Below are 50,072 nucleotides of genomic sequence, written 5' to 3'. Positions count from 1 at the left end.
GCAGTTCCCGCTGTGGATGAACCAGCTGGCGCTTTCGCTGCCGCGCCTGGAGCTGCTGCAGGCACGCGCACAGGCGCTGGGCGAAGACACCTGGCGCGTGCGCCTGGCGGTGTGCAACAGCGGTTTCCTGCCCAGCCATGTCACCCAGCAGGCGCTGCAGCGCGAGGTGGTGCGTGGCGTGGTGTTCGAGATCCAGCTGCCGCAGGGCGACCCGCATATCGAGCTGATCAGCGGCAAGCCGCGCGTGGTGGGGCCGCAGCTCGAAGGCCATGCGCCCAAGAGCAGCCCGCACCATTTCGTGCCGAGCAAGGAAGTGACTGCCGACCGTGCGGTGACCGAATGGCTGGTGCGCGCCCCGCGCGGCACGCGCCTGCTGCTGACGGCCCGGCATGAGCGCGCCGGGGTGGTACGGACCGAGTTGGTGCTCGACTGATCAGGCCAGCAGCCGCCGCGCCATACGGCCCAGGGATTCGGCGATGCGGTCGGTGGTGCTGGCCAAGTCCGTCAGGCGGGCGCTGGGCTTGAGCAGGCCGTTGTCCTGCAGGCCGGCGCGGAACAGCAACCATTGGTGCTGGGCCTGTTCCAGCTCTTGGCGCGCCTTGTCCGGCAGCGCTGTCGGGTTCAGGGCCTGCAGGGCAGACTGGAACTCCAGCAGCGACTGCTGCGCCCCCACCGCCACCTCGGCCGGCGGCTGGCGCAGCCCGGTGGCGGCGTAGTTCAGCTTGCCCACGCGCAGGGCACTGGCGCTGGCACGGGCCAGCAGGTCCACCAGGGCGCCGCGCTCGGCGTCGGCCACGGCGGAGGACAGCGCGGTGGTTACGAAGCCCAGCCGCGCGGCCAGGGCCTCGCTTTCACGCAGCACCTGGGTGGGCGGGGCCTCGCGGCGGTCCACGAAGAGCTGGGCATCTTCGAGCGCGCGCTCCAGTTGTGCCAGGCGCCGCCCGGCCAGGGCTGTGGGGCGCTGACGCGGGTCGGCCAGCTGCGCCAGCGTGTCCTGCAGGCGCGGGCGTTCTTTGCTCAGTTCCGTCCCGGCGCGCTCGGGCAGCAGGGGGCGCTCCAGCTCCAGCTTGGCGAGCCGCTCCACACCGATGCGCAGCTGGGCGCCCAGCAGCAGGGCGGATTCGGCGCTGCGCCCCTGGGCGAACAGGGGCAAGGGCATGAGCAGGACAGGAAGCAGGGCGCGGCGCGTCAGCATGGGGGGCTTGGTGGAAACCAGAAGGGCAGCCCATCTTGGCCGCCGCCCGTGACGGTCTGGTGACAAGCGCGGGTCACGCACCGGCTTTCGATAATGCCGGGATGCTCTCCTTCTCGCGCTGGCGTCTCTACCTTGATCTGATCCGCTGGAACCGCCCGGCCGGCTGGCTGCTGTTGCTCTGGCCCACGCTCTCGGCCCTGTGGCTGGCTGCCGATGGCTTCCCTGGCTGGCACCTGCTGGCGGTCTTCGTGGGGGGCACGGTGCTCATGCGCTCGGCGGGCTGTTGCGTCAACGATGTGGCCGACCGCGAGTTCGACCGCCATGTCGCGCGCACCGCGCAGCGCCCGGTCACCACCGGCGCCCTGCCCGTGAAGGAGGCCCTGGCCCTGGGCGGGCTGCTGGCCTTCGGGGCCTTTCTGCTCGTGCTGACGACGAACCCGCCCACCATCTGGCTATCCGTGCCGGCGCTGGCCATCGCCATCGCCTACCCCTTTGCCAAGCGCGTGCTGGCGATGCCGCAGGCGGTGCTGGGCGTGGCCTTCAGCTTCGGCATCCCGATGGCCTTCAGTGCGGTGCTGGGTGCAAACGACTGGCGCCCCGCCGCGGTGGCGGACGCGGTGCCCTGGGCGGCCTGGGGCTTGCTGTTGGCCAATTTGTTCTGGGTGCTGGCCTATGACACCGAGTACGCCATGGTCGACCGCGAGGACGATTTGAAGATCGGCATCAAGACCAGCGCCATCACGCTCGGCCGCTTCGATGTCGCCGGCGTGATGGTGTTCTACGCGCTGTTCCTGCTGGGCTGGGGCGCGCTGGGGCTGGGCTTCTTCGGCCTGGGCCGGGGGTTCGGTGCGGCCCTGGCCGTGGCGGCAGGTCAGGTGCTGTGGCACGGCCGGCTGATTGCTGAGCGTTCGCGCGAGGGCTGCTTCCGCGCCTTCCGGCTCAACCACTGGGTGGGGGCTACGCTGTTTGCCGGCGTGCTGATCGACCTCTGGCGTTGATCAGGGGCCGCGGCTGCTGTGCTTGAACACGCGCAGCACCGCCTTGCGGGCCAGATGGCGCGCCAGCAGCACGGGTGGCATGCGCAGGGCGTGCGCACGCAGGTACAGGCCCGCCGCGGCGAGGTGCTCGGGCAGGCGCCAGGCGGAGGGCAGCGGCGCTTGCAGCAGGCCCAGGTACAGCCAGTCCATCCAGGCCAGGCGCGCATCGCTCCAGCCGCAGTGCGCCTGCAACGCTTCCTGCAGGCCTGAGGGCAGCTTCTGGCCGAGCAGGCGCTCGCTGTAGCGCAAGCCCAGCAGCAGCGGCCACTCCAGCCCGTGCAGGCGTGCGCGCGCTTCCAGCGCAGGCCAGAAATCAGGCTGCTCGCTGTGCTCCTGCAGCAAGGCCTGTAGGTCCAGGAGATCGCGCAGGCCATTGCGCAAATCGCCTTCGTGGAACAGGTGGCTGGCGCAATGCAGCACCTGGTCGCAGGGGCCCAGACGCCGGAACGGGGTGCCCGGGATGGGCAGGCTGTCGGCCAGCAGGCGCTCGGCATCGGGCACGCGGCGGGCGCTGAGCGGCAGCAGGTTGTGGTGCACGTCCACCACGGTGCCGCGACGATGGTTCACCATCGGCGGCAGCTCGTGCATCCACTGCCGGTAGTAGCGCTGGTCGTAGGCCTCGGTGCCGCCGCTGGTCCAGCCGCGCGCCATCAACGCGGCTTCCACCGGCCCCAGCATCGTGCGGGGCACGAGCAGGTCGATGTCGCCGAACAGGCGGCCGCGGGCCGCGGGTTGGTCGGCCAGGGCATAGGCGCCCCCTTTGAGCAGCACCACGGGCAGTTGCAAGCCGTCCAGAGCCTCCGCCAGATGGTTGCATTCCCAGCGGATGGCATGCCGTTGGTGCTCGACCAGCCGGCGCGCGGCCAGGAGATGCGGCTGCACCGGTGCCGGCGCGCTGGGCGGTGCGGCCAGGGCCAGGCGACCGATCAGGTTGCTGGCGCGCGCCTGGCGCAGCAGGCCGTCCCAGTGGGCCAAGGGCAAAGCGGCCAGACGAGCCGGATCGCGCAGCAGGGGCAGCAGCAGGGCCTCAGTCATCGCCCTCGGGCTGCGACAGCCAATTGAAGACTTCCAGTGCGTCGTCCAACCGGCTGTACTGGAAGTCGTAGCACTCGCACTGGTCCACCAGCCGGGCGACGGTATCGAAGCCCAACTCACCCAGGATGGAGTAGTTGAAGGCGTTTTCGGCAAAGTGGGTGAAAGTGGTGACCTTGCTGCGCGGCGTCAGCAGCGGTTCGGCACCCGCCTGGTAGCGCGGGAACACGATCCAGCGGGGCCGTCCGGGCTCGTGCATGCGCTCTACCGCCTGAGGCGGCGGGGCCAGATGGGTGACGCGGCCCTTCTGGGTGTCATAGGCCTCGGGGGCCCAGCGCGCGCTGGGCTCAAAGGCGCGGATCAGATCGATCGACGCGTTCTTCAGATTGACCGGCCGGGCCAGCGCCAGTGCATCCAGGTTCGTGGGCTCGATCAGCGTCAGCTCGTCCGACAGCAGGCGCCAGCCGCGCAGCGCCAGGGCGGCGCACAGGGTGCTTTTGCCGGACCCCGGCGGCGCCGGCAGGATGACCACCTGGCCCTCGCGCTCCAGTGAAGCGGCGTGCAAGGTCAGCCATTGGTGGGCCGAGGCGGCCAGCGACCAGTTCAGCCCCCACTCCAGCATGGCCGGCGCTTGGTCGCGCGGCAGAGGTTCGAAGGGTGCCTGGTCGTCAATCCAGAACTGCACTTGTGGGCGCAGCCAGCGGCGCAGGTTGCGCGGTGTGCGCAGGGCCACGTGGTAGTCGGAAAAGGCCGGATCCAGCTCGCAGGGGTGGGCCGCGTAGAGGCCGTGGAGCGCACTGGCCACATCCGGCAGTTCGCAATGCAGCTGCCAGCTGACCGGGCCGCTCTGAATGGCCAGGCGACCGGTGCGCAGATGGGTGCGGAATTCCGCCAGGGAGAAGACCCCGACTCTGCGGTGGCGCGTCACGATCAGGAGCCGGGAAACAGGCGCTGCAGTTCTTGCACGGCGGCCGTTCGAACGGCCTCGTCGGCCGGCAGGCCGGCGGCCAGTTGCTCAAGCTCGGTCTCAGGTTGCTCCAACCAGGCCTCGAACAGGCTGGCCGTGGGCTCGCCCATGGCATGGGTGTCGCCCAACTGGCGGTCAAACACCACCAGCCCGTCTGGCCAACGTCGGATCAGAAAACGCTGTGGGCCCGCCAGTTGCACGCTCCGTTAGCCGACGATGCCGTTGGCCTTGAGGTAACCCACGATGCCGCCTCCGTTCGCGACCCCGTTCACCGTGATTGCGCTGCCGACCATGGTGTAGTCGGCATACCACTTGACACCAGCAGCGGGTTCGTAATAGCCCTTGGTGTCCCATTCATTCCAAATCCGCTTGACGCCATCGACGTCAAGAATGTGGGGCGGAATGACCGCGCCATTTCCGCCCTTGATGTTGAGGTAGGCCCCGACCAAATGCTTGCCTACCATGCCGTTATCGTTCGACAGCCCGGCCGCCACCTCCCACAGTTTCTTGGTGCCAAAAGTCGCACCAGAGAACACAGCGTGGAACGGGGTGTCGGGAGACCAAAGAGTCAGCGGCGGCGTGATCGTGTTCTTGTCCGGCCAGTGGTAGGCCGCATCCGTCTTGGTGGTGTGGTGGTGCCCGTAGTTGCCGGGCGACTCCGCGTTCGTGCACTCACCGTTCTTGCCCTGCTGTGACACGCTGGTATTGCGCGACAACGAGCGCGACGGCGTGAAACAGGTCACGCCCAGTGCCGGCTGGCTGGCCAGGGTGAGCAGGGTCGGCGGCACGACCACGCCGGCACCCAGAAAGCGGCGACGCGAACGGATCGGTTGCGGTTCGACGGAAGGCTGCTCGGGGCGTTGGGATTCGTTCATAAAGGCACCCTGAAGAACTGGTGGTTGGCGCTGGCCCTGCGCCACCGCGAAACGTGCTCCCGCGCACTGGAACGCTGCGGGCTTGACGTACTCTTGCGCCGAGAGTGTTTCACACATTCACAGACGAGGCACCGACCGGCAGGCCCCCGAATGGGTGGTGCGGCGACAGCACAAAGTCGCGGAAACAGCGCTTGGCATTAGGTCGGCAGCGCGCGCCGGAACTGGATCGCTTCCGCCACATCCGACACCTGGAGCTCGGTCCTGCCTGCCAGGTCTGCCAGGGTCCGCGCGACCCGCTGGACCCGGTGCTGGGCGCGGGCGGACCAGGCCAGGCGCGTAGCGGCCTGTTGCAGCAGTGTGGCGGCGGCAGGCGCCAGCGGGGCGTGCTCGTGCAGGGCGCCGGGCGGCAGGTCCGCATTGCTGCTGCCCTGCCGGTGCAGCGCGCGGGCACGTGCATCCGCCACGCGGGCTGCCACGGCGGCGGTGCCTTCTCCGCTGGGGGCCGCGGCCAGTTCTGCCGGTGCCAGCAGTGGCACTTCCACGAGCAGGTCCAGCCGGTCCAGCAGTGGGCCGGACAGCCGGCCCTGGTAGCGGGCCACCTGATCGGGCGTGCAGCGGCAGGCCTTGAGCGGGTTGCCGAGCTGGCCGCAGGGGCAGGGGTTCATCGCCGCCACCAGCTGGAAGCGGGCGGGGAACTCGCTGCTGCGGGCGGCGCGGGCAATGTGGATGCGTCCGGTCTCCAGCGGTTCGCGCAGGGCTTCCAGGGCCTGGCGGTTGAACTCGGGCAGTTCGTCCAGGAACAGTACGCCCTGATGGGCCAGCGAGATCTCGCCCGGGCGCGGCGGCGAGCCGCCGCCCACCAGCGCCACCGCCGAGGCACTGTGATGCGGGCTGCGAAAGGGCCGCTGTGCAAAGGCCTCGGGGCGGAAGCTGCCCACCAGGGACTGCAGGGCCGCTGTTTCCAGCGCTGCCTCGAAGGGCAGCGGCGGCAGCAGGCCGGGCAGGCGTTGCGCCAACATGGACTTGCCGGTGCCGGGCGGGCCGACCAGCAGCAAATGGTGCCCCCCCGCCGCCGCCACTTCCAGCGCTCGCTTGGGTCCGGCCTGACCGCGCACGTCGCGCAGGTCCAAGGCGGGTGCCGGCGCTGCTTCGGGGGCCGGCGCACGCAGGCAGGGCAGCGGGCCTTCCTTGAGGGCGGCGACGAGATCTAGCAGGTGCCGAGCGCCATGCAACTGCACGCCTTCGACCCAGGCCGCCTCGCTCGCACTGGACTCGGGGAGGACCAGGGCACGCGGCGACCCTTCGCTGCGCAAGGCCAGGGCCTGGGCCAGCGCACCACGCACCGGGCGCAGTTCGCCGCTCAGAGACAGTTCGCCGGCCCATTCCAACTGGTCCAGTTGGACGCCCTCGAGCTGGCCGCTGGCGGCCAGCAGTCCGATGGCGATCGGCAGATCGAAGCGCGCGCCTTCCTTCGGCAGATCGGCGGGCGCCAGGTTGACGGTGATGCGCCGGTCGTGCGGAAAGCGCAGGCCGCAGCTCGTGAGGGCGGCGCGCACGCGTTCGCGTGCTTCCTTGACCTCGGTGTCGGCCAACCCCACCAGCGTGAAGCTGGGCAGCCCAGGGGCCAGATGCACCTCTACGGTGACTGCCGGAGCGCTCAGGCCCGCCAAGGCGCGACTGTGCAGCAAGGCCAAGCTCATCGATTCCTCCCCTTTTTGCTGCGCGGATTCTGGCTGCACCGCAGCGCAAGCCGCCCGCACCAAAACAGTGCCAGGCGACGGCCAAGGCCCGGATCGGTGCGGTGCGCGGTGCGTGGCCTGCACCGCTTTGGAGCATGCGCGGGTGCCCAGCGCTGGCACGGAAGCTGCGAAACCCAGGCATCCCCCTTGGAACCGGAGCTTCTGCATGACTCGCATCGCCAAACTCCCGCTTGCCCTGCTTTGCACCGCTCTGGCGCTGCCGGCTTGGGCCGACGGCCCGCTGAGCTTCAACGCCAGCCTGACCAGCGACTACCGCTACCGCGGCATTTCGCAAAGCCGGCTGAAGCCGGCCCTGCAAGGCGGCGCGGATTTCGCCCATGACAGCGGCTTCTACCTGGGCACCTGGGGCTCGACGATCAAGTGGATCAAGGACTCCGGGGGCGACGCCAGCACCGAGTTCGACTTCTATGGCGGCTACAAGAAGGAGATCGCCGCCGGGCTCACGCTCGATGTCGGTCTCCTGAAGTACGTGTACTTCAACCATGAGCTGGCCGTCAGCCCAGACACCCTGGAGCTCTACGGCGCGCTCACCGCGGGCCCGGCCACGCTGAAGGTGTCGCGCAGCACCAGCAATCTGTTCGGCTTTTCCGACAGCAAGGGCTCGATGTACTACGACCTCTCGGCCACCTTCGATGTGGGCAACGGCTTCAGCCTGACGCCGCATGTGGGCCGCCAGACCGTCAAGCGCAACGGCAGCTACTCCTACACCGACTACTCGCTCACGCTGAACAAGACCGTGGGCGCGGTGACCTGGGGCGTGGCTCTCGTGGACACGAACACCGATGCCTACGTTGGCGCCAAGGGCAAGGACCTTGGCAAGGCCGGCCTGGTGTTGAGCGCCAAGCTCGCTTTCTGAAACCCAAGGAGACCCCCATGAAACTGATCACGGCCGTCATCAAGCCGTTCAAGCTGGACGAGGTGCGTGAAGCACTCTCGGCTATCGGCATCCAGGGCCTCACGGTCACCGAAGTCAAGGGCTTCGGGCGCCAGAAGGGCCATACCGAGCTCTACCGCGGCGCCGAGTACGTCGTTGACTTCCTGCCCAAGGTCAAGATCGAAGCCGCCGTCTCCGAAGGCGTGGTCGACCAGGTGGTCGAGGCCATCGAGAAGGCCGCCCGCACCGGCAAGATCGGCGACGGCAAGGTGTTCGTGCAGTCGCTCGAACAGGTCATCCGCATCCGCACCGGCGAGACCGGCGACGCGGCACTTTGACCCGCCCTCGAAGCGCCTGCGGCGCCTCCCCCTCAAGGGGGCGCCACCAGCGGCCCGGCAAAGCCGGTTCCGCGGTGGCACTTGATCAGGTCTTTTTCCTGCCCTCTTGGTGTCGCGTGGTCGACATGGAGAACTGAGATGAAAAAACTTCTATTGATGCTGGCGCTGAGCCTGGGCCTGTGCGCCTCGGGCTGGGCCCAGGATGCGGCCGCTTCGGCCGCTGATGCGGCCAGCGCCGCCGTGACGGCGGTGGCCGATGCGGCGTCTGCCCCCACTGCTGCGGCATCTGAAGCCGCGCCGGCCGCCGCTGCCGCACCGGCCCCCAAGGTCGACAAGGGCGACACCGCCTGGATGATGGTCGCCACCCTGCTGGTGATCCTGATGACGGTGCCCGGCCTGGCGCTGTTCTACGGCGGCCTGGTGCGCGCCAAGAACATGCTCAGCGTGCTGATGCAGGTGATGGTGACCTTCTCGCTCATCGTCGTGCTGTGGGTGCTGTACGGCTACAGCCTGGCCTTCACCGAGGGCAATGCCTTCATCGGCGGTACCGACCGGCTGATGCTCAAGGGCATCTGGGACAACGTGGCGGGCAGCTTCGCCCCCGCGGCCACCTTCAGCAAGGGCATCTACATCCCCGAGATCGTGTTCGCGGCCTTCCAGGCCACCTTTGCCGGCATCACCGCCTGCCTGATCGTGGGCGCCTTCGCCGAGCGCATCAAGTTCAGCGCCGTGCTGGCCTTCAGCGCGATCTGGTTCACCTTCAGCTACCTGCCCATCGCGCACATGGTCTGGTACTGGATGGGTCCGGACGCCTACAGCGCGGCCGCCGTGGCCGATGAGATGACGAGCAAGGCCGGCCTGATCTGGCAATGGGGCGCGCTGGACTTCGCCGGTGGCACCGTGGTGCACATCAATGCTGCTGTGGCCGGCTTGGTTGGTGCCTACATGGTGGGCAAGCGCGTCGGCTACGGCAAGGACGCCATCACCCCGCACAGCCTGCCGCTGACGATGACCGGTGCCGCCCTGCTGTGGGTGGGCTGGTTCGGCTTCAATGCCGGCTCGGCCCTGGAAGCCAACGGCTTCGCCGCCCTGGCCTTCATCAACACCCTGGTGGCCACGGCCGCGGCGGTGCTGGCCTGGTGTGTCGGTGAGGCCCTGCATCGCGGCAAGGCCTCGATGCTGGGCGCGGCCTCGGGTGCGGTGGCCGGTCTGGTGGCCATCACCCCGGCCTGCGGCAACGTGGGTGTGGGCGGTGCGCTGGTGATCGGTCTGGTGGGTGGCTTTGCCGGCCTGTTCGGCGTCACCAAGCTGAAGAAGTGGCTGGGCGCGGACGATTCGCTCGACGTGTTCGGCGTGCACGGCGTCTGCGGCATCGTCGGCGCGCTGCTGACCGGCGTGTTCAACAGCCCGGCGCTGGGCGGCCCGGGCGCGATGGGTGACTGGGTCACGGCGACCATGATTGCGCCGGAGGCCTACTCGATCGGCACCCAGTTCATGGCCCAGGTCAAGGCCGTCGGCCTGACCGTGGTCTGGAGCGCGGTGGTCTCCGTCGTGGCCTTCAAGCTGGTGGACCTGACCATCGGCCTGCGCGTCAGCGAAGAAGAGGAGCGCGAGGGTTTGGACATCGCCAACCACGGCGAGACGGCCTACTCGAAGTAAGCCGCAGTTCCTGCAAGAAAAAAGGCCGCCCTCGGGCGGCCTTTTTGCATGGGCGGAGCCTTACTGCAATGCGGGCCGGGCCTTGAGCATCACGGTTACCAGGTCCACCAGCTTGGCGGGGGCGAATGGCTTGGTGAGGAAGTAGTTGGCGCCGGCGCTCAGCGCGGCCTGCTTGTCGCGGCCCTCGGCATTGGCGGTCAGCATCAGCACCAGCACATGGCTGAGCTCGGGTTCGCCCTTCAGGCTGGCCAGCAACTCCAGGCCGTCCATGCCCGGCATCATCTGGTCCAGCACCACCAGGTCGGGCTTGATGGCGCGGGCAATCTGCAGGGCCAGCGCGCCGTTGGCGGCTTCGAACAGCGCGTGGCCGCTGTCTTCCAGCGCGTACCGCACCAGACGACGGATCTCGGCCTGGTCGTCCACGATCAGGATCTTGGCTTTCATGGCGGTCAGCATATTGCGTTTGCGATTCCGGCCCCCATCTGAGGGTGCTTCCTAGAATGGCCGGCACCCTGGAGAACCCGATGGTCCCGCATCTCATCACCGCCCTGACGGGGCCGATCAACGAACTGGAACAGCGCGTCCTGGAGTCCATGCCGGCCATCGAGCGCTGGTTCCGGCTCGAATGGATGGAGCACACCCCGGCCTTTTATTCGGCCGTGAGTCTGCGCAATGCCGGCTTCAAGCTGGCGCCGGTCGACACCCAGTTGCATCCGGTCGGTTTTCACCATCTGAGCGAGGCCATGCTGCCGCTGGCCGTGCAGGCGGCCATGGCGGCGATCGAGAAGATCTGCCCTGAAGCCAAGAACCTGCTTCTGATCCCCGACCCGCGACGGCGCAGCGCCGGTGCGCTGGCCAGCCTGGCCACGCTGGTGCGCATCTTTCACCAGGCCGGTCTGAACGTGCGCCTGGGCGCCCTGGAAGAAGGGCTGGAGGCCCCTGTGGAGCTGCCACTGGCCGAAGGCGGCTCGCTGCGGCTGGAGCCCCTGCTGCGCAAGCGCGGCCGCCTGCTGCTGAAGGACTTCGACCCCTGCACCATCTTGCTCAACTGCGAGCTGGCCGACGGCGTGCCGCAGATCCTGAAAAACCTGGACGAGCAGTACCTGCTGCCGCCCCTGCACGCCAGCGCCGCGCTGCGCAGCCGCAGCACCTACCTGGCCACCTACGAAGAGGTGGCCAAGCGCTTCGCCAAGCTGCTGGGCATGGACCCCTGGCTCATCAACCCCGTGCACGCGCAATGCGAGGCGCCGGACTTCCGCAGCGGCGCCGGGCTGCAGGCGCTGCAGGAGCAGGTTGAGACCATCCTGGGCAAGGTGCGCAAGAAGTACAAGGATTACGGCATCAACGAGAAGCCCTTCGTGGTGCTGAAGGCCGATGCCGCGCGCGGTGGGCTGGGCACCTTGGCGGTGCGCGACGCCAAGGAGCTGGAAGGCGCCGCATGGCCCGCCCTGGCGGCGCCGGCGCGGCTGCTGATCCAGGAAGGGGTGGCGACGCACGAGCGTCTGGAGGACGTGCCGGTCGAGCCGACCGTCTACCTGCTGGATCGCTATGTGATTGGCGGTTACTACCGCGAACTGGCCGAGCCGGGGCAGGCCTCACGCCCGGTTCCGCTGGCTTTTGCCGATTCGGCGCAGCTGGTGCGGCCGGGCGAGCGGGCGGGCGCCAGCGCGCCCAACCGCTTCTACATGTACGGCGTGGTGGCCCGGCTGGCCATGCTGGCGGCCAGCTACGAGCTGGAGCAGAGCGACCCCGACCGCGAGGAGCTCGAGAGCGCCCTGCCGGCCTGATCGGTACAGGCGCTCAAGCGGCCTCGACCTCGCGCGCCGCGCTGGCGAGTTGGCGCTTGAACGCCTCGACCCATGGGGACTGCGGGTTGCGCAGGTGCCAGACGCTGAGCTCGGCCAGCCCCAGGTCGGCCTCGAGCGGCAGGATCTTGACCAGGCCCTGTTGGGCCGCGAAGCGCGCCAAGGGCCGCGACAGGATGGCCAGCAGCGGCATGCGACGCAGCAGGGCCAGGCTCAGCATGGCGTCACCGCAGACGATCTGGTTGGCCGGTGGCGCCAGCCCAAGCCTGGACCAAAGCTGGTCGTGCAGGGCGCGTGTGCGCGTACCGGGCAGATGACCGATCCAGGCCTCGCCCTGCAGCGCGTCCCAGCTCCAGTGGCGCAGCTGGGCCAGGGGGTGCTGGGTGCTGATCACCAGCACCTCGGGCTGGCGCATCAGCATCTGTCCTTCCAGGTCGGTGGGCATTTCATGAGGCGGCAGGCGCGCCAGCACCAGGTCCAGCCGGCCCTGGCGCAGCTCGCTGATGAGGTCGCTCAGCGCATGCGTGCGCACCGTCAGGGTGATCAGCGGGTGCGCCTTCTTCATGGCGGCCAGGGCATCGGGCAGCACCTGGGGCAGGGCGGCGTTGGTGGCGCCGATCTGCAGCTCGCCCAGGGCGCCGTTGAGGATGGTGCGCATCTCGTCGCTGCTGCGCTGCAGCTCGCCTTCCAGGCGCCGCCCCAGGGCGATCAGGCGCTCCCCGAGCACTGTGGCGTGCACGCCGCGTTTGCTGCGTGCGAATAGGGTTTGCCCTAGGCCCTTTTCCAGCTCGGACAGGGTCTTGCTGACGGCGGGTTGGGTCACGTTCAGCAAGTCCGCGGCAGCACTCAGCTTTCCGGTCGCGTGCATGGCTTCCAGCACCCGCAGGTGGCGCAGGGTCAGGCGCCGCTGGACGAAGTCCAGCATGGCTTCCTGCACGGGAGGGTGTGCTGCATTCATAACCATCGGCAAAGTTTTGCAAACCAAGACTCATGGGGCCGCTCGTCATGGATGCCTAAGGTGCCTCCCCTTGGGGCGCAGCTGCGCGCGCCCTTTTTCAAGAGGAGTACGCATGTCGTTCAAGAAGAGCCTGATTCCCTTGGCCGTGCTGGCCATGACCCAGCAGATGGTGCTGGCCCAGGACGCCGCCAAGCTGGAGCGCGTCGAGGTCACCGGTTCGCTGATCAAGCGCACCGACAAGGAAACCCCGGCCGTGGTGCAAACCATCACCGCCGAGCAGATCCGCAAGTCGGGCTTCGGCACCGTGGAAGAGCTGCTGCGCGCCAATTCGGCGATCGACTCGGCCGGCTCGATCCAGGACGGCGCCGCCACCGGTTTCGTCAATGGTCTGGCCACCGCCTCGCTGCGTGGCATGGGTGCCCAGGGCACCCTGGTGCTGGTGAACGGCCGCCGCATCGCGCCGGCCGCCAACGTGGACGTGAACTTCGGCCGCGGCACGCTGCTGAACATCAACACCATCCCGAAGAGCGCGATCGAACGCATCGAGGTGCTGAAGGACGGCGCCTCGGCCCTTTATGGTTCGGACGCCATCGCCGGCGTCATCAACTACATCCTGAAGAAGGAATTCAATGGCCTGGACGCCTCGGCGAGCTTCGGCTCAGCCGATGACGGCGTGGGCCAGACCGCCAATGCCTCGATCGCCTATGGCCTGGGCAGTCTGGAAGACAAGGGCTTCAGCCTTTACGGCGGCATTGATGTCTCGAAACGCGACCGCGTGATGCACTCGGAGCTGAAGGACAAGGGCCTCTACGACCACTACAACGCCTACCGCAACCTGAACGGCGAGACGACCCGCTTCACGCCGGACAGCATTGCCTCGCGCTGGGCCAACTACTACCGCGTGCCGCCCAGCCTGACGGGCTCGACGACCTTGGATGGCCGCAGCGTGGCCAACAACGATGTCAGTGGTGCCAACTACCTGGGCACCATGCCGGGCTGCCCGGCCGAACTCACCGTGGGGCAGGGCGTGGCCAATCGCCCGGCCGGCTTCACCAACGCCCAGGCCTCGCTGCGCACGGGCTCCTGCCGTTATGTGCTGGACGACAAGGCCGAAGCCGTCAGCGAGCAGGACCGCATCAGCGGCCAGCTGCGCGCCAACCTCAAGCTGGGCAGCAGCTGGACCGGCTACGCCGACCTGATGCTGGGCCGCACCCAATCGACCAGCCTGAACGCCGAACGCGCCATCACCACCACGCTGGCCAGCCAGCAGGTACCGCTGGTGATCATCACGCCCAAGCTGGACGGCTCGCTGGCCCAGCGCGGCGGCATCGTCCTGCCGGTCACGCACCCGGACAACCCGACCCGTGGCACGGCCAACCCGCAGCCGGTGCAGCTGATGTACCGCTTCCATGATCTGCCGGCGCTGGACATCAACGAACAGACCGCGCTGCGCTTCGCCCTGGGTGCCGAAGGCAGCCTGGGCGCGTGGGACATCGACACCGCGCTGCTCTACAGCCGCATGGACAACAAGCGCACGCAGAAGAACCGCGTGCGCTCCTCGCTGCTGGATGCCTCGATCGCGGCGGGCACCTACCGCTTCAATGGCGAGGTGAACACCGCGGCGGCGATCGCCAGCGTCGCCCAGGACGCCATCAATGACGGCGATTCGAGCATCCTGTCGGTGGACGTGCGCGCCGGACGCGAGCTGTTCGCGCTGGCCGGCGGCCAGGCCTCGCTGGCCGTGGGCGCCGAGGCCCGCCGCGAGGAATTCAATGCCAATGCCGATGCCAACTACCTGGCCGGCGACTACGTCGGCCTGGTGGCCAACCTGGCCAGCGGCAAACGCAATGCCTACGCCGCCTTCGGTGAACTGAGCCTGCCGGTCGTCAAGGCCCTGGAAGTGCAAGCGGCCCTGCGCTTTGAGAACTACAGCGACTTCGGCAGCTCCACCACCGGCAAGCTGGGCTTCAAGTGGAACCTGCTGCCGCAGTTCCTGATCATGCGCGGCACCGCCTCCACCGGCTTCCGCGCGCCGGCCATCTCGCAGATCGGCAACGCCTCGACGGTGTCCTTCAACAACTTCCAGGACAAGCGCTACTTCGACCCGATCCGCTGCAACACCAGCAACGCCGCCAACCCGGTCAGCCGTGCCGACCCGCCCGATCTGCGCGACTGCAACCTGCTGAACTTCACCCAGGGCGTGCCGCTGGCGCAGCGCCCCGGCAATCTGCCCACCATGATTGCCGCCAACCCCGATCTGAAGCCCGAGACCTCGAAGGCGGCCAGCGTGGGCTTCGTGTTCTCGCCCACGCGCAACTTCGATGCCGGCCTGAGCTACTGGTACATCGAGCGCAACAAGGAAATCCGTCTGCAGCGCAGCTCGGACATCCTGGACGCCTACCTGGCCAACCCGGCCAACAGCGCCCAGATCGTGCGCAACCCCAACCCGGGTACCTGGCTGCCGGGCCAGGCCAACAGCGGTCCGATCCTGGCGGTGATCCGCAAGTACGACAACTTCAACTTCACCAAGACCGCTGGCCTGGACTTCGACCTGAATGCGCGCTTCCCGACCCAGGAAATCGGCCGCTTCACCCTGGCGGTGAACGGCACGCTGACCAAGCGCTTCGACGAGCAGATCCTGGCCGGTACCGCCCCGCGTGATCTGCTCGGCAGCTCGACCTCGGAAGTGCCCAAGCTCAAGGGCAATCTCCGCCTCGGTTGGGACGTCGGCGACTGGAGCAGCTGGGTGCGCCACAACCACACCTCGCAGCTTGCCCGCATCGGCACCACCGAGCCCTGCCTGACCTCGACCTCGTTGGCCGGTGCCTACCGCCGCGAGAACGGCAGCTGCTACGTGGGCGCCGAGCGCAGCTGGGACATGGGCGTGAGCTACACCGGGTTCAAGAACTGGGTGCTGGCGGCCAATGTGCTGAACCTGACCGACGACTACGGACGCTCAATCGACATCCCCAGCAGCTTCAACTTCTGGGACAGCGGTACGGCCAGCCAGATCGGCCGGCGCTACAACGTGTCGGTCAGCTACAAGATGGATTGACGGGCTTCAGAGCCCCGGCGGTCTGACTGAAGAGAGGGGCTTAGGCCCCTCTCTGCTTTTGGGCCTGCGCCGCGCGCATTCCGGCGGCCGCGCCGCAAGCGGCGACCGTAGCCAGCGCCTTCGCTGGCCCGGCTTGTCGTGCGTGGACAACGCGAAGGGATAAACCCTGAGTGGCGTGAGGGGCATATGAAACAAGCACTTGCAGAAGTCATGGGGTGACTTCCGGGTCCCGCCCGCTGGGCAAGGAGGGGGCGCTTGCCTAGCCTGCCCAGCTTTTGGGATTGGCGCCCCTGGTGCCCATGTGGAGACATTCGATGAAGCTTTGCCCTACTCCTCGCCGACATGTACTGGCCGCCGCCGCGCTGGCGCTGAGCGCGCAATGCGCCATTGCGCAGAGCGAATCGGCTGACGCCAAATTGGAGCGGGTGGTTGTCACCGGTTCCAGCATCAAACGCCTGGCTGCCGAGACCGCCTCGCCGGTGCAGATCGTCAGCCGTCAGGAGATCAAGCAGACCGGCGCCAATACCGTGCGTCAGGTGCTGGACACCATCACGGCCACCACCACGGGTGAGTTGCGTGACGATGGCGCTGCCGCCAGCTTCGCTTCCGGCGCTTCCGGGGTCTCGATGCGCGGCCTGGGCAAGGGCGCGACCCTGGTGCTGGTCAATGGCCGGCGCGTCGCGAACTTCGGCCTGGCCGATGGCGCCAAGGAAACTTTCGTCAACATTGACGCCATTCCCGCCGATGCCATCGACCGGCTGGAAATTCTCAAGGACGGCGCCTCGGCCCTGTATGGTTCGGACGCCATGGCCGGCGTGATCAACATCATCACGCGCAGCGAGTTCCGCGGCATTGGTGGCCAGGCCTCGTACCAGAGCGGCATCGATCCCAACATCGGCAAGCAGACCACGGCCAGCATCGTGGCCGGCATTGGCGATCTGGCCAAGGACCGCTTCAATGTGTTCGCCAACGTTGAGTACTACAAGCGCGAGCGCTACTTCCTGACCGATGTGATGGGCTACTACCCCGAGTGGCACAAGCGCATCGTCAGCCCGGCGTTCGGCGACCCCAGCCTGGTCTCTTATCCCGGGAACTTCTTCAACGGTTCGACCCGAGTGGCGAATCCGGCCTGCCCGAGCACGCAGCGCAACAGCGCCGGCGCCTGCACCACCGACATCAACGGCATCAACCAGTTTTCCGATGGTGCCGAACGCCTGAACAGCTTCATGATGGCGCGCGTGATGCTCGGCGACAACCTGGAGTTCTTTGGCGACGCTTCCTACTCCAAGACCCGGGTGGACTATCTGGCGACGCCGTTCGGCATCAATGCCCCGGCCACGCCGTTCCGCTGGTTCGATGGCAATGCGAAGGTGGTGCGTCAGGTCAACAAGCCGATGCTGCCGGTGGGCCATCCGCTCAATACCTTCACGCGCCCCATCGGCCTGGAATACCGCTTCATGGACCCCGGCCTGAGCTGGGAAGCGCCGGCCGAGGCCACGCAGTACCGTGTGCTGGCGGGTCTGAAGGGCACTTTCGGTGAGTGGGACTGGGAAGTCTCGGCCGGCCGCGTGGGCTCGGACGCGGTCAAGGAATCGCTGGCCCCGCATGCTGAGACCTTTATCAAGGCGATCGAAACCAACGAGTACAAGATCGGTGGCCAGAACAGCCCCGAGTTGCTCCAGCGCATGTTCCATAGCGCCGCCATCAATGGCGACAACTATCAGAACCACATTGACGCCAAGATGACCGGCGAGCTGATGCGCTTGCCGGCCGGTCCCCTGCAGGCCGCCTTCGGCATTGAGCACCGCGCCGAGCATGTCTACATCAAGTCGGTGGACGAGGTGATGCGCGCAGAGCTGATCGGCCGCGGTGCCCTCTGGGTGGAAGGCAAACGCGATCTGGACGCCGCCTACGCCGAGTTCGAGGGCCCGCTGGTCAAGAACCTGACGGCCAACGCCGCGGTGCGTTTTGACAAGGCCACCGGTTTTGATGGTCGCTTCTCGCCCAAGGCTGGTCTGCGCTGGGTGGTGAGCCCGCAGCTGCTGGTGCGCGGTACGGCCTCCGGTGGTTTCCGTGCCCCGAACATCCCGGAAACCCTGGGCAAGATCGGCGTCACCGGCTTCTTCAACAGTACCTACGACCCGAGGCGCTGCGACACCGCCACGCAGATTCGCGACATCCTGCGCACCGGCGACGCCAACGACCGCGCTGAGGCCACGGCGGCCTACAACAGCGGCTGTCTGGCTTCGGTGCCGGCGATGATCTCGGCCAACAAGAACCTGGAGCCCGAGCTGTCGCGTAGCTACACCCTGGGCTTCGTGTTCGAGCCGACCTCCGACACCTCGCTGGCCTTCGACTACTTCAAGATCGAGCGCCGCAATGAGATCAGCTCGCGCGATCCTTCCTATGTGCTGGACCGCGAGGGCAAGCCGGGTTACGAGGACCTGATCGCCCGCGCGCCGATTTCGGCGCAGGACAAGATCTGGTCCGATCGGGCCAACGCACTCAAGCCGGGCTCCAACATCGCCTGGGGTGCGGGATCGCTGATCACCCTGCTGCTGCAGTACGAGAACTTCGGCAAGACCGAGACCTCGGGCATCGACTTCGACATTTCCACTCGCTTCACGGGCGACCTCGGTACCCTGCGCCTGGGTCTGTCGACCACCTATGCGCTCAGCTACCGTGCATGGGACATCGACGAAGGCAAGTACCGCCCGAACACGGTGGGCCTGCGCGGTGTGCCGCGCATCAAGTCGGTGGTGTCGGGCGCTTGGACCACAGGACCCTGGACCTACGGCGTGCGCTTCAACTACACCTCCAGCACGCAGCTGAACTTTGACGAGACCGATGTGGGTACCTGGGCGCCGAGCGCCTGCGAAACCCGCCTGAAGCCGGGCGATCTGCCTTGCTATCTGGGTTCGGACATCACGACCCAGCTCAGCGTGGCCTATACCGGTTTCAAGGGCCTGACCCTGCGCGCCAGCATGGGCAACGCCTTTGGCGAGGAGCGTCCGGTGGATCTGCGTGGCGGCTACGGCGTGCGTCCGCGCACGGTGAAGATCGGCTTCGAGTACAAGTACTGACGCCAGGCGGTTCCGAGGCGACGGGGCCCGCAAGGTCCCTTGCCTCGGGATTCCGCACAACGGCATGGTGCGCCGCACAAAAACTCAGCGCACAATGCCCACTCCCTTGTTTGCGCGGCCCTTGCGGGCCGCCTTTCATTTGTGAGCTCCCCTGCTGTGCCGCGCTCCGCGGCCGCCCAAGCCGGCCTGACGCTCGGCGCCCTGGGCGTCGTCTATGGCGACATTGGCACCAGCCCGCTGTATGCGTTGCGCGAGGTCTTTCACTCCGCGCACCTACCGGTCTCGGCGGACAACGTGCTGGGCGTGCTCTCGCTGCTGTTCTGGACGATGACCCTGGTGGTCTCGTTCAAATACGTGCTGCTGATCCTGCGCGCCGACAACCATGGCGAAGGCGGGCTGATCGCCATGCTGGCACTGGCCACCCATGCGGTGGCCGACAAGCCGCCGCTGCGGCGCAGCCTGTTCTTGCTCGGCCTCTTCGGCACGGCGGTGTTCTTTGGTGATGCCGTCATCACGCCGGCGATGACGGTGCTGGGTGCGGTGGAGGGCATCGACGTCTATGCCCCGGCCTACCACGGGCTGATCCTGCCCTGCACCTTGCTGGTGCTGACCGGGCTCTTTGCCATGCAGCGCTTCGGCACCGGCGCGGTGGGCAAGGCCTTCGGGCCCATCATGATGGTGTGGTTCCTCAGCCTCGCCCTGTTGGGCCTGCCCTGGATCCTCAAGAACCCGGCGGTGTTGGCGGCGTTGAACCCGCTGTACGGCCTGCGCTTTGCCTTTGAGCATGGCTGGGTGGCTTTCGTCGCGCTGGGCGCGGTGGTGCTGGTGGTGACGGGCGGCGAGGCGCTGTATGCCGACCTGGGTCACTTCGGCAAGCGTCCGATCCGCTGGGCCTGGTATGGCGTGGTGATGCCGGCGCTGACGCTGAACTACTTCGGTCAGGGCGCGATGCTGCTGGCTGAACCCGAGGCGATCAAGAACCCTTTCTACTTGCTGGCGCCCGATTGGGCCGAGATCCCGCTCTTCGGCCTGGCCACGCTGGCGGCCATGGTGGCTTCGCAGGCGCTCATCACCGCGAGCTTCTCCGTCACCAAGCAGGCGATGCAGCTCGGCATCCTGCCGCGCATGCGCATCCACCACACCTCGGTGCGCGACATCGGCCAGATCTACGTGCCGGCAGTGAACTGGGCGCTGTTTGGCTTCGTCATCGTGGCGGTGGTGTTCTTCGGTTCCAGCTCCAAGATGGCCGGCGCCTACGGCGTGGCGGTGACGCTGGACATGACCATCACCACCATCCTGACCTTCTTCGTCATCCGCTACGGCTGGAAGTACCCGCTGCTGCTGTGCGTCGCGGCCACCGGCTTCTTCTTCCTGATCGACGTGCTGTTCCTGGCCTCGAACCTCCTCAAGGTGCCGGGCGGCGGCTGGTTCCCGCTGGCCATCGGCAGTTGGATGTTCACGCTGATGCTGACTTGGAAGCAGGGCCGGGCGCTGCTGTCCGACAAGCTGCGCCAGGACTCGATCGACCTGAAGAGCTTCCTCGATGCGGTGTTCTTCAGCCCGCCCACGCGCGTGCCGGGTACGGCGGTGTTCCTCTCGGGTGAGCAGGGCACCACGCCGAACGCGCTGCTGCACAACCTCAAGCACAACAAGGTGCTGCATGAGGAGAACGTGTTCGTCACCGTCAAGCACCACGAGCTGCCCTGGATCGGTTTCGAGCAGCGCGTGGAAGTGGAGAGCCTGGGCAACAACTGCTGGCAGGCCACGCTGCACTTCGGTTTCAAGAACGAACCCGACGTGCCCGAGGCGCTGGCCTTGCTGCGCGGCCGCGGCATCACGCTGGACGACATGGACACCAGCTATTTCCTGAGCCGCGACATCGTCATACCCACCATCGGCTCGGGCATGGCGATGTGGCGCGAGAAGCTGTTTGCCAGCATGCATCGCAATGCCGCCGGCATCGCCGACTTCCTGCACCTGCCCGCCAACCGCGTGGTGGAGCTGGGTTCCAAGGTTGAGATCTGACGCGGCGCCTGTGGGACTGAGCCGGCACGACTTTCCCGCCCTGGTGGCCGGCTTCGTCGCCGTGCTGGTGGGCTTCACCAGTTCGGTGGCGCTGGTGTTCCAGGCGGCGCAGAACCTGAACGCCTCCCCGGCGCAGACGGCCTCCTGGATCTGGGCCCTGGGCTTGGGCACTGGGCTGACGTCGCTGTACCTCTCCTGGCGCTACCGCCAGCCGGTGCTCACCGCCTGGAGCACGCCGGGCTCGGCCCTGATTGCCGCCGCACCGGGGCTGACGCTGGCCGAGGGCATCGGCGCCTTCGTGGTCTGCGGCGGGCTGATCGTGCTGGCCGGCACCACGCGGGGCTTCGAGCGCCTGATGAACCGCATCCCCGCCAGCATCGCCGCCAGCCTGTTGGCCGGGGTTCTGGCCCGTTTCGGGCTGGACGCCGTGACCCGCGCCCCGAGCAGCCTGCCCCTGGTGTTGGGCATGCTGTTGGCGTACCTGCTGGGCCGCCGCCTGTGGCCGCGCTATGCCGTGCCAGGCGTGCTGGCGGTGGGGGTGGCGATGGCGCTGAGCCTGGGGCAACTGGACCTGAGCCAGGTGCTCGCCGGCGGCTGGGCCGCGCCGATGTGGGTGACGCCCGTGTTCAGCCTGAACGCCCTGATCGGCCTGGCGCTGCCGCTGTTCGTCGTCACCATGGCCTCGCAGAACCTGCCCGGCGTGGCGGCGCAGCGCGCGGCCGGGGTGACGGCGCCGATCTCGCCCGTCATCACCACCACCGGCGTGGCCACGCTGCTGCTCGCGCCTTTCGGTGCTTTCGCCATCAACCTGGCGGCCATCACCGCCGCCATCTGCATGGGCCGCGAGGCGCATGAAGACCCGCAGCGGCGCTGGTTGGCGAGTGCCTCGGCCGGTGCGGTCTACATCTTGGTGGGCCTGGCCGGCGGGGCGGTGGTCGCGCTGTTCGCCGCCTTCCCCAAGGCCTTGGTGCTGGCGGTGGCGGCGCTGGCGCTGCTGGGGGCCATCGGCAACGGCCTGGCCCACGGCATGAAGGAGGAGGGCGAGCGCGATGCCGCGGTGTTGACCTTCCTCGTCACGCTCTCGGGCATCCAGATCGCCGGCATCGGCGCGCCCTTCTGGGCGGTGCTGGTGGGCCTGCTGGCGCTGCTGCTCAGGAAGCGCTAGGCCTGTCCGGGCTCCTCGATCGGCCCGTCCCGGGCCTGCTTGGCCATGCTCAGCGGCTCCCGGTTCTTCATCTTGCGGCCGCTCCGGCCGGCATTTCTTGACACAAGACAAATACGAATAATTCGCATTTGTGGAAAATGCAGGCCTACTCTGCCGCTGTGCCATGACTCTCGACCGCCTGCCGCTGCGCCTGCGCGCCACCATCCGTCACCTCCAAGAGGCACCGGCCGATTGGCAGCGTGCCCTTCAGGACCTCGGCTTCGTGCCGGGCGAGACGGTGCAGGTGCTGCGCCGCGCGGCCCTGGGCGGTGACCCGCTGGTGGTGCAGGTGGGCGCCAGCCGCTTTGCGCTGCGCCGTGCCGAGGCGGCTTGCGTCGCGCTGGACGGCGACGCCGCGGCGCGCTGATGCAGCAGGCCGTCGTCCACCTCCATCCGGCCGGCCGCCTGCTGGCCCTGTTGGGCAACCCGAACTGCGGCAAGACGGCGCTCTTCAACCGCCTGACCGGCAGCCGCCAGAAGGTGGCCAATTACGCCGGGGTCACGGTGGAACGCAAGGAGGGCCGGTTGCAAACGCCCGCCGGCGCAAGCTTGCGCCTGCTGGACTTGCCCGGCACCTACAGCCTGCACCCACGCAGCCCGGATGAGCAGGTGACCCGCGATGTGCTGGCCGGCACGGCCAAGGGCGAGAAGCGCCCGGACCTGCTGCTGTGCGTGGTGGACGCCAGCAATCTGCGCCGCCACCTGCGCCTGGTGCTGGCCGCGCAACGCCAGGGCCTGCCCTGCGTGGTGGTGCTGAACATGGCCGATGTGGCCGAGCGCCGCGGCCTGAGGATCGACCCTGAAGCCCTGGGCCGCGAGCTGGGCCTACCGGTGCTGCGCAGCGTGGCGGTGGACGGCGTGGGCGTGGAGGCCCTGCGTGCGCTGCTCGACGAGCCGGCGACTTGGCAGCCCGCCGCGCCGCCGCCCCAGCCCGAAGCCGAGGATGGCGCGCGCATCGCCGCCATCCTGCAGCGCCTGGGCCTGGATCAGGCCCTGCCGCCCGGCCCGACCGAGCGCATCGACCGCTGGGTGCTGCACCCGGTGCTTGGCCCGCTGCTGATGGCGCTGCTGATGTTCGGCATGTTCCAGGCAGTGTTTGCTTGGGCCGAAGCGCCGAAGGCCTGGATCGAAACCGGCGCCGCCTGGTTGGCCGCGGGCCTGAACTCCCATCTGGCCGAGAGCTGGCTGCGCAGCCTGCTGGTGGACGGCCTGATCGCAGGGGCCGGCGGGGTGCTGGTCTTTCTGCCGCAGATCCTGATCCTGTTTGGATTCATCCTGGTGCTGGAGGAGAGCGGCTACCTGCCCCGCGCGGCCTACCTGCTGGACCGCTGGATGGGCGGCCTGGGCCTGTCCGGCCGCAGCTTCATCCCGCTGCTGTCCAGCTTCGCCTGCGCCATCCCCGGCATCTTGGCCACGCGGGCCATCGCCAACCCGCGCGACCGTCTCGTCACCATCGCCCTGGCCCCGCTGATGACCTGCTCGGCGCGTCTGCCCGTGTACGCACTGCTGATCGGTGCCTTCATTCCGCAGCGCCGACTCTGGGGCGGCATCGAACTGCAGGGTCTGGTGCTGTTTGCGCTCTACGCCGCCGGCATGGCCAGTGCGGCCGGCGTGGCCTGGGTGCTCAAGCACTTCACAGCCCGTGGCCAGGTGCGCACGCTGATGATGGAGCTGCCCGAGTACCACTGGCCACGCTTGCGCAATCTCGCCATCGGCCTGCTGCAACGGGCCTGGATCTTCATCCGCCGCCTGGGCGGCATCATCCTGGTGATGACGCTGGCGATCTGGGCGCTCTCCAGCTACCCCGCCGCCCCGCTGGATGCCCCGCGCCCGGCGATCGAGTACAGCTGGGCCGGCCAGCTGGGCCGTTGGCTCGCGCCGCTGTTCGAACCGATCGGCTTCAACTGGCAGATCGTCATCGCGCTGATTCCCGGCCTGGCCGCGCGCGAGGTCGCGGTGGGCGCGCTGGCCACGGTCTACGCGGTTTCCAGCGAGGGCAATGCCCTGGCCGGTCTGATCGCCCAGCAATGGAGCCTGCCCACCGCGCTGGCCCTGCTGGCCTGGTATGTGGTGGCGCCGCAATGCCTGAGCACCTTGGCCACCATGAAGCGCGAAACCGGTGGCTGGGCCCTGCCGCTGGGCGTGGCGACGGCCTACTTCGGCCTGGCCTACGGCGCGGCCGGACTGACCCACGCGCTGGCGCGGGCCAGCCTCTGAATCAGAGGCCTGCCGCCGGCGCCTTGCGACGCCGTTGCCGGGCGCGTGAGCCTTTGCTTCAGCGCTGCCCGGCCGCCTGGGCGGCGCGCGCCTTGGCGGTGTAGGTCTGGTAGGCCGGCAGCGCGATGGCGGCGACGATGCCCAGGACGAAGATCCCGGGCAGGATCAGCCCCAGCAGCTTGATGCCCAGCGTGTTGGGCGGCGGCGGGGGGCCAAATCGATTGGCGCTCTTGCTGCCCGGTACAAAGATCCAGATCAGGCCAATGACGGGAATGATGGCGGTGATCGACCACCAGCCGCTGATGTTGATGTCATGACAGCGCTTGATGCCGGTGATCACGGTGAACCAGATGTAGGGGATCAAGCCCAGCAGGGCGATGAAGGGGCCGATCGCCCCCATCCCCACGGCCAGCAGCTGAAAGAGCAAGGCCGCACCGGTGATGTAGGCCAGGTAACGCAGCCGTCCGATGCGCCCCTGATGCGAGAAGAGCTTCAGCTCTCCCACGCCCTCAGGGGATTGCATGTCCGCCACCTGGGCGCGCGGCGGGGCGAATTGGTTCAGATTGGTCTCGCTCATGGGTTCTCCTTGGAACAACTACAACAGTCCGGCGCGCTTGACCTGGTGGTAGCGGTTCACCAGGCTCGCGGCCAGGGCGCGGGGTTCGACGTCGACGGACAGCTTGTCGCGGTCCACCACCCGCGCAAAGGCGTCGTGGCGGGCCTGGGACAGCAGATGGGCGCTGGCCACAGCCACGGCGGACTCGCTGTCGCCGATGGCTTGCGCGCTGATGCGGCCCAGCGCCGTTTCGCGCAGGCTGGCCAGCAGCACCAGGTGGCGGCGCCGCAGCAGGCGCAGCGCGGGCTGCAGTTCGGGTGCATCCTCGTCGCGGAAATTGGTCAGGATGATGACCAGCGAGCGGCGGCGCAGGCGCTTGGCCAGCGCTTCGGCGGCGGCCAGGTAGTCAGAGTGGTGGCCGCCGGGCTGCAGATCGTGCATCTTGTTCATCAGCGCGTTCAGCGTGGCCAGGCCTTTGCGCGGCGCGAAGTCGCGGCGCTCGCCTTCCGCGCAGCCGAAGGTCATCGCGCCCACCTCGTCGCCCTCATGCAGGGCGACGTAGCTGAGCAGCATCAGCGCGTCGAGCGCGTCGTCGAAATGGCTGTTCTCGCCGCTGCCGGCGGATTGCTCGTCGGCGCGCATGCGGCGGCCGCAGTCGAGCAAGAACATCACGCACTGGTCGCGCTCATCCTGGTATTCGCGCACCACCGGTTTGCGGTGGCGCAGCGAGGCCTTGACGTCGAGATGGCGCAGCGGGTCGCCGCGCCGGTACTCGGCCAGCTGGCGGAAGTCGGTGCCCTGGCCGCGCTGCACAAACGTCTTGATTCCGATCTGTGCCAGGCGCCGGTCGCCACTCAGCCAGGCGTAACGGGCCAGCGCGGCGAAGTTCGGGTACACGCGCAGTTGCTGCGCCTCGCCCAGACGTTCGCGCACCTCGAAGAGCCCGGCGCGGCTGCGCCAGAGCAGCTGGGTCTGGCCCAAGCACACCAGGCCGCGCTGGCGCGCAGTAACGCGAAAGCGCAGCAAGCTGCGCTGTTGCGCCCCGATCCGCAGGCGCTGCGGCAGGCCCTCGAAGTCGAACACCGGGTCGAGTTCGTCGAAGACCTGCACACGCCAGGGCCGGGGGCCGGGGTTGATGAGCTCCAGCCGCAGCTCGGTCGACACACCGATGGCGAAGGCGGCTGGCAGGCGCCGCTCGACCCGCAGCCCGCCCTGGCGCCAAAGGCGCAGGCTGCGCCACAGGTCCAGCGCCGCCAGCGCGCCCAGCATCAGCAGCAGGCCCAGGCCGACCGGCAGCACGCTGGCCAGCCGCAGGCCCAGGGCCAGTGGCAGCGCCAGCGCGCAGGCCAGCGCGGCGAGTGCGTAGACGCTCCCGGCGCTCGGCCGGACGATGCGGCGGTATGGCTTCAAAGCCGCGGCGCCTCCACGCTGTCGAGCGCGGCCTGCAGCAGCTCGTCGAGATCGCGGCCCTCGATCTGGGCATCGGGCGCCATGGTCACGCGGTGGCGCAGCACCGCCAGGGCCTGGGCGGCGACGTCGTCGGGGGTGATGAAGTCGCGCCCCTTGATCAAGGCCATCGCGCGCGCCGTGCGCACCAGGGCCACGCTGCCGCGTGGGCCGGCGCCGGCATCCAGCCCCGGCCAGCTGCGCGTGGCGCGCACCACGCGCACGGCGTAGTCGATCACCTTGGCATCGGCATGCACCTGGCTGCACAGGCGCTGCAGTTCCTGCACCTGCACGTCGTCCAGCACCGGCTGCACCGCTTCCAGCGGCAGCTCATGGCCGGCGCGGCCGATGGTGGCAAGCTGCACCACCGCGGCCTCCTCGTCATGCGTGGGGTAGCCGATGCGGATCTTCACCAGAAAGCGGTCCAGCTGGGCCTCGGGCAGGGGGTAGGTGCCTTCGGTGTCCACCGGGTTCTGCGTGGCCATGACGATGAAGGGACGCGGCAGCGGCAGGGTCTCGCCCTCCAGCGTGGCCTGGTACTCCTGCATCACCTCCAGCAGCGCGCTCTGCGTCTTGGCTGGCGCGCGGTTGATCTCGTCGGCCAGCAGCAGGTTCGTGAACACCGGCCCCTTGCGCACGCGCAGCCGGCCCAGGCCGCTGCCGGTGTCATCCAACACGCTGTGGCCGATGACGTCAGCCGGCATCAGGTCGGGCGTGAACTGCACGCGTGCGTACTGCAAATGCAGGGCCTGGGCCAGGGCACGCGCCAGCAGGGTCTTGCCGAGGCCGGGCACGCCCTCCACCAACACATGGCCCGAGGCCACCACGGCGACCAGCATCTGCTCGACCGCCTGCGCCTGCCCGACGACGGCCTTGCCGACCTCCTGACGCAGGGTGTGCAGCCAGCGCGTGGCGAGTTGGAGTTCCTCGGGCTTGATCATGTCGGGTGTCTTTCGTCGGATGTTCTGTGGGCGAGCCGGCGCCGCGCGGTTTCGAGCAGGAGCAGCAGCGAGGGCAGTTGCGCCCGGGTGCAGAAACGCGTGGACAGGGCGGTGGAGAGTTCAAGCGCCGCCAGTCCGGTGGCGGCTGCAAGGGCCGCCGCTCGCTCGGCATGCGAGAGCCGGGCAAAGCCCGGCAGGCTGCGCTGCGCGGCTTCCAGCAAGGCGCGCTGCTGGGCCGCCAGCAAGGCCTCGCGGCCTTCCTTGTGCAGATAGGCCCCGAGGCCGTGCACCTGTTCCGAAATGGAGCGGCGCAGGCGCGGCGCTGCGGCCATCAGCGGGCCGAAGCGCACCGCCGCGCGCCACAGCGCGGCGGCCAGGGCCAGCAAGCCCATCAGGATGGCGATCCAGCCGCTCTGCCACAGCCAGGGCAGCAAGGCCTGGCGCTTCTCGTGCAGATAGATCCAGGCCGTCGCGCCGGCTTCGGCCTGCAAGGCGGCGGCCAGCAGCAGGGGGTTGTCGCAACGCAGCGCGGGCTCGTTGTGGAACAGGTTGGTGCCGCTGTTGAGCGCGGTGACGCTGCCGCGCCCCAGCGGAACCCGGAGCGCATGCACGACGCTCTTGCGTGCCAGGGTCCAGGCTGGGGCCTGGTTCCGCCTGGGGCGCAAGTTGTACTGATCGGGGGGCGCGTCGCAGGAGGCGACTGACTCGGTGCTGCCCCAAAGCGGCGGGTTGGAGCTCAACTCCCGGCGTGGCCGCTGCACCGAGGCCGACGCTTCAGCGAACTTCTTTTCGTGCCTGGAGCGCTTGCTGGGTTTGACGTCCAGCAGCTCGACCGGCACCCAGTCCGCCAGTGCCGAGTTGTCCCACTCCGAGCTGGGCGCCAGCACCAAATGCCCACCCTGGAGTACCCATTGCTGCAACTGAGCCGAGCGCTCGGGCATCAGCTGCCAATCGCTGGACATCAGCACCAGGCGCGCCTGCGCGGGCGGCAGGTTCTTCAAGGCCTCGTGGCGCTCCACCTGCATGCCCAGGCGGCGCAGCAGCTGCTCGAAGGCGTAGACCGGGTTGTCGCGCGCCTCGCCCTGTGCAGCGCGCGGGCGCTGCACCTCCACCCATTCGGTGTTGAGCGACAGCCACCAGGCGCCCAGCAGCAGGCCCAACGCCCCCAGTAGCCAGGCCAGACGTTCGCGCGTCATGCGGGCGCCTCCGGCAGGTGCGCGTCAAAGCCCTGGCACAGCGCCTCCAGCTGTTCCGGCGCGAGCGCGCGCTGCGCGTAGGCCACCGTCTGCCAGCCCGTCACCAGTTGTACGAGAAAGTCCTGCGCCGGCGCAGCCAGCCGGGCCGACGCCAGGGTCAGGCATTCGCTCTCCGTGCTGGCCGCACGGATGGGCACACCCTGACCATGCACCAAGCGCGAGAGCGCGCCGCGGTAGAGCAGGGACAGGGCTGCGCGTTGCTCGCCGCGCAGCCACAGCGCGCGCGCCGCCGCGCCGATGTCGGCGGGCAGGCTGGCGGGGCGGATGTCCAGCGTGCCCACATGGGTGGGCGGCAGTGCGGCCAATGCGCCCGCGCCAGTGCCCTGGCCCAGCCAGTCGCGCAGGCGCAGCAGCACCCAGATCAACAGCGCCGCGCCGAGCAGCCAGATCGCCACCCGCAGGCCGGCGCTCAGATTGCCCATGAAATCGGCCCACCAGCGCGCGTTGCTCTTCTTGGTGCCCTCCTTCTCGTCCTCTTCGCGCTTGAAGCGCAGGGTCTTTGTGGTCTCCGTGCCGGGCAGCAGCGGGTCGGCCGCCACGGCGCTGGCCGCCGCCTGCACGGCGCTGGCGCTCATGGTGGGAGGCTCTGCGGCCAACGCGGGGCTGCCAGCCAGCGCCAGCAGCAGGATGGCCCGCTCAAGCAAAGGCATGGCGAAACTCCTGCTCGATGTCCCAGGCCTCCAGCGCCACGCGGCGGTTCAGGTACATCGCGAACCCGGCCGCCACGTAGAAGGGCTCCAGGAAGAGCACCACGGCCGCATAGCTCAGCGCCATCACCAGGTCGAAGCCGAGTTGTCCGCCGGCGTGTTGCTCGGGGTTCACGAACCAGTCCCAGATGCCGGCGTTCTGGTGTTCCGGCGCGAACCACCACAGCAGCGCCACCAGGCCGTAGACCAGCACGGCCTCGGCATGCACGAAGGCGGTCTGCAGCGCGCTGGCGGCACCGCGGTTGTCGTTCAACAGCAGCCGCCGGCGTTGGCGCCGGGCGCTGCCACGCTGGCCTTCGAGTTGCTCGATCGCCTGCGTGTAGGCGCGCCAGGGCGAAAAGCGCCGCCACAGCAGGGTGCGCAGCAACTGTCCGCCCAGCACCTGGCGGCGCGCCCGCCACAGATCGGGCCAGCGCGTGGCTTCGCCGAACACCGCGCGCGCCAGCACGAACACCAGCACGCGGTCCAGCCAGGGCTTGAGCCAGAACAGGATCAGCAGCGGCAGCCAGCCCAGGCTGTCTACCGTGCACAGCGCCAGGGCCGTCACGGCCAGCAGGACCGGCGTGAAGCAGCGCCAGATCGAGCCCGCATGCGCCCGCACCAGGGCCAGACCGAGGTCGCAGGCCTCGCTCTGGCTGCGCGGACGCAGCGCGACGCTCAAGCCTTCAACGCGCATCGGCTGCTCCCTGGCCGGCGCGCAGCAGCCACAGCAGCACCAGGCCCCAGCACAGGCCGGCCACGCTGTACTTCACGGCCGGCGCGATCCAGGCCGCGCTGGACCAGAAGGCCTCGAACGTGGCGGCCACCACCAGCAGGAAGAAGGCGGCGTAGACCAGCGGTACGGCCGCCGTGGCGGCCGCCCGCAGGGACTCCAGGCGCGTGCGCCGGCCCGGCGCCAGCAGCCCCAGGCCCAGGGCCAGGCCGGCTGCGCCGGAGAGCACGATGCCGGTCAGCTCAAAGGACGAATGCGTGACCACGAAGGGCCAGAAGTTGTGCCCCAGGCCGGCGCGCACCAGATGCCCGGCAATGGCGCCGATCACCAGTCCGTTGTAGACCAGCACGAAGGCGCTGCCCACGCCGGCCAGGATGCCGGCACCGAAGCAGCGGAACCCGATGCCGATGTTGTTGAAGATGTAATGACCGAACATCTGCCAGTCATCGCCTGCGTCGCGCAGCCGCCCCATGGACTGCTTGCCGTCGGCGTACATGGCCTCGTACTCGCGCAGTTGCGCGGCATCCAGCAGGCGCAGCGCGAAGTCCGGCCCCTGCAGCGCCAGCGCGAAGGCGAGCGCCAGCGGCAGTGCAAACAGCGCCAGCGCCAACAGCACCAGGCGGCCCTGCGCGCGCACGGAATTGGGCAGGCGCACCCGCAGCAGCCGGCCGAAGGCGTGCAGGCCGTAGTCCTGGCGTCGGTAGATCAGCTGGTTCGCGTCCTGCGCCAGGGCTTCCAGCCGGGCCACCAGATGCACTGGATAGGCGCGCGACTGGGCCAGCGCCAGGTTTTCGCACACGCGCCGATAGCGCGCGGCCAGCAGGGCGCCGTCAACGGGCTTGCCCAGCTTGGCCTGCTCCAACTGCTCACCAAAGGCGGCCCACAGTGCGCCGTACTCGGACTCGAAATGCATCGGCGTCATGTGCGCCTTCCCATCAGCCATTGCGCCACGCCGGCCAGGCGCTCAGCAGCGCTGCGCGAGGCTTCATCGGCCCGCAGGGGCGGCAGCACCGGGGCGGCCAGCTGCGCCAGTTCCTCGAAGCGGGCCGGCGTCAGCCGCTGGGCCCGGCCGGCCCAGGACAGGATGGCCGCCTGCTCACGCGTACTCAGCGGCCGTGCCGGGGCCAGACTGGCGGCGGGCTGCGGGGCATCGTGCAGACGCACGGCCTCCGTGTGCACCACCAGGGTGCCAGCGGCCAGATCGCCCAGGCGCTTGCACTCTCGGTTCAGCAGCATGCTGACGATGCCGAAGGCATAGGCCAGCGGCAGGAAGTCCGCCACGCGCAGCAGGTTGCGTGTGAACGAGGCCGCGGGCGTCACGGGCAGGCCGGTGTCCATCACCACGCGCAGGCCCAGCGCGCGCTTGCCGGGCGTCGCGCCCCAGCGGCTGAGTTCGAACAGGATCGGGTACAGCCACTCCACGCAGAACAGACCGAGCAGGATCAGGCCGGCGCCCAGGCCGCCCAGGGTGCCGAGCAGGATCACCAGGCCCAGGTCAATGCCGATCCGGATCAGCAGATCCAGCAAAAAGGCCATGGTGCGCGCCACCAGCCCGGCAGGGCGGAGCGAGAGCACGATGCCTTCGGGGGTTTCGGCCAGGGCCAGGGTGTCGATGCGCTGGCGCGGCGCTGCGGCGGGTCCGCTCAGAGCTTGATCACCTGGGTGTCGGCGATCGAGTCATGCAGACACTTGCGCGAGGCGCGAAAAATGAGCACTGAATCGATCAGGGAATAGATCATGGCGATGCCCGTGCTGAAGTTCATCAGCATGCCGATGCCGTAACGCAGGCCCAGCAGGCGCCAGGCGTCGACCCTGGAGCCATCACTGCGCACGATGCGCAGTTTGAAAAGCATCTTGCCCAGCGTTTGGCCGCGCGTTACCAAGGGCCAGCCTTGCACCATCAGAAAGACCAGCAGACCTAAACCCAGATTCAACGGCGTCAAGCCCCAAATGCTCGCTTCGGTGGCCCGCTCCTGGGCCACGAGCAGCGGTTGCATCACGGGGATCATGTAAACGCCCCAGGCCACGGCGGCAGCGATGACTCCGTCCACCACCGCGGCCACCAGCCGTGTCCCGCGCCCAGCCATCGTCACAACTTCCGGCGCGCGGTCCTCTACATGCGCTTGCGGCGGCGCAAAGCGCGGGTCGATGGCATTTGACACTTGTGCTCCCTGAAATTTTGGCCGGCATTCTGCCGGCACGCATCGGTCGGGACGCTCGGTGTCTACGCTAGCTAGCGAGTACAGACGCCCAGCGGGTGCGAACTGGTGCGTCCATCCGCATGCAGACACAGGGCCTCGCCCTGTTCCAACGGCTCCCAACCCTCGGGCTCGCCCTCCAGCGGCTCGCTCGCTACCAGCTGGCCGAAGGCCTCGCGGCGGTGGTACAGCGTGGGGGGCTTGGCATCGCTGGCCCAGCGGAAGGCGTAGACGTCCTCGCCATCGGCCAGCGCGGCGGCAAAGCGCAGGGGCGCCTCGATGCCAGCCTGGCGCATGCGGCCGCTGACGTCTTCCAGCATCTCGCCGACCGCCTCCACCACGCCGTAGCCCTGCACGATGCGGTGCACCGCCATCAGGAACAGCAGTTCGGAATCGGTGGCGCCGCGGCGCTGGTGCCAGAGCGTGTCGGGCAGCTCGGCCTCCAGCTCACGCCGCAGGCAGCCGAAGCCGCCCACCTGACCGTTGTGCATGAACAGCCAGCTGCCGCTGGCAAAGGGGTGGCAATTGGCCAATGAAATGCCGCCGCCAGTGGCCGCGCGCACATGGGCGAAGAACAGATGCGATCGCACATGGGCGGCCAGGGCCAGCAGGTTCTCGTCGCTCCAGGCCGGCGTCACCTCGCGGTAGATGCCAGGCGTCTCGCGCTCGCCGTACCAGCCCACGCCAAAGCCATCGCCATTCGTCACGACCTTGGCTTCTTCGGCGCGCAAGGACTGCCGCACCAGCGAATGCTTGGGTCGGCAGACCAGGTCTTCCATGTAGATCGGATCCCCACGGTAGGCAAGGAATCGGCACATCGGCAAGCACCTCCTGGTTCAGTCTGACACACTGGCGCGCATGGACCTGCTCTTCGTCATCGACCCCCTAGCCCACTTCAAGACCCAGAAGGACAGCAGCTTCGCCATGATGCGCGCGGCCGCCCGGCGCGGCCATGCCATCTGGGCCTGCGAGACCCCGCAGCTGCATTGGCAGAGCGGCCAGCGCGTGCTGGCCCGCGGCGCGCAGCGCCTGCAGTTGAGCGAGGCCGCCGTGGTGAGCCACTACGGCAGCAAGCTGGACGACTGGTATGCCGTGGCCGAGACCCGCGACCTCGCCCTGGCCGACAGCGGCGCGGTGCTGATGCGCAAGGACCCGCCCTTTGACGCCGAGTTCATCTACGCCACCCACCTGCTCAGCCAGGCCGAGCGCGAGGGCGCACGCGTGTTCAACAATCCCGCGGCCCTGCGCGAGCACCCCGAGAAGCTGGCCCTGCTGGAGTTCCCGCAGTTCACCGCCCCCACGCTGGTGAGCCGCGACCCCGAGCAACTTCGCGCCTTCCACGCCGAGCAGCGCGACGTGATCTTCAAGCCCCTGGACGGCATGGGCGGCATGGGCATCTTCCGCGTGCGTGAAGACGGCCTGAACCTCGGCTCCATCCTGGAGCAGCTGACGCATTACGGCAGCCAGACCATCATGGCGCAGCGCTACCTGCCCGAGATCGTCGACGGCGACAAGCGCGTGCTTCTGATCGACGGTGTGCCGATTTCGCACAGCCTGGCGCGCATCCCGCAGGGCAACGAGGTGCGCGGCAACCTGGCTGCTGGCGGCAAGGGCGTGGCCATGCCGCTGACGGCGCGCGAACGCGAAGTGGCCGAGGCCCTGGGTCCCCTGCTCGCGGCGCGCGGCCTGCTGCTGGTGGGGCTGGATCTGATCGGTGGCTACCTTACCGAGATCAATGTCACCAGCCCGACCTGCTTCCAGGAAATCAGCGCGCAAGCCGGGCCGGATGTGGCGGCGCAGTTCGTCGCCGCCCTCGAAGCCAAGCTTTAGGGAGGGTTCTGCAGACCCTCCCTAAAAGAGCTCGCCCTCGCGCGAGGGCGGCGCCAGGCCCAGGTGGCGGTAGGCCATCAGCGTGGCCATGCGGCCGCGCGGGGTGCGGTGCAAATAGCCCTGCTGGATCAGGTAGGGCTCGATGACGTCTTCGATGGTGTCGCTGGCCTCGCCGATGGCGGCGGCCAGGTTGTCCAGGCCGACCGGGCCGCCATCAAAGCGCTGGATCAGCGCGTCGAGCAGCTTGCGGTCCATCAGGTCGAAGCCGGCACTGTCGACATCCAGCATCTTCAGCGCGGCCTCGGCGGTGGGCTGGTTGATGCGGCCATCGCCCTTCACATCCGCCCAGTCGCGCACGCGGCGCAGCAGGCGGTTGGCGATGCGCGGCGTGCCGCGCGAGCGACGCGCAATTTCCAGCGCGCCGGTCTCGTCGATCGGCGCGTTCAAGAGCCCGGCCGAGCGGGTGACGATGCGCTGCAACTCGGCCGGCGTGTAGAACTCCAGCCGCGTGGTGATGCCGAAGCGGTCGCGCAGCGGGTTGGTCAGCATGCCGGCGCGGGTGGTGGCGCCCACCAGGGTGAAGGGCTGCAGATCGAGCTTGATCGAGCGCGCGGCCGGGCCCTCGCCGATCATGATGTCGATCTGGAAGTCTTCCAGCGCGGGGTAGAGGATTTCTTCGACGACCGGCGACAAGCGATGGATCTCGTCGATGAAGAGCACATCGTTGCGCTCCAGGCTGGTCAGGATGGCGGCCAGGTCGCGCGGTTTTTCCAGCACCGGGCCCGAGGTCTGGTGCAGACGCACGCCGAGCTCGGCGGCAATGATGTGCGAGAGCGTGGTCTTGCCCAGGCCCGGCGGGCCGAACAGCAGCACATGGTCCAGCGCCTCCTGGCGCTTGCGCGCCGCGCCGACAAAGATGTCCAACTGCTCGCGCGCCTTGGTCTGGCCGATGTACTCGTCCAGGCGCTTGGGGCGCAGGGCGCGCTCCAGCGCTTCCTCGTTGGGCGAGCGCGTGCCGGCCGAGACGATGCGCTCCAGCGGCGCGGCGGCGAAATCGTCGGTCTGGATCGGCATGGGTCAGCGGCTTAGCGGCTCAGGGCTTTCAGGGCCTGACGGATGCCCTCGGCCACACCGATGTCGGCCGGCAGGCTCTTCACCGCGGCTTGCGCTTCCTTGTCGCTGTAGCCCAGGGCCAGCAGGGCCTGGCTGATGTCGGCCTGCGCACTGCCCAGGGCCACGCTGCCGGCGCCCGGCAGGGCGTCGGCCAGCTTGCCCTTGAGTTCCAGCAGCAGGCGCTCGGCGGTCTTCTTGCCGATGCCCGGCACTTTCACCAGGCGGCCGGCCTCCTGGCGCGCCACGGCCTCGCTCAGGTCGCCCACTGACAGGCCGGACAGCAGCGAGAGTGCGGTGCGCGGGCCCACGCCGGAGATCTTGATGAGCTGGCGGAAGGCCTCGCGCTCCTCGGCGCTGAGAAAACCGAACAGGATGTGCGCGTCCTCGCGCACCACCTGGTGGGTCAGCAAGGTCACCGGTTCGCCCAGGCCGGGCAGGGCGCAGAAGGTGCTCATGGGCACATCCACCTCGTAGCCCACGCCCTGCACATCAATGAGTACCTGCGGCGGCGCCTTGGCTGCCACCGCCCCTCGCAGCCTTCCGATCATCAGCCGCGTCCGAACAGGCCCAGGCGCTGTGCTTCCAGTGCGGCTTCGGCGCGCGAGCTCACATTGAGTTTGCGGTAGATCTGCTTCACGTAGTCGGCAATGGTGTGGCGCGACAGACCCAGCTGCACGCCGATCTCGGGCAGGGTGAAGCCCTTGGCCACGCGCAGCAGCACTTCGGTCTCGCGTTCGGTCAGCTGCACATCGGGCACCACCGAGGCGGCCGGCGTGCGGCGTTGGCCGGTGAAGTAGGCGATGACCTTGCGGGCGATCGAGGGCGACAGCGGCGGTTCGCCCTGGCTGATGCGCTGCAGCTGCTCCACCAGCAGCTCGCGTGCCTGTTCCTTCAGCAGGTAGCCGAAGGCGCCGGCCTGCAGGGCGGGAAAGAGGTGTTCGTCGTCGTCGTGGATGGTGACGATGACCGATTGCGCCTCGGGCTGCTTGTCGCGCAGGGCCTCAACCACCGTCACGCCCGAGCCATCGGGCAGGCCGAGGTCGATCAGCGCCAGCTCGAAGCGCTGCTGGCCGACCTGCAGCAGGGCGTCCTGCACGCGCGCGCACTCCACCACGCGGGCGTTGGCGAAGACCTGCTGGATCAGGTTCTTCAGCCACATGCGGATCTCGGGAATGTCTTCGAGCAGCAGGACGTGGTCCATGGCGTTCACCGGGCAATCAAAAGGTAACGGGCAAGTATCACAGAGGGATGCTCAGGCGGATCAGCGTGCCCCAGCCGGGGCCGGATTCGACCAGGCACTGACCCTGCATCTGCTTGGCGCGCGCCTTCATGCTGGCCATGCCGTGGCCCTTGTCGAGCCGACCGTCCAGCGCGCTGGAGATGCCGTGACCGTTGTCCTGCAGGATGACCTGGAAATCGTCGTCGAGGACCTGGCAGCGCACCGTGCAGCGCGTGGCGCCGCTGTGCTTGATGATGTTGCTGATCGACTCGCGAATGATGCGCGTGGTCTGCACATAGGCGCGCGCCGGCAGCGTGTAGGACACGTCCTCGGCGAGCGAAATCCACTCGGCCTCGATATTGGCCTGGGTCAGGCGCGAGACCACCTCGGCGCGCCAGTCGCCTACCGCGTCCAGCAGCTGCACCGGCTTGCCGGTCAGCCCGCGCACCGACAGTCGCATCTCCTCCAGCGCCTCGCGCGCCAGCGTGGAGATGCGCTCGCTCTCGCTGGTGTGCACGATGGTCAGCAGCTTGGCGCCCAGGTCGTCGTGCAGATCGGCGGCAATGCGCTTGCGCTCACGCTCGGTCACCTGCTCCAGGTGCTGGTCGCTCAGGGTGCGTTGCTGACGCTCGAACTCGACCAGGCGTTCCTGCCAGCGCTGGTCGTTCGTCACCAGGCGCTGTTCGGCCTGCAGGCGAGCCTGCGCAAAGCCCAGCAGCTGGCTCAGGCCGGCCAGCGCCAGGCCCAGCGTCACCCAGGGCACGGCCGGGCTGCGGTGGGTCTGCGCCCAGGCCAGCAGGCAGGCCAGCAGGCCCAGGCTCGTCAGCACCGGCAGCAGCGTGCCATGGGCCTGCTCGCGCCAGGCGCGCAGGCCCTCACCGCCGTGCCGCCATTGGCGCATCCGGTGCACCAGGAATCCCAAGCTGACCAGGGCCAGCGCGGCGGCCCAAAGGCCGAGTACGGCGCCCTGCAAGGTGGCGGCGGCAGGCGCCTGCCCCAGGCTCCAGGGCAACCAGGGCAGGGTCACCGCCAGCAGCAGGGCGGCAGCGTCCAGGCGGTTGTGTCGCCAGCCCAGCTGGCGTCCCAGCAGCAGCAGCCAGCCGGCGCAGCACAGGCCCAGCAGCAGGCCGCGCAGCAGGTCGGCGTGGTCACGCGGCAGCCACACCTGCCATTCCGCGACCAGCAGCAGGGCCCAGGCCAGCAGGGCGGTGGCGCCCAGCAGCAGGCGGCGTTCCCAGCGGTGCATCAGGCCCATCAAACCCAAGGCCAGCGCCAAGCCCGCCAGCACGCCGGCGGCGCCCAGCGCGAGCCCGGCGCGCTGCCACACGAGGCTGCGGTGCAGGCCCAGCAGCTCGTCCCAGGGGCCGATCTGCGGCGCGTCCAGGCGTTCGGCGCGACCGAGGGAAAACGGCGTGGGGTCCAGGCTTTGCTGGCGCAGCTCCAGCAGATTGCCCTGCTCGCCCAGCAGGCCGATCGGCAGCGCCAGCAGCAGCGGGCTGCGGCAGGGCATGCCCGCGCCGTCTTCCAGCAGCACCACGCCGTTGACGCGCACGCTGCGCACCCCACAGGGGCTGGCCAGCCAGAGCGCGGCGGCCACACGCTCGCCGCCGGGGTAATCGAAGCGGAACTGCAGCTCCTGGGCGACCGGGCCGGGCGCGCGCGGCAGTTGCACCGGGGCGCCCTGGCCGCCCAGCAGCCGGGCCTGCTCGAGCACCAGCGGCGCGGCGCCGGCCAGCCAGGCGTTCAGCAGCAGGAACAAAAAAGCCCCGACCCGTCGGACCGAGGCCCACACAGACGGGGCGGAGCGCATGGCGGGAATTGTGCAGGAGGGGTCGTCGACAATCGGCGCCCCTCCCCCGATCCGCCTGCCCAGGAAAGCCCGTGGTCCTGCAACACGAGTTCGAAGACATCGACAACCAGCAGCTCGCCCACCTGTGTGGCGAGCTGGACGCCAATCTCCTGGCCGTGGCGGCCGCCCATGGCGTGCGCCTCACGCGTCGCCAAGCGCGCTTTCGCATCGAAGGCCCGGCAGCGGCGGCACGCGCCGCGCTGGACGCCCTGCAGCGTCTGCGCGCGCTGTCGCAGCGCCCCATCGCCCCCGAGACCCTCCAGCTGCTGCTGGCGCAGTCGGGCGCCAAGCCCGCCAGCCAGCCGGCCGAGGCCCCGGTGCAGCTGCACACCCGCCGGCACGACCTGGCCGCGCGCACGCCCAACCAGCAGCTCTACCTCAACCGCATCCTTTCCAACGACCTGAGCTTCGGCATCGGCCCGGCCGGCACCGGCAAGACCTATCTGGCCGTGGCCTGTGCGGTGGATGCGCTGGAGCGCCACCAGGTGCAGCGCATCGTGCTGACGCGCCCAGCGGTGGAAGCCGGCGAGCGCCTGGGCTTCCTGCCGGGCGACCTGGCGCAGAAGGTCGACCCCTATTTGCGCCCGCTCTTTGACGCCCTCTACGACCTGATGGGTTTCGAGCGCGTCGCCAAGGCGCAGGAAAAAGGCCTGCTCGAAGTGGCGCCGCTGGCCTTCATGCGCGGGCGCACGCTGAACCACGCCTTCGTCATCCTGGACGAGGCGCAAAACACCACGCCCGAGCAGATGAAGATGTTCCTGACCCGCATCGGCTTCGGCAGCCGTGCCGTCGTCACCGGCGACACCAGCCAGATCGACCTGCCGCGCGGCATGACCAGCGGCCTGGTGGATGCCGAGCAGGTGCTGCGCGGCGTCGAGGGGCTGGCGTTCACGCGCTTCACGCGCGCCGACGTGGTGCGCCACCCGTTGGTGGGCCGCATCGTCGAGGCCTACGACAACCGCGCCGCCGCCACCGGAGGCCGGCCATGAGCCGGCCGCTGCTGCCCGAGCTCGGCCTGTCGCTGCAGTTCGCCGACCCCCGCCACCGCGCCGCGCTGCCACGCCACAAGGTGGCGCGCTGGATCCGCCATGCGCTCGAAGGCGATGGCGAGATCACGGTTCGCATCGTCGATGCCGAAGAGGGGCGCGAGCTCAACCGCAGCTACCGCGGCAAGGACTACGCCACCAATGTGCTGACCTTCGACTACGACAGCGACCCGGTGGTGCTGGCCGACCTGGTGCTCTGCGCCGAGGTGGTGGAGCGCGAGGCCGCGGAGATGGGCAAGACTCTCGAAGCCCATTACGCCCACCTGCTGGTGCACGGCACCCTGCATGCGCAGGGCTGGGACCACGAAGAGACGGCCGAGGCCGAGGCCATGGAGGCGCGCGAAACCGAGATTCTGCAAGGCCTGGGTTACCCCGACCCCTACGGCCGCGAACCCAGGTAGCGCTTGCGCCGGAACCACCAGCCCAGGCCCAGGCCCACGCCGGCCATCAGGCCCAGCGCGATCCAGGCGCCCTCGCGTGCATGGATCAGCGGCAGGGCATCGAAGTTCATGCCGAAGATGCCGGTGATCAGGTTCAGCGGCAGGAACACGGCGGTCAACGCGGTCAGCACCTTCATGATGCTGTTGGTGCGGTGGCCGACGGCGGCGTAATGCATCTGCACCGCTGATTCGGTGTTCGCCGTCAGCCGGCGAATGTGCGAGAGCACGCGCTCGACGTGCTCCTGCACGTCGCGTGCGCGAACCCGCAAGGCTTCCTGATCGGCCGAGCCGACGCGATCGGGAAACTCGGACTGGGCGTCCAGCCATTCCTGCACGGCGGCATGCTGGTCCTCGCACAGCTCTTCCAGGCCATGCAGGGCATCGCGTGCGGCAAGCAGGGCCGGCCAGTCCTCAAAGGGCTGACGCGTGTTCAGCAGATCCTGCTGCAACTCGGCGTGGCGGCGCGAGAGCAGCCGGCGCAGGTCCAGATAGCTGTCCACCATGTGGTTGAGCATGCGCAGCATCAGCTCGTCCGGGCTGAGCGGCAGGCGATGGCTGCCGCGCAGGTCCTCGCTGCCCACCAGCAGCGGCAGGCGCTCCTGGAAGTAGCCCAGCACCGGGCACTCGTCCGGGTGCACGCTGATCAGCAGGCGCTCGAACACCGCGAAGCCGACCGCGCGGGTGTCGATCAGCTGCGCCCAGTCCGCGCCCTCGGCCTGGCGCGCCGCGGCCAGGCGGCGCAACACCATCAGGTCGTAGGCCTGGGTGGATTCGAAGTGCGAGGGCAGCTGCTCGTTCAACAGGTCCGAGACATGCAGATCCATCAGCGGCGCATGCAGCCAATGCGCCAGCCTGGCCTGAAGCACCGGGAACTGGCGCTTCAGCCCCTCGCGGGTCAGCGCCAGCCACAGAAAACCGCTCGCAGGCAGCTCGTCGGGCAGCGCCGGCAGGCTGTCCAGCCCGCCGCGCTGCACATGCTGGATCTGCAGTTCGGCCATCAGGCTTTGAGCAGGCGCGCCGCGTCCAGCGCGAAGTAGCTGAGCACGCCGTCGGCGCCGGCGCGCTTGAAGGCCAGCAGCGATTCCAGCATCACCACATCGTGTGCCAGCCAGCCGTTGGCGGCTGCCGCCTTGAGCATCGCGTACTCGCCGCTGACCTGGTAGGCGAAGGTCGGCACGCGGAACTCGTCCTTGACGCGGCGCACCACGTCCAGATAGGGCATGCCGGGCTTGACCATCACCATGTCGGCGCCTTCGGCCAGGTCCATCGCCACCTCGCGCAGGGCCTCGTCGCTGTTGCCCGGATCCACGTAATAGGTGTTCTTGTCGGCCTTGCCCAGCGCGCTCTTGGAGCCCACCGCATCGCGGAAGGGGCCGTAGAAGCCGCTGGCGTACTTGACGCTGTAGGCCATGATGCGCGTGTGGATGAGGCCGGCGGCCTCGAAGGCCTGGCGGATCGCGCCGATGCGGCCGTCCATCATGTCGCTGGGGCCCACCATGTCGGCGCCAGCCTCGGCCTGGGTCAGGGCCTGGCGCACCAGCAGCTGCACGGTGGCGTCATTGATCAGGTAGCCGGTCTCGTCGGGCAGGCCATCCTGGCCGTGGCTGGTGTAGGGATCGAGCGCCACATCGGTCAGCAGGGCCAGCTGCGGAAAGTGCGACTTCAGCGCGCGCACCGCCCGCGGGATCAGGCCCTGCGGGTTGAAGGCTTCGGCACCGTCGATAGTCTTCAGTTGCGGCTCAATGGCGGGAAACAGCGCGAGCGCCGGAATGCCCAGTGCCATCGCCTCTTCGGCTGTGCGCAGCAGCTGATCGATCGGCAGCCGCGCGACGCCCGGCATCGAGGCAATCGGCTGGGCCTCGCTGCCCTCGTGCACGAAGACAGGCAGGATCAGATCGCTGGCGTGCAGGCGGTGTTCGCGCACCAGGTCGCGGGTGGCGGCGTCGCGGCGCAGCCGGCGCGGGCGGCCGGCGGGGAAGGGGGAAAAGACGGTCATGGCAGCGTGAAATAGTGGAGTCAAACCGGGCTTTCCCTGCGCATGCAGGGCTTGCCAGCGCCAGAGGGGGCGGTGCTAGACTTATCAGCGAATGGTAGCCGCGAGGCCACTGTTCCCTGCTTTTCCTCCCTGAGCAGGAGCCTTGTGTGATGACAGCATCAAGGCTTTCCGCCCCAGCCTTCGGCTGGGGCTTTTTTTTGTTGTTTCGGATCTGCGGTGGCTGGCGCCACCGGGCCGTACCGGCCGACCGGCTGCGCCGCTCCAGATCCTGCACAACCAAGCAGCTGCGCTGCTTGACGTCGGTTGGGGTGCCACTGCCTTCGCATAATCCGCCGATGCATTGGTTTCTCTGGGTCAAGGCCTTTCACATCGTGTTCGTGGCGTCGTGGTTTGCGGCGCTGTTCTATCTGCCGCGCATATTTGTCAATCTGGCCATGGTGCCCAAGGACAGCCATGCCGAGCGCGAGCGGCTGTTGTTGATGGCGCGCAAGCTGCTGCGCTTCGGCAACCTGCTGATGGTGATCGCCTTGCTGCTCGGGCTGGTCATGCTGGGCCACAACTGGCGTGGCTACCTGCTGGGCCAGGGCTGGATGTGGGTCAAGCTGCTGCTGGTCGCCGTTTCGCTGGGCTTTCACTGGCGCTGTGCCGGCTTGCTCCAAGAGTTCGAGCACTTGGCCAACCGGCGCAGCCATCGCTGGTTTCGGGTCTTCAATGAGATGTCGGTGCTGCTGTTTGCCGGCGCGGTGGTGATGGTGGTGGTGCGGCCCTTCTGATGTCGGCGCGCCGCTCCAGCAGCGCGGCCTGGCTGGCACTGGGCTATGCCGCCTTGGTGGTGTACGCCAGCCTCTATCCGTTCGGGCCCTGGGCCTGGCCGGCCGGCATGCCCTGGCAGCAGCTGTTCCGTCTGCCCTGGCCGCGCTACTGGATCCAGTTCGACATCTGGGCCAATGCGGTGGGCTACCTGCCGCTCGGGCTGCTGCTGTTCGTGACGGTGTGGCGGGCCGGCCGGCCGCGTGTGCTGGCCTTTCTGTTGGGGGCGTTCAGCTGCGCGGCGCTGGCCTATGCCCTGGAAGTGACCCAGTACTTCGTGGACAAGCGCGTGCCCTCACTGGGCGACTGGGTGCTCAACAGTGGCGGCGGCTTGCTGGGGGCGCTTCTGGGCCTGCTGCTGGTGGGCCTGGGCGTGCTGGAGCGTGGCGCCCGCTGGCGCGAGCGCTGGTTTTTGCCGCAGGGCGGCGCAGGGCTGGCCTTGCTGGCGCTGTGGCCGCTGGGGCTGCTGTTCCCGCCGCCGCTGCCGCTGGCGCAGGGCCAGTTCCTGCCGGCACTGCTGGCCACCGCGGCGGAATGGCTCCAAGACACCCCCTGGGCTTCGGAGCTGCCAGTGCTTGCGGGCAATCGGCCCAGCGGGCTGCTGGCCGGCAGCATCACCGGCCTGGGCTTGCTGGCGCCCTGCCTGCTGATGCTTGCGCTCACTCGGCAGGGGTGGCACCGCGTCGCGCTTGTGTTCGGGGCGTTGGCTGTGGGCGTGGGCATGACCAGCGTGTCCGCCGTATTGGGCTTCGGCCCGCAGCAGGCCTGGAGCTGGCCCACACCCAGCACCTTGCCGGGCCTGCTGACAGGCACTGCCCTGGCCCTGCTGTGCGCGCTGCTGCCGGCGCGCCTGAATGCGGTGCTAGCGTTGCCGGTCTTCACGGCCCTGCTGGTGCTCGTCAACGGCCTGGCGCCCGATGTGTATTGGCAGCAGAGCCTGCTGATCTGGGAGCAGGGCGCCATGGTCAAGCTCTACGGCCTGACGCAGTGGCTCGGTTGGTGGTGGCCGCTGCTAGGCCTGGGTTGGTGCATGGCGCGGGTGACGGCCTCCCTAGAATCCCGTCCCTTATGAGCAGTTACTACCAGCGCCACATCTTTTTCTGCCTGAACCAGCGCGACAACGGCGAGGCCAGCTGTGCCCAGCACGCCGCGCAGGCAGGTTTCGACCACTGCAAGGCGCGCGTGAAGGCGGCCGGGCTGGCGGGCAAGGGCGCGGTGCGGGTCAACAAGGCGGGTTGCCTGGACCGCTGCGCCGGCGGCCCGGTGGCTGTGGTCTACCCCGAGGCCGTCTGGTACACCTTTGTGGACAACAGCGACATCGACGAGATCGTCGACCGCCATCTGGCCAAGGGCGAGGTCGTGGAGCGCCTGCAACTGCCCGATTCGGTCGGTCGCTGATGAAGCCCCACACCCAGCGCCGGCTCATCGACGGGCCAGTTGGGCCGCTGGAGCTGGCCATCGATGAACCCGAGGGCACGCCGCGCGGCGTGGCCCTGCTGCTGCACCCGCTGCCCACCCATGGCGGCACGATGGACAACAAATGCGTGCAGTCGCTGGCGCGCGCCGCGCTGGCCCTGGGCCTGCGCGCGGTGCGCTTCAACTTCCGTGGCGTCGGCCAGTCCGCCGGCGCCTTCGATCACGGCGTCGGCGAGGTGGATGACGCCTGGGCTGCGGCGGCCGCGGTGCGTGAGCCCGGCCTGCCCTTTTACCTGGGCGGCTTCTCCTTTGGCGCCTTCGTGGCCACCAAGCTGGCCGAGCGCCTGCAGCAGGCGGGCCAGCCGGTTGACAAGCTGGCCCTGATCGGTCTGGCCGCCAGCCGCTTCCCGGCTGAGCAGGTGCCGCCGCAGACCTTCGTGCTGCACGGAGAGCACGACGACGTGGTGCCGCTCGCTGCCGTGCTCGACTGGGCGCGCCCGCAGGCCCTGCCCGTCACCGTGCTGCCCGGCGCCGGCCATTACTTTCACGGGCAGCAGACGCTGCTCAAAGACCTGGTGATTCGCGCCTGGTCGCTCTGACTTTTCCTTGGATCCCATGAAGCTGATCGTTCGCACCCTCCTGCTGTGCGCCCTGGCCCTGCCGGCCTGGGCCCAGGCTCCGCAGCCCCCCGAAGTGGCGGCGCGCCAGTACCTGCTGTTCGATGTCAGCAGCAACCAGATCCTGGCCGAGCGCGAGGCCGATACGCAGGCCGAGCCGGCCTCCCTGACCAAGCTGATGACGGCCTATCTGGTCTTCAATGCGCTGAAAGAAAAGCGCCTGACCCTGCAGCAGGAGTTGCCGGTGTCGCAGCGGGCCTGGGCCGAGCGCAAGGGCGACCCCTCGCTGATGTTCATCGACACCACCATGCGCCCCAAGGTGGACGAGCTGCTGCACGGCATGATCGTGCAGAGCGGCAATGACGCTTCGGTGGCGCTGGCCGAGGGCGTCAGCGGCACGGTGGAGCAGTTCGTCGAGCTGATGAACCGCCAGGCCAAGGCCTGGGGCCTGAAGAACACCCAGTTCAAGAACGTGACGGGCATGAGCGAGCCCGGGCACTACAGCTCGGCGCGCGACCTCTCCGTCATCGCCGCCCACCTCATCCTCGACCACGCCGAGTACTACGGCTACTACAAGGTCCGCGAGTACACCTACAACAAGATCAAGCAGGGCAACCGCAACCTGCTGCTGGCGCGCGACCCTTCGGTGGACGGGCTGAAAACCGGCTACACCGAGGCGGCGGGCTACTGCCTGATCACCAGCGCGCTGCGCGACTTCCCCAATGGCAAGCGCCGCCTGCTGAGCGTGGTGCTGGGCACGGCCTCGAAGGAGGCGCGCGCCAATGAAAGCCAGAAGCTGCTGAACTGGGGCTTCAGCGCCTGGGATGGGCTGCGCCTGTACGAAGGCGGCAAGACGCTGGCCGAGGTGGAGGTCTGGAAGGGCCAGGCCAAGAAGGCCAAGCTGGGTGCGGCCCAGCCGGTGTTCGTCACCGTGCCGCGCGGCGAAGGCGCCAAGCTGCAGACCGAGCTCAAGCGCACCGACCCACTGATCGCCCCCTTGCAAAAGGGTCAGCGCGTCGGCACCCTGACGGTCAAGAGCGCAGCCGGCGCACCGCTGGCGGAGCTGCCGGTGGTGGTGCAGGAAGCGGTGCCTGAGGCGGGCCTGTTCGGTCGCCTGTGGGACGCCATGCGTTTGTGGATCAAGTGAAGGGCCACGCCATGAAGCCGGAAGAGTCGCTGATCGAGTACCCCTCGCAGTTCCCCATCAAGGTGATGGGCGCGCATGTGGAGGGCTTCGTCGAGGCCATCGGCCATGTGGCGCTGCAGTTCGACCCGGGCTTTGACGTCCGAACCATCGAGCAGCGGCCCTCCAAGGGTGGCAACTACCTGGGGCTGACCATCACCATCACGGCCACCAGCCGCGAGCAGTTGGATGAGCTCTACCGCACGCTCACCACGCATCCGATGGTTAAGGTGGTGTTGTAGGCGTCGGCTCGTTCAGCGCGCGCTCCAGTTCTTCGAACTTGGCGGCAGCGGCCACGTCACCCTGGGCGGCTGCGCGGCCGTACCAGCTCTGGGCCAAGCGCAGATCGCGCGGCAGGCCCAGGCCCTTCTCGTACATCGAGGCCAGCAGGTACTGCGAGCCCAGCTCGCCGCGCTCGCCGGCCTGGCGGAACCAGGCGGCGGCCTGCTTGAAATCCTGCTCGACCCCACGGCCCAGGTAATGGGCCAGGCCGATGGCCTCCATGGCGCCGGCATGACCGCCTTGCGCCAGCCGGCCATACCAGTGCAACGAGGCTTTGAGGTCGCGTGTCGGCCCCGGCAGTTCCAGCAACTGGGCCAGCGCCCATTGCGCGGCGCGGTCGCCGTCCGTCGCGGGGGCATGCAACAGGCGCAGGGCTTGGGCGCGGTCGCCGGCATCCAAGGCCTGCTGTGCCGCATCCAGGGCATCGGCCTGGGCGAGATTGAGCAGCAGGACCAGCAGCAGCGCACGCATGGGCCGACGCTAGCATCCCGAGCATGATTCTCAAGACCCTGGGCCGGGTGGACTGGCAAGACACGGCCGCCGCCATGCAAGCCTTCACCGCCGCGCGCGGGCCCGACACAGCTGACGAGCTGTGGCTGTGCGAACACCCGCCCGTCTTCACGCTCGGTCTGGCCGCCAAGCCCGAGCACCTGCTGGCGCCGGGTGACATCCCGGTGGTGCAGAGCAACCGCGGCGGCCAGGTGACGTATCACGGCCCCGGGCAGATCGTGGCCTATCCGCTGGTAGACCTGAGCCGCCTGGGCATCTACGTCAAGGAGTACGTGTTTCGCCTGGAGGCCGCGCTGATCCAGACCCTGGAGCGCTTCGGGCTGACGGGTCTGCGCGTGCCCGGCGCGCCCGGCATCTACGTGCGCCTGGCCGATCCACGCGCCCATGCTGCGCCGCAGGGCCCGGCGCTGGATCCCTTCGAGGGCCTGGGCAAGGTGGCGGCGCTGGGCATCAAGATCAGCCGGCACTGCAGTTACCACGGCCTGGCGCTGAACGTTGCCATGGACCTCGAACCCTTTTCGCGCATCAACCCCTGTGGTTATCCCGGATTGCGAACGGTCGACCTCGTTACACTCGGCGGCCCCAGCGATTGGGCGGCCGTGGCCGCCGTGCTCACCGAGCGGCTGGCGGCGCAGCTAGGAGGCTGTCTGGCTTAGGGGCGGCCCCGCGTTGGACTTGGAAGGGGGCTCAGCCTAGGCGCCAAGCGCAGCCGTGCCAATGGCACGGCGAGCATTGGCAACGACGGATCAGCCCCCTTCCAAGCCCAACCCGCAGGGCCAGGGCAATTTGCAGGGCGAATGCGGCGTTGCCGGCTCGTTGTGTGGCTCTCCACACGGCCTCGCCGGCGCCTAGCCTCGCCCCGCAAATTGACCTGGCGCGGGGCCGCCCCTAAGCCAGACAGCCTCCTAAAGCCATGACGACCGAGACCCCGAGCAGCTACGACCCGTCCGAGAAGCAAAAGGGCGACGCCAAGACCAAGCGCATCCCCATCAAGGTGGTGCAGGCCGAGGTGCTGAAGAAGCCCGACTGGATCCGCGTGCGCGCGGGCTCGCCGAATACGCGCTTTTACGAAATCAAGCAGATCCTGCGCGAGCACAAGCTGCACACGGTCTGCGAAGAGGCCAGTTGCCCGAACATCGGCGAGTGCTTCGGCCATGGCACCGCGACCTTCATGATCATGGGCGACAAGTGCACGCGCCGCTGCCCCTTCTGCGATGTGGGCCATGGCCGTCCGGACCCACTCGATCCGAACGAGCCCGCCAACCTGGCCAAGACCATCGGTGCGCTCAAGCTCAAGTACGTCGTCATCACCAGCGTCGACCGTGACGATCTGATCGATGGCGGCGCCCAGCATTTCGTCGACTGCATCCGCGAGACCCGCGCGGCCTCGCCCGCAACCAAGATCGAGGTGCTGGTGCCCGACTTCCGCGGCCGCGACGATCGCGCGCTGGAGATCCTGAAGGCGGCCCCGCCGGATGTGATGAACCACAACCTCGAGACCGTGCCGCGCCTCTACAAGGAAGCGCGTCCCGGCAGCGACTACGCCTTCAGCCTGAACCTGCTGAAGAAGTTCAAGGCCGCGGTGCCGGACGTACCCACCAAGTCTGGCCTGATGGTCGGCCTGGGCGAGACCGACGAGGAGATCCTCGCGGTGATGCGCGACCTGCGCGCCCATGGTGTGGACATGCTGACCATCGGCCAGTACCTGGCCCCCAGCGGCCATCACCTGCCGGTGCGCCGCTATGTGCACCCGGACACCTTCAAGATGTTCGAGCTCGAGGCCGAGCAGATGGGCTTCAGCCACGCCGCCGTCGGCGCGCTGGTGCGCTCCAGCTACCACGCCGACCGCCAGGCGGCCGAGGCCGGCGCGATTTAGGCCCACCCCCGAAGCGGCCCAAGAGGCCGCCTCCCCCTCAAGGGGGCGCCACCAGTGGCCCGGCAAAGCCGGTTCCACGGTGGCCGCTTGATCAATGCGCCGCTGCCGAGAGCGATGCGATTCGCTCAAGTCGCGATCAGTTTTTCGATCAGTTGGTGCAGGGCCGGGAAGTCCGGCTCGCCCAGGATTTGCTTGACGATGCGGCCCTGCTTGTCGATCAGGAAGGTCGTGGGCGTCATGCGCACCGGACCGAAGGCATTGGCGATGGCGCCGGTGTTGTCGATCGCCACGCCGAAGGGCAGCTTGCGGGTCTGGGCAAACTGCGCCACATAGTCGGGTGGGTCGTACTGCATGGCCACGGCCAAGGTGTCGAAGCCCTTGCCCTGGAACTTGCGGTGCGTGGCGATGATCTCGGGCATCTCCTTTACGCAAGTGGCGCAGCTGGTGGCCCAGAAGTTCACCAGCATGACGCGACCGCTCCACTGGGCGCTGCTGTAGGTCTTGCCATCGAGCAGGGTGTAGTCCACCCGGGGAGCCGGAGTGCCGGCCTGCCAGTGCCAAGCCACGGCGCCCAGACCGGCGGCAGCCGCACCGGCCAAGCCGAGCAGGAGGTATCGACGATTCGTAGCCATGGCGCGATTCTCGCGCCTGGGCCAAGGCCCCACGGCCTGGGGGTCAGAGCCGGAAGGTCAGTTCCTGGCTGGCGGGGGCGAGTGCACGGCGCAGCAGGATAGGCAACTGGTTGGCCAGCTGGTCCTCGCGGCAGGGCGTGATGCCGGCGATGGCCGGCAAGGGCCCTCCGCCCGTGGGCAGGAGCTCAATGAAGGCAAAGCGCGGCGCATCGGCGCGCACATGGCAGCAGAACTGCTCCAGGTCGGGGCCATGCAGGCGCCCGTCGACGACGATGGCCTGCGGCAGGCGCTCCAGGCATTGCTGGAAGGCGACGTCGACCGAAGACAGCACCTCCAGCGACCAGCCCAGCGGCTCCAGCGCGGCGCGCGCCGACTGCACCAGTTCGGACCGAGCGCTCACCAGCAACACCTGCCAGCCCGCGAAGGGCCGCGTGTTGTGCCCGCTCTCGCTGTGGGCGGCCCCGAGATCCAAGGTCTCCAGCACCTCGTGCAGGCGCGGCACCGGGAAGTCGAGTTGAGCGACGCAGACCCCGGCCTCGTCCTCGCGCTTGACTTCGGCGCCCAGCAGCGCGGCCGTGTGCTCCACCAGCAGCCAGTTCAGGCCGCGGTGCGCCTCCGGCGCCGGGCCGCGGCTCAGCTGGTCCAGGTCGCGTACCGCGAAGCGGCAGCGCAGGCGGGCCCGTACCGGCCAGGGCGTGAGTTGCAGGTCCAGATCGATGGAGCTGCGCGTGTGCGACAGCGCCCAATCCAGCAGGCTGTTGAGCAGGCTGGTCACCAGCGTCGGGTCGCCCTGGATTTCGGCCAGATGCAGGTGCACGCGCAGTTGCAGGCCACGCACCGCGGCTTCGCGCCGCCGCGTGGCACAGACCTGCTCCAGGCATTCGTTCAGGGCCAGGCGGTCTTGCGCCGGCCGTACCCGGCCGCTGGCCAGGCGGCCAAGTTGGTGCGCCATGGCAGCGCCGTCGCGCGCGCGCCGCAGCGGCTCGCGCAGGCTGGCCAGTGCCGCGGCCAGCTCGCTGTTGCCATTGGCTTGCAGGGTTTGCAGGCGCTCCAGGGCCACCTGCAGCGGCTGCACCACCTCCGGCCCAAGCTGCGCCAGCACGGCACCCAGCTCGGTGGGCGCAGTGGCGGCCGCTTCGGCCGCGTTGGGGCGCGGCTGGGGAGGGGGGGACATGGGGATGAGGGGCGCCGCTGGGCTCAGGAGGCCTGAAGTGTGTGAATTACGGCCCGCCCCGTCCATCCCGGATGCGGGGGGCCTGGATGGGCGTTAGCCGAGCGCACCCGAGTGGCGCCAGAACTGCAACTTTTCGTCATCGGCCCCCAGCCATTCGCTCAGGATGGCGGCGTCATGCT

Annotated in this window: 50 protein-coding genes and 1 pseudogene (1 of these 51 cut by a window edge); 23 read left to right on the top strand and 28 right to left on the bottom strand. The window is 68.7% G+C overall.

Annotation, left to right across the window (positions count from 1 at the left end; genetic code table 11):
- Window positions 1-433, top strand: a pseudogene (locus ACE3QP_RS11930) (carboxypeptidase); the annotation flags it as partial.
- Here the strand turns inward: ACE3QP_RS11930 and ACE3QP_RS11925 are convergent.
- Window positions 434-1,195 carry a hypothetical protein gene (locus ACE3QP_RS11925; protein WP_374436317.1) on the bottom strand — a complete coding sequence of 254 codons (762 nt, stop codon included), beginning with the start codon at window positions 1,193-1,195 and terminating at the stop codon, window positions 434-436.
- A 101-nt stretch (window positions 1,196-1,296) separates the two neighbouring features.
- On the opposite strand from ACE3QP_RS11925, the gene ubiA reads away from it, so the two are divergent.
- Window positions 1,297-2,193 carry a 4-hydroxybenzoate octaprenyltransferase gene (ubiA, locus tag ACE3QP_RS11920; protein WP_374436315.1) on the top strand — a complete coding sequence of 299 codons (897 nt, stop codon included), beginning with the start codon at window positions 1,297-1,299 and terminating at the stop codon, window positions 2,191-2,193.
- Here the strand turns inward: ubiA and ACE3QP_RS11915 are convergent, their stop codons facing one another.
- The 5 genes from ACE3QP_RS11915 to ACE3QP_RS11895 form a co-directional block, all read right to left on the bottom strand.
- Complete coding sequence (locus ACE3QP_RS11915) at window positions 2,194-3,267, bottom strand: nucleotidyltransferase family protein (RefSeq protein WP_374436310.1); 1,074 nt, start codon at window positions 3,265-3,267, stop codon at window positions 2,194-2,196.
- Window positions 3,260-4,192, bottom strand: a complete 933-nt coding sequence (locus ACE3QP_RS11910; protein WP_374436307.1) for an HprK-related kinase A — start codon at window positions 4,190-4,192, stop codon at window positions 3,260-3,262. The genes ACE3QP_RS11915 and ACE3QP_RS11910 overlap by 8 nt, the downstream gene beginning before the upstream one ends.
- Before the next feature lie 2 nt (window positions 4,193-4,194).
- Window positions 4,195-4,377 carry a hypothetical protein gene (locus ACE3QP_RS11905; RefSeq protein ID WP_374436305.1) on the bottom strand — a complete coding sequence of 61 codons (183 nt, stop codon included), beginning with the start codon at window positions 4,375-4,377 and terminating at the stop codon, window positions 4,195-4,197.
- A 60-nt stretch (window positions 4,378-4,437) separates the two neighbouring features.
- The gene (locus tag ACE3QP_RS11900; RefSeq protein WP_374436303.1) at window positions 4,438-5,106 is read right to left on the bottom strand and encodes a hypothetical protein; all 669 of its coding nucleotides are present in this window, start codon (window positions 5,104-5,106) and stop codon (window positions 4,438-4,440) included.
- 197 nt (window positions 5,107-5,303) lie between these two features.
- Window positions 5,304-6,806: a YifB family Mg chelatase-like AAA ATPase gene (locus ACE3QP_RS11895; protein WP_374436301.1), complete on the bottom strand. Its 1,503-nt coding sequence runs from the start codon at window positions 6,804-6,806 to the stop codon at window positions 5,304-5,306.
- A gap of 205 nt (window positions 6,807-7,011) precedes the next feature.
- On the opposite strand from ACE3QP_RS11895, the gene ACE3QP_RS11890 reads away from it, so the two are divergent.
- The 3 genes from ACE3QP_RS11890 (at window position 7,012) to amt (ending at window position 9,737) form a co-directional block, all read left to right on the top strand.
- Complete coding sequence (locus ACE3QP_RS11890) at window positions 7,012-7,722, top strand: TorF family putative porin (RefSeq protein WP_374436299.1); 711 nt, start codon at window positions 7,012-7,014, stop codon at window positions 7,720-7,722.
- 17 nt (window positions 7,723-7,739) lie between these two features.
- Window positions 7,740-8,078 (top strand): P-II family nitrogen regulator, encoded by a 339-nt coding sequence (gene glnK / locus ACE3QP_RS11885; protein ID WP_198111138.1) that lies wholly within the window; start codon window positions 7,740-7,742, stop codon window positions 8,076-8,078.
- A gap of 138 nt (window positions 8,079-8,216) precedes the next feature.
- Complete coding sequence (gene amt / locus ACE3QP_RS11880) at window positions 8,217-9,737, top strand: ammonium transporter (protein ID WP_374436295.1); 1,521 nt, start codon at window positions 8,217-8,219, stop codon at window positions 9,735-9,737.
- 60 nt (window positions 9,738-9,797) lie between these two features.
- Here the strand turns inward: amt and ACE3QP_RS11875 are convergent, their stop codons facing one another.
- A complete protein-coding gene (locus ACE3QP_RS11875) occupies window positions 9,798-10,181 on the bottom strand; it encodes a response regulator transcription factor (protein WP_374436292.1) in 384 nt (127 codons plus the stop codon).
- Window positions 10,182-10,261: 80 nt separating this feature from the next.
- Between ACE3QP_RS11875 and gshA the strand changes: the two genes are divergently transcribed.
- The gene (gene gshA / locus ACE3QP_RS11870) at window positions 10,262-11,524 is read left to right on the top strand and encodes a glutamate--cysteine ligase (protein WP_374436291.1); all 1,263 of its coding nucleotides are present in this window, start codon (window positions 10,262-10,264) and stop codon (window positions 11,522-11,524) included.
- 13 nt (window positions 11,525-11,537) lie between these two features.
- Here the strand turns inward: gshA and ACE3QP_RS11865 are convergent, their stop codons facing one another.
- Window positions 11,538-12,500 (bottom strand): LysR family transcriptional regulator, encoded by a 963-nt coding sequence (locus tag ACE3QP_RS11865; RefSeq protein WP_374436289.1) that lies wholly within the window; start codon window positions 12,498-12,500, stop codon window positions 11,538-11,540.
- 112 nt (window positions 12,501-12,612) lie between these two features.
- Between ACE3QP_RS11865 and ACE3QP_RS11860 the strand changes: the two genes are divergently transcribed.
- From ACE3QP_RS11860 to ACE3QP_RS11835, 6 genes are all read left to right on the top strand, one after another.
- A complete protein-coding gene (locus ACE3QP_RS11860) occupies window positions 12,613-15,555 on the top strand; it encodes a TonB-dependent receptor plug domain-containing protein (protein WP_374436287.1) in 2,943 nt (980 codons plus the stop codon).
- A gap of 314 nt (window positions 15,556-15,869) precedes the next feature.
- On the top strand, window positions 15,870-18,638 hold the full coding sequence (locus tag ACE3QP_RS11855; RefSeq protein ID WP_374436285.1) for a TonB-dependent receptor plug domain-containing protein: 2,769 nt from the start codon (window positions 15,870-15,872) through the stop codon (window positions 18,636-18,638).
- 156 nt (window positions 18,639-18,794) lie between these two features.
- Window positions 18,795-20,663, top strand: a complete 1,869-nt coding sequence (locus ACE3QP_RS11850) for a potassium transporter Kup (RefSeq protein ID WP_374436282.1) — start codon at window positions 18,795-18,797, stop codon at window positions 20,661-20,663.
- A gap of 10 nt (window positions 20,664-20,673) precedes the next feature.
- Entirely contained in the window at window positions 20,674-21,828 is a 1,155-nt protein-coding gene (locus ACE3QP_RS11845; RefSeq protein WP_374436281.1) for a benzoate/H(+) symporter BenE family transporter, read from the top strand.
- Between the two features lie 163 nt (window positions 21,829-21,991).
- Entirely contained in the window at window positions 21,992-22,234 is a 243-nt protein-coding gene (locus tag ACE3QP_RS11840) for a FeoA family protein (RefSeq protein WP_198111147.1), read from the top strand.
- Window positions 22,234-24,084 (top strand): ferrous iron transporter B, encoded by a 1,851-nt coding sequence (locus ACE3QP_RS11835; RefSeq protein WP_374436274.1) that lies wholly within the window; start codon window positions 22,234-22,236, stop codon window positions 24,082-24,084. The genes ACE3QP_RS11840 and ACE3QP_RS11835 overlap by 1 nt, the downstream gene beginning before the upstream one ends.
- A gap of 58 nt (window positions 24,085-24,142) precedes the next feature.
- Here the strand turns inward: ACE3QP_RS11835 and ACE3QP_RS11830 are convergent, their stop codons facing one another.
- The 10 genes from ACE3QP_RS11830 to ACE3QP_RS11785 form a co-directional block, all read right to left on the bottom strand.
- Window positions 24,143-24,661, bottom strand: coding sequence for a DUF805 domain-containing protein (locus tag ACE3QP_RS11830; protein ID WP_374436271.1), 519 nt, complete (start codon window positions 24,659-24,661; stop codon window positions 24,143-24,145).
- A gap of 18 nt (window positions 24,662-24,679) precedes the next feature.
- A complete protein-coding gene (locus ACE3QP_RS11825; RefSeq protein WP_374436270.1) occupies window positions 24,680-26,050 on the bottom strand; it encodes a DUF58 domain-containing protein in 1,371 nt (456 codons plus the stop codon).
- Window positions 26,047-27,027, bottom strand: coding sequence for an AAA family ATPase (locus ACE3QP_RS11820; protein WP_374436269.1), 981 nt, complete (start codon window positions 27,025-27,027; stop codon window positions 26,047-26,049). Before ACE3QP_RS11820 ends, ACE3QP_RS11825 begins: the two co-directional genes overlap by 4 nt.
- A complete protein-coding gene (locus tag ACE3QP_RS11815) occupies window positions 27,024-28,223 on the bottom strand; it encodes a DUF4350 domain-containing protein (RefSeq protein WP_374436267.1) in 1,200 nt (399 codons plus the stop codon). The genes ACE3QP_RS11820 and ACE3QP_RS11815 overlap by 4 nt, the downstream gene beginning before the upstream one ends.
- Complete coding sequence (locus ACE3QP_RS11810) at window positions 28,220-28,933, bottom strand: DUF4129 domain-containing protein (protein WP_374436266.1); 714 nt, start codon at window positions 28,931-28,933, stop codon at window positions 28,220-28,222. The genes ACE3QP_RS11815 and ACE3QP_RS11810 overlap by 4 nt, the downstream gene beginning before the upstream one ends.
- Window positions 28,920-29,666, bottom strand: a complete 747-nt coding sequence (locus ACE3QP_RS11805; protein WP_374436265.1) for a hypothetical protein — start codon at window positions 29,664-29,666, stop codon at window positions 28,920-28,922. Before ACE3QP_RS11805 ends, ACE3QP_RS11810 begins: the two co-directional genes overlap by 14 nt.
- Window positions 29,656-30,624 carry a stage II sporulation protein M gene (locus ACE3QP_RS11800; protein ID WP_374436262.1) on the bottom strand — a complete coding sequence of 323 codons (969 nt, stop codon included), beginning with the start codon at window positions 30,622-30,624 and terminating at the stop codon, window positions 29,656-29,658. Before ACE3QP_RS11800 ends, ACE3QP_RS11805 begins: the two co-directional genes overlap by 11 nt.
- Window positions 30,621-31,277, bottom strand: a complete 657-nt coding sequence (locus ACE3QP_RS11795) for an RDD family protein (protein ID WP_374436260.1) — start codon at window positions 31,275-31,277, stop codon at window positions 30,621-30,623. The genes ACE3QP_RS11800 and ACE3QP_RS11795 overlap by 4 nt, the downstream gene beginning before the upstream one ends.
- A 68-nt stretch (window positions 31,278-31,345) precedes the next feature.
- Entirely contained in the window at window positions 31,346-31,864 is a 519-nt protein-coding gene (locus ACE3QP_RS11790; protein ID WP_374436259.1) for an RDD family protein, read from the bottom strand.
- Between the two features lie 71 nt (window positions 31,865-31,935).
- On the bottom strand, window positions 31,936-32,718 hold the full coding sequence (locus ACE3QP_RS11785; RefSeq protein WP_374436258.1) for a class II glutamine amidotransferase: 783 nt from the start codon (window positions 32,716-32,718) through the stop codon (window positions 31,936-31,938).
- Between the two features lie 40 nt (window positions 32,719-32,758).
- On the opposite strand from ACE3QP_RS11785, the gene gshB reads away from it, so the two are divergent.
- Window positions 32,759-33,730 (top strand): glutathione synthase, encoded by a 972-nt coding sequence (gshB, locus tag ACE3QP_RS11780; protein ID WP_374436257.1) that lies wholly within the window; start codon window positions 32,759-32,761, stop codon window positions 33,728-33,730.
- A gap of 21 nt (window positions 33,731-33,751) precedes the next feature.
- On the opposite strand, the gene ruvB is transcribed toward gshB, so the two are convergent.
- Genes ruvB through ACE3QP_RS11760 form a run of 4 tightly spaced genes read right to left on the bottom strand, consistent with a single transcriptional unit; the run spans window position 33,752 to window position 37,872 of the window.
- Window positions 33,752-34,804, bottom strand: a complete 1,053-nt coding sequence (ruvB, locus tag ACE3QP_RS11775; protein ID WP_374436256.1) for a Holliday junction branch migration DNA helicase RuvB — start codon at window positions 34,802-34,804, stop codon at window positions 33,752-33,754.
- Window positions 34,805-34,815: 11 nt separating this feature from the next.
- Window positions 34,816-35,391 carry a Holliday junction branch migration protein RuvA gene (gene ruvA, locus ACE3QP_RS11770; protein WP_374436253.1) on the bottom strand — a complete coding sequence of 192 codons (576 nt, stop codon included), beginning with the start codon at window positions 35,389-35,391 and terminating at the stop codon, window positions 34,816-34,818.
- Window positions 35,391-36,044 carry a response regulator transcription factor gene (locus tag ACE3QP_RS11765; RefSeq protein ID WP_198111159.1) on the bottom strand — a complete coding sequence of 218 codons (654 nt, stop codon included), beginning with the start codon at window positions 36,042-36,044 and terminating at the stop codon, window positions 35,391-35,393. The genes ruvA and ACE3QP_RS11765 overlap by 1 nt, the downstream gene beginning before the upstream one ends.
- 37 nt (window positions 36,045-36,081) lie before the next feature.
- On the bottom strand, window positions 36,082-37,872 hold the full coding sequence (locus ACE3QP_RS11760) for a sensor histidine kinase (RefSeq protein WP_374436252.1): 1,791 nt from the start codon (window positions 37,870-37,872) through the stop codon (window positions 36,082-36,084).
- A gap of 71 nt (window positions 37,873-37,943) precedes the next feature.
- On the opposite strand from ACE3QP_RS11760, the gene ACE3QP_RS11755 reads away from it, so the two are divergent.
- The gene (locus ACE3QP_RS11755; protein ID WP_374436251.1) at window positions 37,944-38,900 is read left to right on the top strand and encodes a PhoH family protein; all 957 of its coding nucleotides are present in this window, start codon (window positions 37,944-37,946) and stop codon (window positions 38,898-38,900) included.
- Window positions 38,897-39,358 (top strand): rRNA maturation RNase YbeY, encoded by a 462-nt coding sequence (gene ybeY / locus ACE3QP_RS11750; RefSeq protein WP_374436250.1) that lies wholly within the window; start codon window positions 38,897-38,899, stop codon window positions 39,356-39,358. The genes ACE3QP_RS11755 and ybeY overlap by 4 nt, the downstream gene beginning before the upstream one ends.
- Here ybeY and ACE3QP_RS11745 read toward each other — a convergent pair.
- Together ACE3QP_RS11745 and hemB are read right to left on the bottom strand one after the other, a co-directional pair.
- Window positions 39,337-40,395 (bottom strand): magnesium transporter CorA family protein, encoded by a 1,059-nt coding sequence (locus ACE3QP_RS11745; RefSeq protein WP_374436247.1) that lies wholly within the window; start codon window positions 40,393-40,395, stop codon window positions 39,337-39,339. The two genes, ybeY and ACE3QP_RS11745, sit on opposite strands and share 22 nt — an antisense overlap.
- Window positions 40,395-41,393: a porphobilinogen synthase gene (hemB, locus tag ACE3QP_RS11740; protein ID WP_374436246.1), complete on the bottom strand. Its 999-nt coding sequence runs from the start codon at window positions 41,391-41,393 to the stop codon at window positions 40,395-40,397. The genes ACE3QP_RS11745 and hemB overlap by 1 nt, the downstream gene beginning before the upstream one ends.
- Before the next feature lie 335 nt (window positions 41,394-41,728).
- Between hemB and ACE3QP_RS11735 the strand changes: the two genes are divergently transcribed.
- From ACE3QP_RS11735 to ACE3QP_RS11710, 6 genes are read left to right on the top strand one after another with little or no spacing between them, the layout of a single operon-like run.
- The gene (locus tag ACE3QP_RS11735) at window positions 41,729-42,166 is read left to right on the top strand and encodes a CopD family protein (RefSeq protein WP_374436243.1); all 438 of its coding nucleotides are present in this window, start codon (window positions 41,729-41,731) and stop codon (window positions 42,164-42,166) included.
- Window positions 42,166-43,275, top strand: a complete 1,110-nt coding sequence (locus tag ACE3QP_RS11730; protein WP_374436242.1) for a VanZ family protein — start codon at window positions 42,166-42,168, stop codon at window positions 43,273-43,275. Before ACE3QP_RS11735 ends, ACE3QP_RS11730 begins: the two co-directional genes overlap by 1 nt.
- Window positions 43,272-43,601: a ferredoxin gene (locus tag ACE3QP_RS11725; protein WP_198111167.1), complete on the top strand. Its 330-nt coding sequence runs from the start codon at window positions 43,272-43,274 to the stop codon at window positions 43,599-43,601. The genes ACE3QP_RS11730 and ACE3QP_RS11725 overlap by 4 nt, the downstream gene beginning before the upstream one ends.
- Window positions 43,601-44,218, top strand: coding sequence for an alpha/beta hydrolase (locus ACE3QP_RS11720; RefSeq protein WP_374436241.1), 618 nt, complete (start codon window positions 43,601-43,603; stop codon window positions 44,216-44,218). The genes ACE3QP_RS11725 and ACE3QP_RS11720 overlap by 1 nt, the downstream gene beginning before the upstream one ends.
- 16 nt (window positions 44,219-44,234) lie before the next feature.
- Entirely contained in the window at window positions 44,235-45,383 is a 1,149-nt protein-coding gene (locus ACE3QP_RS11715; protein WP_374436240.1) for a D-alanyl-D-alanine carboxypeptidase family protein, read from the top strand.
- 11 nt (window positions 45,384-45,394) lie between these two features.
- On the top strand, window positions 45,395-45,661 hold the full coding sequence (locus ACE3QP_RS11710) for a DUF493 family protein (protein ID WP_198111170.1): 267 nt from the start codon (window positions 45,395-45,397) through the stop codon (window positions 45,659-45,661).
- Here ACE3QP_RS11710 and ACE3QP_RS11705 read toward each other — a convergent pair.
- A complete protein-coding gene (locus tag ACE3QP_RS11705; RefSeq protein ID WP_374436239.1) occupies window positions 45,645-46,172 on the bottom strand; it encodes a tetratricopeptide repeat protein in 528 nt (175 codons plus the stop codon). The two genes, ACE3QP_RS11710 and ACE3QP_RS11705, sit on opposite strands and share 17 nt — an antisense overlap.
- Window positions 46,173-46,195: 23 nt before the next feature.
- Here ACE3QP_RS11705 and lipB point away from each other — a divergent pair, with 23 nt between their 5' ends.
- On the top strand, window positions 46,196-46,867 hold the full coding sequence (lipB, locus tag ACE3QP_RS11700) for a lipoyl(octanoyl) transferase LipB (protein WP_374436238.1): 672 nt from the start codon (window positions 46,196-46,198) through the stop codon (window positions 46,865-46,867).
- A gap of 257 nt (window positions 46,868-47,124) precedes the next feature.
- Complete coding sequence (gene lipA, locus ACE3QP_RS11695) at window positions 47,125-48,087, top strand: lipoyl synthase (protein ID WP_374436237.1); 963 nt, start codon at window positions 47,125-47,127, stop codon at window positions 48,085-48,087.
- Between the two features lie 125 nt (window positions 48,088-48,212).
- On the opposite strand, the gene ACE3QP_RS11690 is transcribed toward lipA, so the two are convergent.
- The 3 genes from ACE3QP_RS11690 to ACE3QP_RS11680 all read right to left on the bottom strand — a co-directional run.
- Window positions 48,213-48,719 (bottom strand): TlpA family protein disulfide reductase, encoded by a 507-nt coding sequence (locus tag ACE3QP_RS11690; RefSeq protein ID WP_374436236.1) that lies wholly within the window; start codon window positions 48,717-48,719, stop codon window positions 48,213-48,215.
- Between the two features lie 43 nt (window positions 48,720-48,762).
- Complete coding sequence (locus tag ACE3QP_RS11685) at window positions 48,763-49,893, bottom strand: hypothetical protein (RefSeq protein WP_374436234.1); 1,131 nt, start codon at window positions 49,891-49,893, stop codon at window positions 48,763-48,765.
- Between the two features lie 93 nt (window positions 49,894-49,986).
- A protein-coding gene (locus ACE3QP_RS11680; protein ID WP_374436232.1) for a CaiB/BaiF CoA transferase family protein crosses the window boundary here: on the bottom strand, window positions 49,987-50,072 show its 3' end. The gene runs 1,150 nt beyond the window's last position; 86 of the gene's 1,236 nt are visible here — the last part of the coding sequence; its start codon lies off the right edge, out of view; it ends in the stop codon at window positions 49,987-49,989.

The sequence above is a fragment of the Inhella sp. genome, assembly GCF_041912635.1.
GTDB lineage: Bacteria > Pseudomonadota > Gammaproteobacteria > Burkholderiales > Burkholderiaceae_C > Inhella.
Note: the sequence above shows the minus strand (reverse complement) of the source record. Positions and strands in the feature narration are given on the sequence as shown.

Bases quoted from the DNA above. Each gene is read 5' to 3' on its own strand.
- ACE3QP_RS11925 (WP_374436317.1), bottom strand. From the start codon at position 1,195: ATGCTGACGCGCCGCGCCCTGCTTCCTGTCCTGCTCATGCCCTTGCCC.
- ubiA (WP_374436315.1), top strand. From the start codon at position 1,297: ATGCTCTCCTTCTCGCGCTGGCGTCTCTACCTTGATCTGATCCGCTGG.
- ACE3QP_RS11915 (WP_374436310.1), bottom strand. From the start codon at position 3,267: ATGACTGAGGCCCTGCTGCTGCCCCTGCTGCGCGATCCGGCTCGTCTG.
- ACE3QP_RS11900 (WP_374436303.1), bottom strand. From the start codon at position 5,106: ATGAACGAATCCCAACGCCCCGAGCAGCCTTCCGTCGAACCGCAACCG.
- ACE3QP_RS11895 (WP_374436301.1), bottom strand. From the start codon at position 6,806: ATGAGCTTGGCCTTGCTGCACAGTCGCGCCTTGGCGGGCCTGAGCGCT.
- ACE3QP_RS11890 (WP_374436299.1), top strand. From the start codon at position 7,012: ATGACTCGCATCGCCAAACTCCCGCTTGCCCTGCTTTGCACCGCTCTG.
- glnK (WP_198111138.1), top strand. From the start codon at position 7,740: ATGAAACTGATCACGGCCGTCATCAAGCCGTTCAAGCTGGACGAGGTG.
- amt (WP_374436295.1), top strand. From the start codon at position 8,217: ATGAAAAAACTTCTATTGATGCTGGCGCTGAGCCTGGGCCTGTGCGCC.
- ACE3QP_RS11875 (WP_374436292.1), bottom strand. From the start codon at position 10,181: ATGAAAGCCAAGATCCTGATCGTGGACGACCAGGCCGAGATCCGTCGT.
- gshA (WP_374436291.1), top strand. From the start codon at position 10,262: ATGGTCCCGCATCTCATCACCGCCCTGACGGGGCCGATCAACGAACTG.
- ACE3QP_RS11865 (WP_374436289.1), bottom strand. From the start codon at position 12,500: ATGAATGCAGCACACCCTCCCGTGCAGGAAGCCATGCTGGACTTCGTC.
- ACE3QP_RS11860 (WP_374436287.1), top strand. From the start codon at position 12,613: ATGTCGTTCAAGAAGAGCCTGATTCCCTTGGCCGTGCTGGCCATGACC.
- ACE3QP_RS11855 (WP_374436285.1), top strand. From the start codon at position 15,870: ATGAAGCTTTGCCCTACTCCTCGCCGACATGTACTGGCCGCCGCCGCG.
- ACE3QP_RS11840 (WP_198111147.1), top strand. From the start codon at position 21,992: ATGACTCTCGACCGCCTGCCGCTGCGCCTGCGCGCCACCATCCGTCAC.
- ACE3QP_RS11835 (WP_374436274.1), top strand. From the start codon at position 22,234: ATGCAGCAGGCCGTCGTCCACCTCCATCCGGCCGGCCGCCTGCTGGCC.
- ACE3QP_RS11830 (WP_374436271.1), bottom strand. From the start codon at position 24,661: ATGAGCGAGACCAATCTGAACCAATTCGCCCCGCCGCGCGCCCAGGTG.
- ACE3QP_RS11820 (WP_374436269.1), bottom strand. From the start codon at position 27,027: ATGATCAAGCCCGAGGAACTCCAACTCGCCACGCGCTGGCTGCACACC.
- ACE3QP_RS11815 (WP_374436267.1), bottom strand. From the start codon at position 28,223: ATGACGCGCGAACGTCTGGCCTGGCTACTGGGGGCGTTGGGCCTGCTG.
- ACE3QP_RS11810 (WP_374436266.1), bottom strand. From the start codon at position 28,933: ATGCCTTTGCTTGAGCGGGCCATCCTGCTGCTGGCGCTGGCTGGCAGC.
- ACE3QP_RS11805 (WP_374436265.1), bottom strand. From the start codon at position 29,666: ATGCGCGTTGAAGGCTTGAGCGTCGCGCTGCGTCCGCGCAGCCAGAGC.
- ACE3QP_RS11800 (WP_374436262.1), bottom strand. From the start codon at position 30,624: ATGACGCCGATGCATTTCGAGTCCGAGTACGGCGCACTGTGGGCCGCC.
- ACE3QP_RS11785 (WP_374436258.1), bottom strand. From the start codon at position 32,718: ATGTGCCGATTCCTTGCCTACCGTGGGGATCCGATCTACATGGAAGAC.
- gshB (WP_374436257.1), top strand. From the start codon at position 32,759: ATGGACCTGCTCTTCGTCATCGACCCCCTAGCCCACTTCAAGACCCAG.
- ruvB (WP_374436256.1), bottom strand. From the start codon at position 34,804: ATGCCGATCCAGACCGACGATTTCGCCGCCGCGCCGCTGGAGCGCATC.
- ruvA (WP_374436253.1), bottom strand. From the start codon at position 35,391: ATGATCGGAAGGCTGCGAGGGGCGGTGGCAGCCAAGGCGCCGCCGCAG.
- ACE3QP_RS11765 (WP_198111159.1), bottom strand. From the start codon at position 36,044: ATGGACCACGTCCTGCTGCTCGAAGACATTCCCGAGATCCGCATGTGG.
- ACE3QP_RS11760 (WP_374436252.1), bottom strand. From the start codon at position 37,872: ATGCGCTCCGCCCCGTCTGTGTGGGCCTCGGTCCGACGGGTCGGGGCT.
- ybeY (WP_374436250.1), top strand. From the start codon at position 38,897: ATGAGCCGGCCGCTGCTGCCCGAGCTCGGCCTGTCGCTGCAGTTCGCC.
- ACE3QP_RS11745 (WP_374436247.1), bottom strand. From the start codon at position 40,395: ATGGCCGAACTGCAGATCCAGCATGTGCAGCGCGGCGGGCTGGACAGC.
- hemB (WP_374436246.1), bottom strand. From the start codon at position 41,393: ATGACCGTCTTTTCCCCCTTCCCCGCCGGCCGCCCGCGCCGGCTGCGC.
- ACE3QP_RS11735 (WP_374436243.1), top strand. From the start codon at position 41,729: ATGCATTGGTTTCTCTGGGTCAAGGCCTTTCACATCGTGTTCGTGGCG.
- ACE3QP_RS11730 (WP_374436242.1), top strand. From the start codon at position 42,166: ATGTCGGCGCGCCGCTCCAGCAGCGCGGCCTGGCTGGCACTGGGCTAT.
- ACE3QP_RS11725 (WP_198111167.1), top strand. From the start codon at position 43,272: ATGAGCAGTTACTACCAGCGCCACATCTTTTTCTGCCTGAACCAGCGC.
- ACE3QP_RS11720 (WP_374436241.1), top strand. From the start codon at position 43,601: ATGAAGCCCCACACCCAGCGCCGGCTCATCGACGGGCCAGTTGGGCCG.
- ACE3QP_RS11715 (WP_374436240.1), top strand. From the start codon at position 44,235: ATGAAGCTGATCGTTCGCACCCTCCTGCTGTGCGCCCTGGCCCTGCCG.
- ACE3QP_RS11710 (WP_198111170.1), top strand. From the start codon at position 45,395: ATGAAGCCGGAAGAGTCGCTGATCGAGTACCCCTCGCAGTTCCCCATC.
- ACE3QP_RS11705 (WP_374436239.1), bottom strand. From the start codon at position 46,172: ATGCGTGCGCTGCTGCTGGTCCTGCTGCTCAATCTCGCCCAGGCCGAT.
- lipB (WP_374436238.1), top strand. From the start codon at position 46,196: ATGATTCTCAAGACCCTGGGCCGGGTGGACTGGCAAGACACGGCCGCC.
- lipA (WP_374436237.1), top strand. From the start codon at position 47,125: ATGACGACCGAGACCCCGAGCAGCTACGACCCGTCCGAGAAGCAAAAG.
- ACE3QP_RS11690 (WP_374436236.1), bottom strand. From the start codon at position 48,719: ATGGCTACGAATCGTCGATACCTCCTGCTCGGCTTGGCCGGTGCGGCT.
- ACE3QP_RS11685 (WP_374436234.1), bottom strand. From the start codon at position 49,893: ATGTCCCCCCCTCCCCAGCCGCGCCCCAACGCGGCCGAAGCGGCCGCC.